We start from the raw sequence: 55,280 nt of genomic DNA on the forward strand, positions 1-55,280 counted from the left end.
GCCTGGGGGTAGGCGCGGACGATGCCGAGGGGGATGCGCCCGGGGGCGAAGGACGCGCAGAGGCTGAGCACGTCGATGGCCTGCGGCTGGGCGCGTCGGAGCCGGTTGATCAGTATCGACCAGGAGGTGAGGGAGGCGTTGGGGAAGCCGTCGCCCGACGTCGGCTCGTCGACGGTGGAGAGGCGTCCGTCGCGGACCATGCGCAGGTACTCGGGGACCTCCATGCCGGACTCGCCGAGCCAGGCGGCGGCCTGGACGAGCGGCAGGGGCACGTCGCCGAACTCGGCGGCGACCTCGTCGGCCTCGGGCGCGGTGATGTGCGGGGCGCGCCGCATGAGGTAGCCGGTGGACTCGGCCCGGTCGAAGCTGGGGACTTCGAGGATGTCGGTGTGGTCGCCCCAGCCCCGGTTGCGGGAGGTGACGAGGACGTGGCCGGGGCCCTGCGGCAGCAGCACGCCCGCGCCGTCGGTGTCGTCCCAGCCGTCGAAGACGATCAGCCACCGGGTGTGCGGGTCGCCGCGGCGCAGGGCCTCGCGGACGGCGCGGATGCGCTCGCCCGGCTCGTTGCCGGTGGCGAGGCCGAGTTCGGCGGCGAGCTCGCCGAAGCGGTCGCGCTGGACGTTGCGGTCGTCGGAGTTGACCCACCAGACGACGTCGTAGTCGGGGCTGAAGCGGTGGGCGTACTCGGCGGCGATCTGGGTCTTGCCGATGCCGGACATGCCGAGCAGGGTGCAGGCGGCCTTGCCGCGCTCGGCGTCCATGAGCCGTTCCTGGAGCTCCGTGAGGAGGTCGTCGCGGCCGGTGAAGCGCGGGTTGCGGCGGGGGATCTCGCCCCAGATCTCGGGTGGCGTCTCCGGGTAGCGCACCAGGGAGGCCGGCGGCAGGCGGCGGCCGGCCGAGCGGCGCGGTTCGATGCCGAGCCTGCTGAGCAGGCGCGCCTCGGCCTCCTCCTCCCCGACGCCCCAGAGGCTGACGGGTTCGAGGACGGCGGTGGCCGGGAGCAGGGTCCGGTTGGTGAGGTTGACCGCGGCGAACCGCTCGGACTGGGCGGCGACGAAGCCGCGCAGGACGTCGTTCCACTCGCCGGCGGGCCGGGGGCCGAGCTGGAAGAACCAGTCGTCGAGGACGAGGAGCACCGTCCCCCGGGCGAGGAGCAGGTCGCCGAGCGAGTCGACCAGGGACGTCTCGCGCGGCGGGTCCCAGCGCTGGAGGGTGGCGCGCACCCCGTGGGCTTCGAGCCGCTGGTTGATCCAGGTCGCCCAGGGCCGGTTGTAGCCGGGGAAGACCACGAGGACGTGTCCCGGCGCCGCTCTTCCTCCGTGCTCCGCCGCCGCGTCGCCACCCGACCGCTGTTCCGCCATCTGTACGTCTCCCGTCCCGCTCCCGCGCAACGCAGTGTCATGTGCCGTGGGCACAGTGTTACCCAGCCGCCCTGGGGGCCGCTCTCAGGCTCGCGTGGTGCCGCCGCATCTGATGGGCGAACTTCCGTCCCTCAGAGGTCAGTTCATCTGATTCAAGCAGGATCGCCAATGCTTCACCCACCTGATCGTGGATACGGTCGAACTGTTGACCGGCACTGGCCCGCCAGGGTGCGGAGAGGCCTTCGGACGTGGCGGCGCGCCGCCACAGGTCCGTCAGGGCCAGATGCGCGTACGCGCCGTGGAGCACCCCGGCGATGGGCCTCGGGTCCGACCGCCAGCCGACCTGGTGCACCGCCACCCGTCCGGACCGGTAGAGCGGCACGAGCTCGTGCAGCGTGGCCAGCTTGCTGTGGTGCAGCTCGTGCACGAGGGTCTCGGCCATGTCCTGCGCCCCGGAGGGCAGTGAGGTCAGTACGGCGCCGGGGGCGGCGCTCAGCGTGGCCCCCGAGGAGCCCGGGCCGCGGGGCGCGAGCGGCACGAGCGCGCGCACCCCGCGCCGCACCTCGGCGGCGCGGGACGGATCGGTGCGGTCCAGGAGGTCGAGCCCGGACCGCCAACAGGCGGACCAGGCGGCCGTGTCGGTGACGGCGTGGTCCGTCGCGGGGCGGGGCGGGCTGCCGATGCCGCCGCCCGGCACCCGGTAGGGGTCCATGTCGTCGAGGCGGGTGGTGGAGCCGCTCAGGACGTGCAGGCCGCTCCATCCGGGGCCACGGCCGATGAGCGCACCGGTCCTGCGGTCGGCGAGCAGCAGGACGGCGGAGGTGCGCGGATGGCCCTCGGGGCGCAGCCGTACGGTGCGGGACCGCCCCCGGATCCGCACCTGGCCGGAGTCCGCGCGCAGCCGTCCGACGCCGGGCAGCGAGAGGACGCCGTCCGGGGCGTCGACGACGGTGTCGACCGGCCACCCGGACCGCAGGGCCGCCGTGACGGCCAGGGCGTCGAAGCGGACGAGGTGGCGGTCGAGTCCGGGGCCGACGGGCTCCACGAGCGCGGCGGCCAGCCACGCGCCCGTCGTCGGATAGTCGAGCAGGTCGCGCACGGCACCGGGGTGGTGCCCCTCGGCCCGTTCGAGCAGCTGCCAGGCGTCCGCGAACCGCCGGAACACGGCGCCGTCCACCGCCTCACGGTGCTGCTGGACCCGCACGAGCAGCGTCTTGAGCAGCAGCAGGCGCCGGGCGTGCAGGGCCGAGCGCAGCAGGGAGGCGCTGCCCGTGGCGGAGCGGGTCCTGGCCAGTTCCGTCAGGGCGGCGGCCGGCGGAAGGGCGGACGTCATGTCCGCCTCCCCGCGCGGGCCGTGGACGGACGTCCGCCTCTGACCGGAAACAGACGGTGGAATCGGGCCGCCGGGTCAGCGGCCGCCACAGGCTCCGTCGTCGTCCGACAGGGCGCCTTCCGTCCAGGCGTCACCAAGCTCCCCCGGCCGGGAAAGCACCCGCTCGACGGCCGCCACGAGCTCCGGATCGTCCATGAACCGCAGGGTCCGCAGGTCGACGGCCGCGAGATCGGGCAGGTGCGGTGGGTACGTCTCGGCCCGGTCCGCCCCGGCCACCCACTCCATGTGCTCCAACACTCTCGGCTCCTCCTCACCGGCGCCTGTCCCCCACGGTCGTAGCGGCGCAGCGGTTCTTCCCGACGCCAAGAACTCAGAAACCCGTTCGACTCAACTGCGCCCATTCACGCCCCCGTTATCAAGCCGTTCCGTTTCCGCCGCTTAGGGCGCGTCCGCCCCCTAAACCTCCGTCCCGTCCCACGCCCACCACGGCGGCGCGATCCGGCGCCGGTCCTCCCTGGAGAGCCGGTCGGGCCGCTGCCTCGGGTGCGCCTCGACCTCCGCGAGGAGGGCCCGGGTGCGTTCCACATCCGCCCAGTCGACGGAGGCGAGGGACGCGTCGAGCCGTCGCCACTGCCCGGCGGCGGACCCCAGGACCGCGGCGGCCCGCCCCACCCGCCCCATCAGATACAGCACCGCCCCCTGCCCGTGCAGCGCCCGGGCCGCCGTGACCGTGCCGGGGACCTCGCCGCGCGCGGTACGGGCGTCCTCGGCGGCGCGCTGGTAGGCGGTGAGCGCGTCGGCGAGCTGCCCGTCCCTGGAGGCCTCGCTCATCTGGAGGCGCACCCAGCCCAGTTGGAGCCAGACCCCGGCCCGCGTCCCGGGATCGCGCGCCGCGCGGACGGCCTGGTCGAGGAGGTGGCGGCTCTCGTACAGGTCGGGCAGGAAGCCGGCCCGGTCGAAGCGGAGGGCGAGCACGCTGCCGATGAGGATCCGGGCGCGGGAGCGGGCGGCGTCGTCGGCGGGCAGGCAGGTGAGGGCTTCGCGCAGCACGGACTCGGCGCGGTCGACGGGCGCGGTGCCGGTGTCCGCGGCGGCGCGGCGCAGCAGGGACTCGCCCCAGGTCATCAGGAGCCGGCCGCGCTGTTCGCCCTCGGCGGGGGTGAGCAGCGTGGCCTGTTCGTACGCCTGGTCGGCGGCGGGCCCGTCGCCGGTGGCCTCGTACAGCCGGGCCTTCGCGGTGGTCCAGCGCAGCCGCAGCGCGGTGGAGTCGCCGAGCAGCGGCTCGGCCCGGTCGAGCGCGGCGGCGACCTCGTCCGGGGCGGCGGCGGCCAGGTGGAGGGCGTCGGCCAGGTCGAGCAGGACGGGACCGCTCTCCCCCAGGGCCAGCGCGGCGCCGAACGCGAGCGCGGCGTCCGCGCCCTCGCCCCGGGCGAGCAGCAGCCGGCCCCGGCGGACGAGGAGAGCGGGGCGGTGGCCCTCGGGCCAGCCCGACACGTCCGACGCGGCCTGGGTGGCCTGGGTGGCGAGCGCGGCGAGGGCCGCGTCCAGGTGCCCGGCGTCCCCCGTGTGCCGCCACAGGGCGTGGTGGGCGGCGGCCAGTTCGAGACGGGCCTCGGCCCAGGCGGCGGCGCCGGGCTCGGTCAGCTCCCCGGCCCGTACGAGCTCGGCCACGGCCCGGGTCAGCAGCTCCTGGCGCTGCCCCGCGTCCCGTACGGCGAGGGTGCCGGCCTGCGCGTAGAGCGCCTGCCCGAGGACGAGGCGGGCGCCCGCGGTGTCCTCGGTGTCCTGGGCGGCCTCGGGCGGCCCGGCCGGGTCCTCTGCGCCCAGGGCGGCCTCGGCCAGCTCGCGGGCGGCGGCGAGCAGCGAGGGGTCGGACTGGGCGCGCCACTGGTCGAGCAGCCGGCGGGCGCGGGCGAGCGGGTCGGGCGTGACGAGGTCGGGCTGGTAGAAGCGCAGCACGCGCGCGGGGATGCGGGCGAAGAGCTCCGTCTCGGCGTCGGCCGGCTCCGCCGGGTCCTCCTCGGGACCGGGGACGGCCGGCCCCTCCTCGGCATCGTGTCCGGCGAGCCGGGCCGCGGCGAGGGCCGGGAAGTTGCGCATGCCCTGGCCGAAATTGCGCTCGACGAACTCGGAGACGTGCTTCAGGACGAGCGCGGCGGCGCCCCGGTCGAGCGAGCCGAGCAGATGCTCCTGGACGCTCCGGGGATAGCTGAAGCAGGGGTACGGGGTGGGCCCGGGCAGCCGTCGCAGCAGCCCGCTGAGCAGCACCTCGGCCAGCTCCATGGGGCCGGTGTCGGGGAGCATGGCGCGCTGCACCAGCTGCATCACGGGCAGCGCGAGCGGGGCGGCGGCGAGATGGACCGCGAGCCGCACCGCGCCGGGAGAGGCTCCGGCGCGGAAGGCGCGCAGCAGCTCGCCGTCGCCGCGCCGGGCGGTCCTGGGCGCGCCGGGGAGCGCGGAGCGCGTGGGTTCCGCGCCGACGCGCGCGGCCCAGCCTCGGACCGCTCCCCCGCCGTGTCCGGTGAGCATCCGCGCCCAGGACGCGAAGGCCTCGGGGGTGGGGGTGAGCACGGGCACGGCCCGCAGGTCGGGGGCGACGGGCTCCCAGGGGGCCTCGTCGGGCTCGAAGCGCGGCTGCCCGCCGGGGGCGGCGGGGCGCAGCAGGACGCCCGGTTCGACGGGCAGGGCGGTGCGGGACCAGAGGCGTGGGGGCAGCGGCTGGACGAGGGCGAGCGGGGACTGGCGGGGCCACTGGTGGATGAGCCGCTGGGCGGCGCCGCGCTGCCAGAGGGGGCCCACGCAGTCGCTGACGATGAGGGTGAGGCGGCGGCCGGTGGGGTCGTGCAGCTGGTCGCCGGGGCGGAGCCGGGGCCGGCCGTCGGACCCGGAGGTGGTGGTGACGAGCGGCGGGCCCTCGCCGGTGTCGTAGAGGCGGTGGACCTGGACGTCGCGGAAGGCGCCGGACTGCTGGCAGGCCTGGCGCAGTTCCTCGACCATCCGGGTCCACACGACCATGGCGGGGCCGGAGTCCATGAGGAGCTGGATGTCGGGGCGCAGTCCGGCCTCGGGGCGGAGCACGGGGGTGAGGATGCCGGAGGCGGCGCTGTGCTCGGCTGTGGCGTCCTCGTCGAGCCGGCCCTCGCCGGGCCGGGCCGGGAAGAGGGCCGCGTAGTGGCGCAGCGGGCGCAGGGCCTTCTGCAGGCCGAGGAGTCCGGGCAGGGCGTTGGCGCCGGGGGCGCGCACGGGCAGGGCGGCGCCGGAGCGCACGGCGGCGCCGCCCGCGCCCCCGGCGCCCGTGCCGTCGTGGCGCATGAGCAGGTCGACGGTCTCGGCGGGGCGGGCCTGTGGGTCGGTGGGGGCGGGTGGGGTCAGCGGGGCGGTGGTGGCGTCGCCGCCGATGGCTTGATCCGTACGGTCGCCGGGGTCGCCCTCGGGCAGCACGGGACCCGGCGGCCGGTCCCCCGACGTGCCCTCCGGGTCGGCGCGCGGCAGCCACTGGGCGAGCCAGACGGCGTCCGCGACCTCCTCGGCGGTCGGGTCCTGGCCGCCGGCCCGCATTCTGCGGGTGAGTTCTTCCAGGTGCATCCGGCTCGTCCGGTGCATCCGGCCATCACCTCGGCTGATCGAGCGGCTGCATGAGCATGTCCGCGATGCGTTCCCGGGTCACCCGCTCGGCGCGGGGGGCGTGCTGGGTCAGGTACAGGGCGTTGAGCAACTGGTCGGTGGCGATGACCTCGCCGGGCTCCCGGTCGAGGAAGCGGTCGACGAGGCCGGGTTCGGCCGCGGCGGCGTCGGGGCCTAGGTGGGCCTCGATCATGGCGCCGAGCTGCTCCTCGCCGGGCGCTTCGAGCTCCAGGCGGATGCAGCGGCGCAGCAGGGCGGCGGGGAAGTCGCGCTCGCCGTTGGAGGTGAGGACGATGAACGGGAAGGTGGTGCAGCGGATCCGTCCGCCGTACACGGGCACCTTGCGCCCGTCGTCGGTGAGCACCTCCACGACCGGTTCGCGGTCGGCGAGCCGCTCCAGCTCGGGGATGGCGAACTCGCCCTCCTCCAGGGCGTTCAGGAGGTCGTTGGGCAGGTCGATGTCGCTCTTGTCCAGCTCGTCGATGAGCAGCACGCGGGGCAGCTCGGAGGGGAGCAGCGCGGTGCCGAGCGGACCGAGCCGCAGGTACGAGCCGATGCCGGCCGGACTCGCGGCGGAGCCCCCCGCGTCGGCGCGGGCGCGCTCCAGCTGGACGTCCTGGAGGCGGCCGATGGCGTCGTAGCGGTAGAGGCCGTCCTGGAGGGTGCTGCGGCTGACGACGGGCCAGCGCAGCACCCGCCCGAGCCCGAGCTCGTGGGCGACGGCGTGCGCCAGGGTGGACTTGCCGGTGCCGGGGTTGCCCGTGACCAGGAGCGGGCGGCGCAGGTAGAGGGCGGCGTTGACGGCGTCGGTCTCGGCGGGCCGGGGATGGTGGTTCTGCACCAGCCTCCGCCGCACGCCGAGCCGCCGGTCGGAGCCGGCCAGGGTGTCATCGGCCCCACCGGCGGAGAAGTCGCGCCAGGGCGGCGGGGCGGGCAGCCGCCGTATCTCGTCGTGCGGGTGGCCGGCACCACGGTAGATCCGCCAATCGTTCACGCCTGACTCCTCCTGGCAGTACTGATGTCACCGGCCCCCTCGACGGTACCTTTCACCGCTCCGTTCCGGAGGCGTTCAAACCGGTCCGGTTGTAGGCGAGTTGGGAGTGGGGAGGGGGCGGGCGCGGGGGCGTGTGCGCCGGGGGCGGGGACGGGCGCGCGGGGGCCGGGGACGGGCGCGCGGGGCGCGGGACCGTGCCTGCCGGGGACGGGGGCGTCAGCACCGGGGACGTGCGCACGGCGTCCCGGGCCGTGCACGTGGGGCGTGCGCTCCCGTACGCGGGCGCGGGCGCGGGCGCCGGGATGCCGGCGGGCGGCGGTCCGGACCGGGTCCGCTCCGGACCCGGAGTCCGCCCCTCCGGGTCCGGGCGCACGGCGCGGCTCACCGGTCGCCCTCGCCGAGCAGCGGCGGGCCTTGGAGGAGGTCGTCGAAGGGCGGTCGGTCCGGGGGGTCGTAGAGCACGGCCAGGTTCTCGGCCCAGACGTGCTCGGAGCGCTCTCCGGGGTCGGCCTCCGCGTCGGCGGCCCGCATCCGCAGGGTGCGGACCGGCCGGTGCAGGCCCTCGGCGGAGCCGGCGCTCACCAGCAGCTCGCCGGCCCGCTTGTGGAACTCGGCGCAGTCGCCGTGGTCGCGCGCGCCGTGCCGCCACAGGGCGATGGGGTGTCCGGCGGCGAGCGCCACGTCCATCGCGCGGTGGCCGTCACCGCCCCCGACCGGACCGCAGTAGACCGGCACGCTCCCGTCGACGGCCCCGCCGAGCCGCTCGTACGCGCCCATCCGGCTCTCCCGGCGCACGTGCGGGGCGTGCGCCTCGGCGCCCGCGGCGAGCACCTCGGCGCGCAGCGGCACGGCACGCAGGGGACCGCCCTCACTGCCGCGCCAGCGCCGCCGCCACTCGGGCGAGGGCGGGTGGTGGCTGCGGTGGCGGTCCCGGAGGACGACGATCCGGCGCTGGCCGAGCGGGAGGGAGCGCTCGCCGAAGTGCTCCTCCTCGGGCGTGAGCCGCCAGGTGTCGAGCGGCTCGTCGAACAGCTCGCGCGGCAGCACCACCTCGACGGCGGCGAGATGGTCCCCGCTGTCGCCGCGGCGGAGGGCGTCCACGAGCGGGGCACGCAGGACGTCCTGGAGCAGGTCGCGGGTCACCCCGCTGTCGTCGCCGCTCAGCGGGCTGACCGTGTTCCCGTCGAAGAGGAGCATCATGCGCCAGGTGTAGCGCTGGGGGGTGGCCCACGGGACGGCGTCGATCTCGATGCGCACGTCGGCGCGGGCGCCTGCCTCGCGCGCGGGGCGCGACACGGGGCGCGGGGGGCTCTCGCCGGCGCCCTCGTGCTCCGCGCGGGCGCCGCCGGGCCGGGACGTCCCGAGTGCCCCGGGTGCCCCGGGCGCCTCCGGCGCCTCCGGCGTCTCCGGGTAGAGGAGGCCGGAAATCTCCTCCTGCACGGCCCCGTGAGCGGCCCCGGACTCGTCGGCGATCCAGTCCTCCAGACGCTGGAGGCCCTCCGCGCCCGGCCCGGAACCGTACCGCTCGGTGAGGTGCCGGACGATGTGCGCCGCGTAGAGGAGCACGGCATCGAGCCCGAGGTCGGTGGTCCCCGGCTGGTTCTCCCGCTGGGAGGCGTGGAGCTCGTGCAGCAGGCCCACGCCGTCCCGCCAGGTGCGGGCGTCGGTCTCCAGGACGGCCTGGTAGTCCGGGTGCAGGACCCGGCGCTTGACCGCGTCGACCAGGGCCATGACCTCGCCGGGGCCACTGGGCGGCGGGAGTTCGGCGAAGAGGCCGTAGAGCTGGGTGCGGCGGACGGGACTGACGCCCCGCGCGGTGGCGGGCCACAGCTCCATCTGCGCGGCGGTCCAGGTGCGCCCCCCGCGCGGGCGCCGGAGACGGTTGAGGTGGTACTTGTCGTGGGCGCGCAGCACGTCGTGGAGGATCTCGCCGCCGGGGACGTCGTGCAGCTCGCGCAGGGCGGTGAGCGGGACGGCGGCGCCCTCGTCACGGCCGCGGCCCTTGTTGAGCCCGATGACCGCGCCCCGGCGCAGGTCGACGACGGGACCGCCGGAGACGCCTTCGACCGGGAGGGTCCAGCGCAGCAGCAGGGCTCCGCCGTCGACGGCGTGGGCCTCTCCCAGGGCGTGCCGGATCCGGACCTCGCCGGTCTGCCGGGACCAGCCGTGCAGGCTGATCGGGGTCGGCGTGGTGGGCGGACGCTCGCTGAGCCGGACGCAGGCGGCGCCCTGGGCGTCGGGCACGTGCACGAGGGCGAGGTCGGGGAAGTCCCAGCGGGCCGGGACCTCTTCGGGCGTGGCGGGGCGCGGCTTGGCCAGCACCACCCGGCCGGTGGTCTCGCCGCCCTCCCAGGTGATGCCGACGGCAGGCTCGCCCCTCCACACCGCGCTCCCCCCTTTCGCCACGACGTGGGCGCAGGTCAGCACCCAGCCGGGGGCGATGAAGAAGCCCGTCCCCCAGTACGGGTCGCCGTGCGGGTCATACCCGCCACCGGGAGCGGCGATGCGTACGAGCGCGGGGCGCACGAGAGCGTCGAAGGCGCTCATGAGGCGCCGTCGGCCGCCGAGGAGTTCTCCGGTGAGGTGGCCGGCGGCGGGACGGTGGGCGCGGGGCCCGGCTCGGTCCAGGTGAGGGAGACGTTCACGGACGCCTTGCCGCCGCCGTCGGCGAGGACGCCGATCACCTTGCCGGCCTGCGCGGAGAGTTCGATGCCGAAGCTGACGGCGACCTCGACGGGCGACTGCGGGTCGATGCCCGCGCGCAGCGAGCCGACCACCCCGCGCACCACGTCGGTGAGGCCGCCGGCCATGGACACGACCCGGTCGCCGATGCTCCCGATGCCGGTGTCCTGGAAGCCGGTGCCCCGGTCCAGCTCCTCCGCGGCGCTGATCCGGGCCCAGACGGGTGTCCCGTCGTCCAGTCGAATGCGAGCGATTCCATGCGTCACAGCGGCCCCCGCTCCCCGAAACGATGATGAAGAAGGCTAGTGCGTGGTGCGGAGGAGGACCAGGGGACGCCATGGAGCCGTCCGGGCACGGCCTATTCTGAACGCATGTATTTCACCGACCGTGGCATCGAGGAACTGGAGAAGCGGCGCGGCGAGGAGGAGGTCACCTTCGAGTGGCTCGCCGAGCAGCTGCGGACCTTCGTCGATCTGAATCCCGACTTCGAGGTGCCCGTCGAGCGCCTCGCGACCTGGCTGGCCCGCCTCGACGACGAGGACGACGACGAGGAGTGAGCGGGTAGCGGCGGCCCCTCAGGCGGCGCCGCGCAGCCGGTCGTAGGCGAGCCCGAGGGCCCCGTGGGCGACCAGCAGCGCACCGGCCGTCGCCCAGCCGCCGCTGCGCCGGCCGATCCCCCAGGCGAGCAGCGGCACGCCCGCCGCGAGCTGGGCCGCCCCCAGGAGCCGGGCCTTCGGACCGCGCAGATACGGGCCGAGGCGGCCGCCCTCGACGGCGTCGAGCTCGGCGCGTACGGCATCGCGCCAGCCCGGCCATTCGAGGGGTTCGGCGCCCTGGACGCGGGCCACCGAGCGCAGCCGGTCGGCGCTCTCGCCGGGCGCGAGGCCGGTGGGCAGGGCGAGTCCGATCCGGGCGAGGACGGCCGTGATGCCGATCAGCCGGGTGTCGGCGTCCGCGTCGGGGTCGGGCCGGGTGAGCGGTTCGAGGGCCTGGACGTCGAGGACCGGGTCGAGGCCGAGGCGGGCGGCGAAGGTGCGCATGGCCTCGTCCTCGCCGACGGGGGTCCCGTCGGCGAGCCAGGTGTAGCCGACGGTCCGGCGGAATCCGGCGGCGAGGGTGAGCCCGGAGCGTTCCGCGTCCCACCACAGGGCGAGCACGGGCCAGGTGGCGGCGGAGACGGCGAGGGCGGTGGCCCAGCCGGTGACCACCCGTTCGACGGGCTCGCCGTCGTCGAGCCAGGGCTTCCCCTCTGGTACGAGGACGCTCCAGTCGGGCCCCGCGGGGGCGAGGAGCAAGCGCTCCCTGAGCAGTTGGGCCGGCGGGCGGACCGCCGAGGGCTCGGCACGGCAGAGCAGCAGCGCTCCGGCGGGGCGGGATCCCGATCTCGCGTTCATGGCCCCTACGCTAGGCCAATTTGTCCGTGTACGGCGGTACATGTCCACCCTCACGCGTCCCTGTCAGGGGTGATTCGGGGTTGACGTGACCCTACCGCGATATATCGTGTCTATCGAGATACGCGATATGTTGCGTCGCGTGTCGTCCGGAGTCGCAAGCCCACACACGGGAGGCCAGCACCATGACAGAGTGGTCCGTCACCGAGCCGCGGAAGCTCCCGCTGACCGATCCCGTGACCCGGCTCCAGATCCGCGTCGTCAACGGCACGGTGAACGTCGTGGGCACCGACGAGAGTTCCGCCCGCGTGGAGATCTCCGAGATCGAGGGTCCCCCGCTCATCGTGAGCCAGGAGGGCTCCACCCTGACCGTGAGCTACGAGGACCTGCACTGGAAGGGCTTCCTCAAGTGGCTCGACCCCAAGGGCCACCGGCGCCGGGCCGTCGTCTCCGTCGCCGTGCCCGCCGGCGCCGACGTCGAGGTCGGGGTGATCGGCGCCGAGGCGGTCATCTCCGGCATCAGGGGACGCACCGAGGTCCGGGGCGTCACCGGCGACACCACCCTGGTGAAGCTCTCGGGCCCGGTCCGCGCCGAGACCATCTCGGGCAATCTGGAGGCCCAGTCCGTCACCGGCGCGCTCAAGGTCAACTCGGTGACCGGGGACGTCACCGTCTTCGAGGGCGCCGGCACCGCGGTGAAGGCCGAGACGGTCAGCGGGGACATGGTCGTCGACCTCGACCCGGCCGCGGGCCTGGACGGACCGCCCGCCGACATCCGCCTCACCAGCGTCTCCGGCGAGGTCGCCATCCGGCTGCCGCACCCGGCGGACGCCACGGTGGAGGCGAGCACGACCAGCGGCGGCGTCTCCAACGCGTTCGAGGACCTGCGGGTGGGCGGCCAGTGGGGCACCAAGTCCATCAGGGGCACCCTCGGCGCCGGCCGGGGCACGGTGCGGGCCACCACGGTCTCCGGCTCCATCGCCCTGCTGCGCCGCCCCGAGCCCGAGCCCGAAGGCGACGGCTGGACCGCCACTCCCTCCGCGTCCGGAAAGGCCCTCTGACATGCCGCCCGTCTTCGCCCACGGCCGACTCCGCCTCTACCTGCTCAAGCTGCTCGACGAGGCCCCCCGTCACGGGTACGAGGTGATCCGCCTCCTGGAGGAGCGCTTCCAGGGGCTGTACGCGCCCTCGGCGGGCACGGTCTATCCGCGGCTCGCCAAGCTGGAGGCCGAGGGCCTGGTCACCCACGCCACCGAGGGCGGCCGCAAGGTCTACTCGATCACCGACGCGGGCCGTGCCGAGCTGGCGAGCCGGAGCGGCGAGCTCGCCGACCTGGAGGTGGAGATCCGCGAGTCCGTCTCCGAGCTGGCCGCAGAGATCCGCGACGACGTCCGCGGCGCCGCGGGCAAGCTGCGCAACGAGATGCGGGCGGCAGCGACCGCGACCCGCTCCAAGGAGTCCTCCTCGTTCGCCGACGCCAAGGAGGAGCTGCGCCGGGCCCGGCAGGAGTGGCGGGAGCAGACCCGCCAGGCCCGCGCCGAGGCGCAGTCGGCCAAGCGCCAGGCGAAGGAGTTCCAGCGGATCGCCCGGCAGGTCCAGGAGCAGGTCCAGGAACAGGTGCGCGAGCAGGTGTCGCGCGGCGAGTGGCCGAAGGACGTCTGGAAGGGCATCTCCGACATCACGGCCCAACTGGGCGACCTGATGACGGGCACCAGCCACGACAAGCCCTCCCGCAACTCCCCGGCGCCGGACCAGCCCACCACCCCCGACCCCACCGAAGCCTCCACGACGGGGACCGAAACGCCGAAGCGCCTCACCCCCGAGCACACCCCGCCCCAGGACCAGGCCCTGAGCGCGGAGTACACCCCGGCCCCGGAGCACGCGCCCGAGGCGGACCACGCACCCCGCTCCGAGCAGCCCGCCGCCGGCTGGGCCGCGGACATAGAGGCCGGGGGCGAGCCGGTCCGTGAGCTGGACCGGCTTCTCGACCGCTTCCGCGACGAGGTCCGGGACGCGGCCCGCGACCACGGCGTGGGGCGGGAGCAGCTGACCGAGGCGCGCCGCCATCTGGCGACCGCGGCGACGGAGCTCACCGCCCTGCTCCGCCCCCGCACGAAGAGCTGAGCAGGGGGGCGCGCCCGCCCCGGGCCCGGAGCGGCCACGAGCGGCCACGCGGCGGCCTGGCCCCCAGCGCCGCTCTCGTGGCCGGGCCCATCAGCCCCGCGTGACCGTCACCGTCACCCGGGCGCCGGGAGCCGCGAGGACCCAGGCCCGGCCCTCCGCCTTGCGGAGTACGAACGCCCTCCCCCGGGCCGCGACCTGCCACGCGCCCGGGGGCAGGGACAGCTCGGTGACCCGGGGCGCCCGCCGGGTCGCAGAGTCGTAGGTGAGCCGGTAGACGCCCGTGGCCGCGTCGTACGAGGAGGAGCGGACCGTACCGGCGACGGCCTCCGCGTACGGCTCGGCGGTCAGCTCCTTGTTGGTGCGGAAGGCACCGTTCGCGTCGACCGCGCAGTAGCCGCCGCCGTAGCACCACTCCCAGCCCGACCAGCCGGAGCTGTAGCGGCCGAGCGAGGCCATGGCCTCGCGGTAGAAGCGGTTCATGTTCGGCTGGGAGTTGTTGAGCGGACCCCACTCCCCCACGACCACGGGCACCTTGTACTGCTTGGGGTAGAGGGTGACGGCCTGCTCGTAGTTCTCGATCCAGCGGGCGTCCGGGTCGTAGTCGCCGCCCGCCTCCATCGTGCCGTTGTAGAAGTGCGGCGCGTACACGATCTTCGGGTCGTCGATCCGCCCGAGCCCGGTCGGCACGCCCTCGCCCACGATCGGGGTCGGTTCGACGAAGATCCAGCCGTCCCGGTCGACCGCCCGGATCGCGTCCGCGATCCGGTTGTACATCGGGGTCAGCTGCTCGCGCTCGATCCGGCGGGCGGCGGTCGGCAGGTCCTCGCCCTCCGCCAGCTCGCCCATGGGCTCGTTGATCGGGTCGTAGCCGAGGACGGCCGGGTGGTTCCGGAAGCGCTCGGCCAGCACCCGCCACATCCGGGCCTGGGCGAGGCGCAGGTCGGCGTCCTCGTAGAGGTGGGTGAAGGCGCGCTGCACGGCGGGCTCGAAGTACTCGGAGAACCAGTCGTCGGGGTGCGGGGTGAAGGGCAGCCCGTCGGTCCTGGTCGCCCACGCGGGGATGCCCCGGGAGCCGAACGCGGGCCCGAAGACGTCCTGGTGGGCGTCGAGGACGACCTTCACGTCGTACTTCTGGGCCCAGCCGAGGATCCGGTCGATCTTCCGCAGATAGGCCTGGCTGTACTGGCCGGGCCGCGGCTCCAGGTCGTCCCAGAAGACCAGCAGGCGGGCGAAGTTGAAGCCCTTGGCGCGCATGTCGCGGAAGTGGCGCTCGGTGATGCCGCTCAGGGCCTGGTCACCACTGTGGGACTTGTCCGCCAGATTCCAGCCGCGCAGGGTGAGGGCGCGACCCTGGACGTCGGTGAGGGCGGGTATCGCGTCCTCGCCGGTCGCGGCGCCGCCCGGGTCGGCCTGGGCGGTCGTCGGGGCGAGGAGCGCGGCGACGACGGCGGTCGCCACGAGAGGGGTGCGCAACAAGGAGGGCCTCCGGCACGATGAAGTGAGCATTGTTCACGTTTCGCGTGCCGGAGATCCCATCAGCACTACTCGGGAGTATCAAGAGGTCGTGAGGACGATCTTTCCGAAGAGCTCGCCCAAGGCCATCTTCTCGAAGCCCTCGCGGGCCCGGTCCAGCGGCAGTACCTCGTCGATCACCGGGCGCAGGCCCGTGGTCGCGCAGAAGGAGAGCAGGTCCTCCAGCTCGTCCTTGGAGCCCATGGTCGAGCCGACCACCTTCAGCTCCAGGAAGAAGATCCGGGTCAGTTCGGCATGCGAGGGCCGGTCGCCGCTGGTGGCGCCGGAGATGACGAGCGTGCCGCCCGGACGCAGCGACTTGACCGAGTGCGACCAGGTGGCGGCGCCGACCGTCTCGATGACCGCGTCCACCCGGCGCGGCAGCCGCGCCCCCGGCTCGTACGCCTCGACGGCACCGAGCTCGACGGCCCGCTTACGCTTGGCCTCGTCCCGGCTGGTCGCGTAGACCCGCAGGCCGGCCGCCTTGCCGAGCGCGATGGCGGCCGTGGCGACACCGCCGCCCGCGCCCTGGACGAGGACCGAGTCCCCGGGCCGTACACCGGCGTTGGTGAAGAGCATCCGGTACGCGGTGAGCCAGGCGGTCGGGAGGCAGGCGGCCTCCTCGAAGGAGAGCTCCTTCGGCTTGGGCAGCACGTTCCAGCTGGGCACGGTGACGCGCTCGGCGAAGGTGCCCTGGTAGCGCTCGGTCAGGATCGAGCGCGGCTCGTCCGGGCCGACGCCGTGGCCGGTCTGGCCGATGACGGAGTGCAGCACGACCTCGTTGCCGTGCTCGTCGATCCCGGCGGCGTCGCAGCCGAGGATCATCGGCAGCCTCCCCTCGGGCAGTCCGACCCCGCGCAGCGACCACAGGTCGTGGTGGTTGAGCGAGGCGGCCTTGACGGTGACGGTGGTCCAGCCGGGCCGCACCTCGGGCTCGGGGCGTTCCCCCAGTTCGAGGCCGTTCAGGGGCTGGTCGCGGTCGATTCGGGCAGCGTAGGCGGCGAACATGGGCCTGACACTAGGGGCCGACGGGGAGCGCACGGAACCGGCCGCGGGTGTGACGCGCGTCCCTCGCCACCGCGCGGGCGTCCCTCGCCACCGCACGCACGCCCCTCGTGGCCGCGCCCGCGCCCCGGGCGCGCGAAAGGGCCCCGTACCGAGGTACGGGGCCCTTTCGGCGTACGAGTTGACGCCTGGTCACGCGGTGACGCGTCAGCCGATCGCACGATGACGCGTCAGCGGCGCGCGACGCCCTCCGCGCGGGCGGCGGCGGCCACCGCGGTCGCGACGGCCGGGGCGACCCGCTCGTCGAACGGCGACGGGATCACGCAGTCGGCGGCGAGCGCGTCGCCCACGACGTCCGCGATGGCGTTCGCGGCGGCGATCTTCATGCCCTCGGTGATCCGGGAGGCCCGGACCTGGAGCGCGCCGGCGAAGATGCCGGGGAACGCGAGGACGTTGTTGATCTGGTTCGGGTAGTCCGAACGGCCGGTGGCCACGACCGCCGCGTACTTGTGCGCGACGTCCGGGTGCACCTCGGGGTTCGGGTTGGCCATGGCGAACACGAAGGCGTTCGGCGCCATGGACGCGACCGCGGCCTCGGGGACCGTACCGCCGGAGACGCCGATGAAGACATCCGCGCCGGCCAGCGCGTCCTCCAGGGAGCCGGTCAGACCGGCCTTGTTGGTGAGGCCGGCGATCTCCCGCTTGACGTCGGTGAGGTCACCGCGGTCGCTGCTGACGATGCCCTTGCGGTCCGTCACGCAGACGTCGCCGAGGCCCGCCTCCAGCAGGAACTTGGCGATGGCGACACCGGCCGCACCGGCGCCCGAGATGACCGCGCGCAGCTCGCCGAGGGTCCGGCCGGTCAGCTTCGCCGCGTTGCGGAGGGCGGCGAGGGTGACGATGGCGGTGCCGTGCTGGTCGTCGTGGAAGACCGGGATGTCGAGGCGCTCCTGGAGCCTGCGCTCGATCTCGAAGCACCGGGGCGCCGAGATGTCCTCCAGGTTCACGCCGCCGAAGGAGGGGGCGAGCCGGACGACGGTCTCGATGATCTCGTCGGTGTCGGTGGTGGCGAGCGCGATCGGCACCGCGTCCACGCCTCCGAACTGCTTGAAGAGGATTGCCTTCCCCTCCATGACCGGAAGCGAGGCCTCCGGGCCGATGTCGCCGAGTCCGAGCACCGCCGTGCCGTCGGTCACGACCGCGACGACCTGGGACTTCCAGGTGTAGTCGTTGACCAGCTCAGGATTCTCCGCGATCGCGGTGCACACCTTGGCGACGCCGGGCGTGTACGCGAGGGACAGGTCGTCCTTGTCACGCAGGGGCACGGTGGCCGAGATGGCCATCTTGCCGCCGCGGTGCAGCGCGAAGGCCGGATCGAAGGGCTCGCCGGGAGCCCCTTCCGTACCACTGTCGCTGCGAGGATTGACGATCTCCGCTGCCATTGGGTTGACCCCTTAAGTCTTCTTCATTTGAGGGTGGCCGCTCCTGGATGAGGAGGGGTGGGTGGGTCCCGCAGCCGCCGTGTCTGGCAGCCGCGCGGGCGCGCCGCACAACGCGCCCTGAGCCCCGGATGAGGGGTGTAAGGATCCTTCTTACCGGACGGACGGGTCCGGAGACGAGTCCATACCCCCTCGGTGACGCGACTCATACCGAGCGCTACCGGACACGGACGGAGAACGACACGTCACGCGATGTCCGGAAAGGTGCATTCCCCACCCGAATAGCGGCTTTCATATCGTCCGAATAGCGAGATCGGCGGGATAATTTTCGGTGTGGGGCATGACCGCCCGCAGAAGGTTCTGCCTAGGGGCGCCTGGCCACCGTGATTCGGCAATGACCCGTTACCCGATTTTGACATCCTTGGCCGTCGGTTTGAGTCGGTCCGAATGGCAAGATGCCGTAATCACACGAGGTCGCGGCACTCGAAGGTGCGTGCACGACCTATAGGCAACTCCCCTCAGACGCCGGAGGAACCCGACCATGACCGCACGCTCCACGCGCTGTACGACCGCCAAGACCCGCACCTCCCGTCTTGCCGCGGTCGCCGCCATCGCGGTCGCCGGCTCGATGCTGCTGACCGCCTGTGGTGACCAGACCAACAGCGGATCCACCAAGGAGGGCGGCTCCTCCACCGCCGCCGCGAACAAGGCCCCGCTCTTCTCGAAGCTGCCGGCGGACATCCAGAAGGCCGGCGTCATCAAGGTCGGCACGGACGCCTCGTACGCCCCCATGGAGTTCACCGAGGGCAGCAAGATCGTCGGCATCGACCCCGACATCGCGAAGGCGCTCAGCAAGCAGCTCGGCGTGGACTTCCAGTTCACCTCGGGCACCTTCGACGGCCTGATCACCTCGATCTACACCGGCCGCCAGGACCTGATCATGTCCGCGATGACGGACAACAAGAAGCGCCAGGAGGGCCTGGACGACAACGGGAAGAAGATCGGCAAGGGCATCGACTTCGTCGACTACTTCAGCTCCGGCGTCTCCCTGCTCGTCAAGAAGGGCAACCCGCAGGGCATCAACTCCCTCGACGACCTCTGCGGCAAGACCGTCGCCGTCCAGCGCGGCACGATCTACGAGGACACCTTCAAGGCCCAGGCCACCAAGTGCGGTGACAAGAAGCTCACCATCCAGGCCTTCGACACCGACGCCGAGGCGCAGACCCGCGTCAAGGCCGGCGGCGCCGTCGCCGACCTGAACGACTTCCCGGTGGCCGCGTACATCGCGAAGACCTCGGGCGGCGGCAACGACTTCGAGGTCGTCGGCAGCCAGAGCGACGTCGGCCTCTTCGGCATCGGCGTCTCCAAGGACAAGACCCAGCTGCGCGACGCCGTCAAGGAAGCGCTCGACGCGAGCATCAAGGACGGCTCCTACGCCGCCGCCCTGAAGACGTGGAACGTCGAGGACAGCGCCGTGAAGTCGGCGACGATCAACGCCGGCAAGTGACCTCCACGCACCACTGAAGGGCAGTCGTCATGACTGACAAGATCTCCAAGGACCCGGCCGCCGCTCCGGCCGGTCCTGGCCCCTCGGGTACGCCGTACGAGGCCATCAAGGCCATCCCCGTACGGCACTACGGCCGCTGGATCAGCGCCGTCGTGGTGGTCGCACTCCTCGGCTGGCTCGTCTACGCCTTCTCCCAGGGCAACATCATCTGGGCGACGGTGTGGGACAAGCTGTTCGACACCTCGATCCTGCACGGCCTGAAGAACACGATCATCATCAGCATCGCGTCCATGGCCCTCGGCCTGGTGCTCGGCATCCTCTTCGCCGTCATGCGCCTGTCGAAGAACCCGGTCACCGGCGCGGTCGCCTGGCTCTACATCTGGTTCTTCCGCGGCACGCCGGTGTACGTGCAGCTGCTGGTGTGGTTCAACCTGTCGCTGATCTTCGAGTACATCAACCTCGGGCCGATCTACAAGAACGAGACCGTCGACGTCATGACGCCGTTCATGGTCGCGCTGCTCGGCCTCGGCCTCAACGAGGGCGCGTACATGGCGGAGATCGTCCGCGCCGGCATCCAGTCGGTGGACGAGGGCCAGACCGAGGCCGCCCACGCGCTCGGCATGTCGCAGACGAAGACCATGTGGCGGATCGTGCTGCCGCAGGCCATGCGCGTCATCGTGCCGCCGACGGGCAACGAGTTCATCAACATGTTGAAGACCTCGTCCCTGGTCTCGGCCGTGCAGTACACCGAACTCCTGCGGGCCTCCTCGAACATCGGCACCACGGCCGGCGCCGTGATGGAGATGCTGTTCGTGGCCTCCATCTGGTACCTGGCCCTGACCAGCGTGTTCAGCGTCGGGCAGTACTACCTGGAGCGGCGTTTCGCCCGCGGTTCCCTGCGCAGCCTGCCGGCCACGCCGTGGCAGCGCGTCAAGAAGAACATCGTCACGTTCAAGCGTTCCCCGGAGGCGACCCGATGACCGGTCAGCCCATGGTCAAGGCCGAAGGCGTCCACAAGTCCTACGGCCCCGCGCACATCCTCCGGGGCATCGACCTGGAGGTCCAGAACGGAGAGGTGTTCTGCCTGGTCGGCCCGTCCGGCTCCGGCAAGTCGACCTTCCTCCGCTGCATCAACCACCTGGAGCGCATCGACGGCGGCCGGCTCTCGGTCGACGGACAGCTGGTCGGCTACCGCCAGAAGGGCGACAAGCTGTACGAGCTGAAGGACAGCGAGGTCGCGGCCCAGCGCCGGGACATCGGCATGGTCTTCCAGCGCTTCAACCTGTTCCCCCACATGACGGCCCTGGCCAACGTGATGGAGGCGCCCATCCAGGTGAAGGGCGAGTCCAAGGCGGTGGCGCGCGAGCGCGCCGAGCGCCTGCTCGACCGGGTCGGCCTCGGTGACAAGACGGGGAACTACCCCTCGCAGCTCTCCGGCGGCCAGCAGCAGCGCGTGGCCATCGCCCGCGCGCTGGCGATGGAGCCGAAGCTGATGCTCTTCGACGAGCCGACCTCGGCGCTCGACCCGGAGCTCGTCGGCGACGTCCTCGACGTCATGCGGGACCTGGCCGAGTCGGGCATGACGATGATCGTCGTCACCCACGAGATGGGCTTCGCCCGCGAGGTGGGCGACTCGCTGGTCTTCATGGACGGCGGCGTGGTCGTCGAGTCGGGCCACCCGAGGGACGTCCTCGGGAACCCGCAGCACGACCGGACGAAGGCGTTCCTGTCGAAGGTGCTGTAACGGCGATAACAGCGATAACGGCGATACGGGAAGGGGCGGTACGGGCAAGAGCCCGCACCGCCCCTTCCCGCTTCCCTGCGCTGCTTCCCGCTTCCCTCCGCGGCTCAGCGCACGGCGAGCAGCAGGGTGTCCGAGGGCGAGGCCCAGACCGCGCGGGCCTCGCCGAAGCCGGCGGCGCGCAGGGTGTCGGCGTGCCAGCGGGGCGCGGGCATGTCGCCGTCGGCGTGCTCGCCGTAGATCTCGAAGCGGCGGGCGGTGGGCCCGGCGAGAACGGGGTCCGCGGCGGCCAGGGCCCACCACTCAGCCCAGTCGAGCGCGCCGGCGGCCTTGGCCTCGGCCATCCGGGCATGCCTCCGGGCCCGCTCGGCGGCGTTGATCCGGGGGGTGTCCTGATCGATCATGTGGTCGGCGTTCATGAACACCCCGCCGTCCCGCACGATCCCCGCGAGCTGCCCGTACAGACCGGCCAGCGGCTCGCTGTGCAGCCAGTGCAGGGCGGTGGCGGTGAGCACGGCGTCGTACGTGCCGTACGGCAGCGCGTCGATCCACCCCGCGTCCTTGAGATCGGCGGTCACGAAGCTCACGCGCTCGTCGCCGGCGAAGTACCCCTCGGCGATGGCGAGCAGGGCGGGGTCCAGGTCGACCCCCGTACTGGTCGCCTTCGGGAACCGACGGAGCAGCCGGTCCGTAATACTTCCCGTACCGCAGGCGAGGTCGAGCACGCGGGGCTCGGGTCCCACGAGCGCCTCGACCATGTCGAGCATCACGCGGAACCGCTCCTCGCGGTCCGGCATGTACCACTCCTGCTGACGGTCCCAGCTCTGCTGCCAGGCCGCCCAGTCGGTTCCGGTCACCGCCGCGTCCGTCATCGCTCCACCCTCGCCCTCGACGTAATACCCTCAAAGGAAAAGCGTCACTTACGCTCCCTCCGCCCCGACCCTAGACCGCCGCCGTAAGGACTACAAGTGGAACTGGCCTATTACTCGGATTACGCCGTGCGCCTGGTCAACACCGAGGAGCCGGTCCGCTCCAAGGACTCCCTGACCTCGGTCGAAGCGGTCCGGGAGCTCTTCGGCGAGGCGTCCCAGATGGCCCGGCGGGTGACGGACTCCGACGTGACCCGCTTCCGCGCGGTGCGCGCCCGGCTGCGCGCGGTCTTCACGGCGGCCGACGAGGGCGACCACACCGGGGCGGTGGACCTGCTGAACTCCCTGCTCCTGGAGTTCCCGGTCAGCCCGCAGATCTCCGGCCACGACTACCTGGACGAGGAGGGCCGGCCGCGGTGGCACATGCACCTCGCCGACCACCCTTCGAACGCGACCTCGGGCTACGCCGCCATCGCCGCGATGGGCCTCGCCTTCCACCTCACGGAGTTCGGCGCCGACCGCCTCGGCCTGTGCCAGGCGGCCCCGTGCCGAAACGCGTACCTCGACACGTCCACCAACCGCTCCCGCCGCTACTGCTCCGACCGCTGCGCCACCCGCGCCAACGTGGCCGCCTATCGCGCGCGCAAGCGCCTGGAGGCCGAACGCGCCGACCTGACGGGCCTGACGGCGGAGACCAGCCAGGCGAGCACGACACCGATCGACCGCTGACGCCCGGGGGTGACGGGCCGGTACCGCACCCGCACCCGCCCGAGCACCAGGGGCGCGGGCACGACCCCGAACACCCGGCTGTCCCCCTCGGCGTCCGGGTTGTCCCCCAGCACCCACCAGCCGCCGTCCCGCCACTCGGCCAGCCGCTTCACGATCAGCAGGTCCTGCTGCAACGGATGCCGCAGCACGGCCACGTTCCCGGGCCGCAACCGCGCCCCGTACTGCACGAACAGCTGATCGCCGTGGAGCAGGGTGGGCACCATCGACACCCCGGTCACCTCGGCGATCCCGAACGGCGCCCCGGGCTCCCGCCCCGATCCCACCATCAAGCACCTCACAGTCCCATCGTCCACGAGTCCCATGCCGACCCTGGACTTTTGTCCTAAGCCCTAGGGGGCGCTCGCGAAAACGCGCTTCTCACCGAGTAATGTCCCACCTGAGAAGACGATCACGAGGAAGGACAGCAGCATGCTCTCCCGCCTGTTTGCCCCCAAGGTGAAGGTCAGCGCCCACTGCGACCTCCCCTGCGGCGTGTACGACCCGGCCCAGGCCCGCATCGAGGCCGAGTCGGTCAAGGCCGTACAGGAGAAGTACCAGGCCAACGAGGACCCGCACTTCCGGGCCCGCGCCACGGTCATCAAGGAGCAGCGCGCGGAGCTCGCCAAGCACCACGTCTCGGTGCTGTGGAGCGACTACTTCAAGCCCCCGCACTTCGAGAAGTACCCCGAGCTCCACGCGCTCATCAACGACACCCTGAAGGCCCTGTCGGCGGCCAAGGCCTCGACGGACCCGAAGACGGGCGAGAAGGCGCTGGAGCTCATCGCCGAGATCGACCGCATCTTCTGGGAGACGAAGAAGGCCTGACCTTCCTTCACTCCCGCCCCGAGGGGGCCCGGCCGCGTTGCGGTCGGGCCCCCTCGGTGTTTCCCGGCGCGCGTCCCGCCCCGGCCCCCTGAAGTCGGCGGCAAGGTTTCGGCAAGGCGGTCGCAAGGGGGTGGACGTGGTCGTCGGGAAGGTTCGTCGGCGAACTGGCCGCGCAACCGGAGACGGGGGCTTCGATGGACGTAGTGGACAGGAATCCGGCGCAGTGGGTGACCCTCCAGGGGTGCCGGAAGGTGCTGGTGGTGGTGCATACCGAGGTGTACGGGAGGCGGTTGCGGGAGTTGTTGCCGTTGCTCGCGGCGGATCTGCGGGTGCAGGTGGCGTTCACGGTGGCGCCGCACGCCTTCAACGGCGGGGCCCTGCGGGCGCTGAGCGGGCTCGGTGGAGTGGTGCTGCCGTGGGAGGAGGCGGTGCGGACCGAGTTCGATCTCGCGCTCGCGGCCGGCTCGCAGGGGGTGGAGCAGGTGCGGGCGCCGCTGGTGCGGCTGCCGCACGGGGCCGGGCACGTGAAGTTGCAGCGGGTCGCCGATGTGCGGGAGGGCGGCGGAGCCCGGGCGGTGGGCGGGATGGGGCGGTCGTATCTCATGTGGGGCGGGCGGGTCGTGCCCGCCGCCTACGCCGTGGCGCATCGGGAGGACCTGGAGCTGCTGCGCGAGTCCTGCCCCGAGGCGCTGCCCGTCACCGAGGTCGTCGGGGACGGCGTCCACGACCGGATCGCCGCCAGTGTGCCGCTGCGCGAGCGCTACCGGCTCGCGCTGGGGCTGCGTCCCGGGGAGCGGCTGGTCCTCGTCTCGTCGACGTGGGGGCTCGGCTCCTCGTTCAACCGGCTGGACGCGCTCCTGCCCCGGCTGCTCGCGGAGCTGCCGGAGCGCGCGTACCGGATCGCCGTACTCGTCCATCCCAACGTCTGGTCGGGTCACGGCGACTGGCAGGTGCGGGCCTGGCTGGCCGGTCTGCGGCGGCGGGGCATCACGCTCGTATCGCCGGAGGCCGACTGGCGGCCGTTGCTGGTCGCGGCGGACTGGGTGATCGGCGACCACGGCTCCGTCACCCTGTACGCGACGATGACGCCGGCGGCCATCCTGCTGGCCCGGTTTCCCGAGGAGGACGTCAATCCCGCCTCCCCCGGCGCCGAACTGGCCCGGGTCGCCCCGGCGCTCTCCCCCGCGCACCCGCTGGCGGAGCAGCTGGCGTACGCGGCGGCCACCTACCCGGCGGAGGCGTACGCCCGGATCGCGGGCCGGATCTCCTCGGAGCCGGGCCGGTTCAACGCCAACATGCGGCGGTTGCTCTACCGGATCCTCCGGCTCGGCGAACCCGCCTACGAGCCGGAGACCGCGCCGTTGTCCGACCCGCCGGCCCTGGACGCGGGCCTGGACGGTCCGTCGGAGGTGTGCGCGTGAGCGGCGGCGCGGCGGTCTCGGCGGTCGGCGGTCCCGACGAGTTGGTCTGTGTCGCGCTCGACGGCGGCGCCGGTGAGGCCTGGCGGCAGTGCGCGGACGTACTGAGTTCCGTGGGCGCCTTTCCGCATCCGGTCGCCGTGCGCCTCGCCCGTTCCGTGCTGCTGCGGTACCCGGGGTGCCTGCTGACCGTCGTCGCGCGGCGTGAGGGCGGGTGCGTCGTGGGGCTGCGGGCGGCGGGCGGGGTCGTCGTCGTGCTCGTCGTCACGGGAGCCGGCCCAGCTGGGTGAGGCGGGTCCGGAGACGGGCCGCGTCGGTGTCGCTGACCGGTTCGTAGAGGGCCAGGGACCGCTCGTACCGGTCCCTGGCCCCGGTCCGGTCGCCTCTCAGGTCCGCGGTCTCGCCGAGCATTTCGAGGGTCCGGGCCCGCCAGTGCACCGACCCGGTCGCCGTGAACTCGTCGAGCGCCTGCCTCAGCAGCGTCTCGGCGTCCTCACCGGTGGTGTGGCGCGCCCCGGCGCGGGCCAGGGCCAGCCCGAGCAGCGCGAGCGCGCGGGCCGCGTCGTACGGGTCGGGCACCGCGAGGAGCGTGGCCCGGGCCTCGGCGAGCGGGGGCACGGCCTCCCGGGGGCGGCCCGCGGTCAGGGCCGCGTCCCCGAGGCAGATCCGGGTCATCGCGGCGCCACGCCGGTAGCCGATGGCCTCGCGCAGGGCGAGGGCCTCGGTCAGGTACGTGGTGGCGTCGTCGAGCCGGCCGGCGAGCAGGTGCGACTGGCCGAGGCCGTGCAGGGCCTGCGCCTCGGCCTTGCGGTCGGCGTCCGCGCGGGCGCCGTGCACCGCCTCGGTGAACCAGGCGACGGCCTCGTCGGGGCGCCCGGCGTTGCGCAGCCCGGCGCCGCCCGAGGTCAGCATGCGGCTGAGTCCCCGTCGGTCCCCGTCCCGCTCGGCGGCGGCGCGGCCGATCTCGTGTGCCTCGACCCACAGGTCGTACGGGCGCAGGCGCAGGAAGAGCGGCCACATGGCATCGGCGAGCTGCCACGCCGTGGCGTCCCAGCCGTGTTCGGCGGCGGTCCGCACCGCGGCCATCAGGTGGAACCGCTCGGCGTCGAGCCAGCCGAGCGCCCCGGCGGCGTGCTCGAACGGCGGCCGGTGGCCGGGCGGGAAGGCGTAGTCGCGGCGCAGGCTGCGGTGGCTGGGCGTGAGCAGTTCCTCGGCGAAGGTCGCCGCGGCCAGGTAGTGGTCGACGACCCTGCGGACGGTCTCCCGGCGGGCCTCCGGGGCCTCGGTGGTGTCGGCGAGCTGGCCGGCGTGGGCGCGGACGAGGTCGTGGAAGCGGTAACGCCCGAGGCCGGTGGTGTCGTCGGGTCCCAGGTCCTCCAGGAGGCTCACCTCGGCGAGGTCGTCGAGCATCCGGTCGCCCTCGTCGGGCCCCACCGCGCAGGCCGCGGCGGCGACGGGCCCGTTGAGGACGGACACCGGCGGCAGGCCGAGCCTGCGGTAGCCGCGAGCGAGTTCGGGGGTGAGCTGGTGGTACGAGGCGTCGAGGGCGAGTCGTACGGCGTCCTCCCCGCCCACGCTGAGCGCGGCGAGGCGGGCCGCGCCGGATCCGCCCAGCGCTCCCGCCATCGCGGAGAGGGACTGCTGGGGGCGGGCGGCCAGCCGGGCCGCGGCGACGGAGACGGCGAGCGGCAGGCCGGCGCAGAGGGCGGCGACCTCCTGGGCCGCCTCGGGTTCGCGCCGTACCCGGTCGGCGCCGATCCGGCCCGCGAGCAGCCGGACCGCGTCGGCGGCGGACAGCACGCCGAGCTGCTGGAAGGAGGCGCCGTCGATGCCGAGGGCGGTGAGCCTCCGGCGGCTCGTGACCACGACGAGGCTGTCCGGGGAGGAGGGCAGCAGGGGACGGACCTGGGCGGCGCTGAGGGCGTTGTCGAGCATGACGACGAGCCGGAGACCCGCCGTGTGGGAGCGCCAGAGGGCCGCCGCCTCGGCGGGTTCCACGGGGACCTCCTTCACGCCGAGGGCTCTGAGGAAGCGTCCGAGGATCTCGCCGGGGGCGGCGGGTCCGCTGTCGGGGAGGTGGCCGCGCAGATCCGCGTAGAGCTGCCCGTCCGGGAAGCGGTCGCCGAGGCCGTGCAGCCAGCGGGTCACGAGCGCGGACTTGCCGACCCCTGCGGATCCGCTGACGACCGTGAGGAGGGGGCGGGCGCCGAGCTGCGGGAGGAGAGCGTCCAGGAGCGCGAGGGCGTCCGTGCGGCCGGTGAAGTGCTCGGGATCGGGCAGGAGTTGCCGAGGCACCTGTCGCGCATCCGCTCCGGGCGGGACGGCAGGGACCGGTGGTACGTGGATGTGGACGCCGCCTTGGACCTCGCCGGCCTGGACGACCGGTCCGTGGACCGTGGCGGCGCCGGTCAGAGTGTTGGCCGTACGGGTCGTGCCTGGCACGGCCACGGCGCGGGCGGCCCTGCCGGTCGCCACGCCCGGTGTTCCCTCAGCGCCCAGGACCGCGGCCGTCCACTCTCCCAGGATCCCGGCGAGGCGCGGGTCCGCGGTCGCGGCGGTCACGAGCCGACCGGCCAGGTCCGCGTGGGTGGCGGGAGGGGCCGTCGGCCCGCTGCGTAAGAGATCGGCGACCGCCGGATCCGTGTCGAGATCCCTGAGCCGGTCGGCCAGAACGCGCCACATTTCGGGGCGTGCCGCCCCCTGGAGCAGGGCAGTGGTGAGCCGTGGAGCCGTCGCGGGTTCCATATTTGCCGTCTCCCCCCGTATGTCCGTCGGCGCCTATGACTCTGGCCCTCTTGGACGGCATGATCCCTACCCTCAATTGACCCAAATCAGACCGAACACTCTGATCAATCGAGATCAACAGATCATTCTGGCCAAGAAATTTGATCGAGTGGCGCCATCTTTTGACCGAGTTGACATCGTGTCATCCTTTGGCCTCTACAAGCGAGTGCAGGCACACATGTGCGGGCCTACCGGCGATAGGGGGCGCTCGGTGGACTTCGGAATACTCCTGCTGGGGCCGGTCGAATTCCGCTTGGCCGGAAGCCGCGACGCCCCGGGAACACCGAAGGAACGGCTGACCCTCACCGCCCTGGCCCTGGACGCCGGACACCCCGTCACCCTCGACACCCTCGTACACCGGGTGTGGGACGAGGAGCCGCCCAGCAAGCCGCGGGCCAGCCTGCACGTGTACGCGGCGCGCATCCGGCGCCGTCTGCGCACCGCCGCGTGCCCCGCTCGCCTGCTTCAGGGGGCGCACGCGTACACCCTGGAGATCGACCCGGACCTGGTGGACTGGCACCGCTTCCGGCGCCTGACCGACGAGGCCCGCGCGCTGTCCGGCGGCGGGGACACAGCCGGTGCGCTGGAGCGCCTCACCGAGGCGGACGAGCTGTGGCGCGGCGAGCCGCTCGCGGGGCTCACCGGCCTGTGGGCGGAGGGGAGACGGGCCCACTTCACCGAGAAGCGGCTCGCCGCCACGTTGACGCGGACCGCGATCGAGCTGGGCCTCGGCCGCCACGCCGAACTCGTCCCCGACCTGACGGCGCTGCTCGACGCGCACCCCACGGACGAGACCATCGCGGCCCAGCTGATGACGGCCGCCTACGGCTCCGGGCGCCAGGGGGACGCCCTCCGCACGTACGACTCGGTCCGCCGCAGACTCTCCGAGGAGCTGGGGACGGACCCCGGCGAGGCCCTGTCCCGGGTCCACCGGCTGGTCCTGGACCACGCCCCCGTCGCCGAGCTGCTGCCGCGCCCGGCACCGGCCCGGCCGTCCCCCGCCGCACCCCACACCCTGCCGGGGCACGGGGACCTCGTCGGCCGGGAACGCGAGCTCGGCCTGATCACGAACGTCTGCGCCCTGGGCGGCACCGAGGCGGCCGACCCCTCCGGGGTGGGCGGCGGAGGGATCATCGCCCTCCAGACGATCGCCGGCATGCCGGGGGTCGGCAAATCCCTCCTCGCCGTGCACGCGGCCCGTCTGCTCGCCGACCGCTACCCCGACGGGCAGGTCCTGCTCGATCTACGCACCCACGCTCCCGGGCGTCAGGCCCTGAGCGCGCAGGCGGCGCTCTTCACCCTGCTACGGGTCTTCGGTGTCGCGGCGGACTCCATCCCGGCGGACCCCGAGGAACGCACCGCGCTCTGGCGCACCCTGCTCAGCAACCGGCGCGCCGTGATCGTCCTCGACGACGCGGCCGACGCGGACCAGGTACGGCCGCTCCTTCCCGGCAGTTCCCCGTCACTGGTGATCATCACCAGCCGACGGCGGCTCACCGGGCTGCCCGGGGTCCGCTCGCTCTTCCTCGACATCCTGCCCGCCGCCGACGCCGCCGCCCTCTTCCGGCGTCTCGTCGGCGACGAACGCGTGGGGGACCCGGAGGACGTGGCGCGCATCGTCCGACTCTGCGGGCATCTGCCGCTCGCGGTCGAACTGGCCGCCGGACGCCTGGCGTCCCGCCCCTCGTGGACCACCTCGCACCTGGTGGAGAAACTCACGAGAACACCCGGCAGGCTCGCCGAGATCAGAGACGGATTCCGTGAGATCGCCCGGGTATTCGAAATGTCGTACCACGCCCTGACACAAGAGCGAAGGAAGGCGTTCCGGCTGCTGAGCCTGCACTTCGGAGCTACTTTCGGACCGCATGCCGCCGCCGCGCTCACCGGCCTTTCCCTCGACGTGACGGAACGCGTGCTCGACTCCCTCCTCGACGATCATCTGCTGTCCGAACCGGCGCCCGAGACATTCCAGTTCCACGACCTCGTCGGTGAATACGCGCGCCTGCTGGCCGCAATGGAGGACTCGCCTGCCGAACGGGACACCGCACAAGGCCGGTTGATTCACTTCTATCTTCAGGCGTCCCGGCGGGCTTCGCGAATGATCCACCCGCGCCGGTTCCGCTACGAACCGACGGCCTCTCCCCCTGAGGGCGGTACGGCGTTCGCCCTGCCCGAGTGGCGGGACGCCCAGGAGGCGCGGGACTGGCTCGCCCAGGAGCGCGCCGGTCTCGTCGCGGCCGAGCAGTGCGCGCGCACGCGCGGGCGCCCACTCGAAGCGGCTCTGCTCGCCGGGGCGCTCGCCGGCTTCCTGGAGGAGGACGGCCACTGGAGCGAGGCGCAGCGCATGCACGGCCCCGCCGCCCGCCATTGGAGCGCGGTGGGCGACGCGCGGGGCGAGGCCTGTGCCCTCATCGACCTGGCCGGCGCCCAGTCCCGGGCGAGCCGCTACTCCCGCGCCCTGTCGAGCACCCACCGGGCCCTGGACCTGGCCGGCACGCTCGGCGACCCGGAGACGGAGGCCGAAGTCCGGCACCTCCTCGGCGTCATCCACTGGCACCTCGGCCGGCACGGCACGGCGCTGACCTTCCAGAGCGCGACGCTGGAATTACGAAGACGGACCGGTGACGCCTGGCAGATAGCGCGCTGCCGGAACAACATGGGCATCACGCATCTCTTCGTCGGGGACTACGAGGCGTCCGAGGAGTCCTTCCACTCCGCCCTGAAGGGATTCCGATCCTGCGGCGACGAACGAGAAGTCGCTCGCGTCCTCAACAACCTCTCGGATTTGCACGCCCATCGTGGCGAGCGGAACATCGCGCGCCGTTTCGCCCTGGAATCCCTTGCTCTCCTCGAAAGAATAGGGAGCGACACGGAGCGGGCGTCCGCTCAGGTGAATCTGGCCAACACGATGGTCGCCGAGAGTGAATCCGAAGAGATGCTCGCGCTGTACCGCGAGGCCCTTTCCGTCTTCCGCAGAGTGGGCGACCTTCGCAATTCCGCCGCCACCCTGCACACCATCGGCGACGCCCTCAGGGCAGTGGGGCGCGCGAGCGAGGCGGCCCTGAACTACAAGGGCGCGTGGACGGCGGCACGGGACATCGGGGCGGCGCACGAGGAGAGCGAGGCGCGGCGGGCGCTGGCCTCGCTGACCGCACCGGAAAACCAGGGATAATACCTCCGGCATATGCATTTGTTGTGAAGGATGTCGAACTTATCAGAAAGATCATCGGCGTGGAGTCGACTTGCAACAATGGGGAACAGGTGGTGAAGTCCCGCCAAGCGCCGCAATGAGGCGGCACAGATCAACCTTTGCGAGAAGCACAAATGAAGACTCTCAGCACGCGTCTCCTCGTCATCATCGCCGGAACCGCCGCCGCCATCGGCGTCGCCATATGCATCCCGAGCTCAGCGGCGGAAACGGAATCCCTCCTCGCCGTCTCCGCCGTCGACCGCACCTGATGCATCTCGGGCCCGGAACTCCTCCGGGCCCACTCTCATTCCCCGGCCGCCGGCCACGAATACCGACGCTTCTCCCTCGAAGTCGCGCCCAGGCGGTCGTAGAAGCGGATCGCGTCCTCGTTCCACGGCGGCGTCTGCCACTGGATCTCGGCGAGGCCGAGAGCGGCCGCCTCGGCGCGGACCGCCGTCATCAGGAGGGCGCCCAAGCCGTGGCCTCGGGCCGACTCCGTGAGGTAGAGGCAGTCCATGTGGAGGTACTCGGCGCCGTCCCAGGTGGAGAGTTCGGGGGCGCAGGTCGCGTAGCCGGCGAGGGTGGTGTCGGGGAGTTCGGCGACCAGGCAGCGGAGGCGGGGGGACGGGGTCGCGAAGAGGAGGGTTTGGAGGCGGGCCGCCAGGCCGGGGGCGAGGGGGGCGGCCTTCTCGTACGCGGCGTGCTCGGCGGCCAGTTCGGCGACGCGTGGCAGGTCCTCCGGGCGGGCGTGGCGGACGCGGGCCGTAGGGGTTTCCCCGGCGGGACGGACGACAGCCGTGGAGGGGGCCTGGGCGGGACGGACGACAGCCGCAGAGGGGGCCTCGCTGGGAAGGGCGACAGCCGTAGAGGGGTCCTGGGTGGGGGCGGTGTTCATGCCGTCATCATGCATGGGCCCGCCGTTCCGCCCGCGCGCAGCCAGCTTCGGTACGGGGCCGCGCCCAGGGCCGCCTCCCGGTAGGCCGCGGCCAGTTCGGCGTACGGGCGGTCCAGGGCGACGCCGGGAGCGGCGTACAGGAGGAGGCGGACGGCCAGGGGGTCGCCGCGTAGGGGGCGGACGGCCATGTCCTCGCGGGGGCCCGACGTGGGCTGGCAGGGGGCCACGGCCTCGCCCAGGACGATCAGCGAGGCGGCCGTGTGGTAGTCCGCGTGCAGCAGGGGCGGGTCCAGGCCCGCCGCGCGCAACACCCGGTGCAGGCCGTCCCATTCGCCGTCCACGGCCGGGTCGACCGCCCACCGGTCGTCGGCGAGGTCGGTGAGCTCCACGACCTCCCTTCCGGCCGCCGGATGGTCGCGGGCCATCGAGATGAACTGGGGTTCGCGTTCGACCAGGACGCGCCCCCTGAGGCCGGGCGGCACCCGGAGCGGGCAGCCCTCGACCTCGTGGACGAAGGCCAGGTCCAGTCGCCCGGCCGCGACCGTGCGCAACAGGGCGTGGGCCGAGACGTCCACGCGCAGGGCGATGTCGCTGCCCGGCAGGCCCTGGCGGAGCCGGCGCAGCCAGCCGGGCAGCGCGCGGCTCGCGGTGGAGCCGACCCGGAGCGCGGGGCCGCCCGTACGGGCCGCGGCCGCCCGGGTCTCGGTGATCAGCGCGGTCATGCCGTCGACGAGCGGGCGGGCCCGGCCGAGGACCGTGCGGCCGAGCGGGGTGGGGTGACAGCCGGTGCGGGTGCGGGAGAAGAGTTCGGCGCCCAGGGCGTTCTCGATGCGGCGCAGCTGGGTGGTCAACGAGGGCTGGCTCACGCCCAGTTGGCGCGCCGCCTTGTGCAGACTCCCGGTGTCCGCGATGGCGCAGAGCGCCCGCAGGTGCCTGACCTCCAGCTCCATGCAGCCGAGGTTAGGGCGGGACCGGCCAGCGGCACCAGATGGCCTTGTCGTCCCGTAACCGCCTTTAGTAGGAGGCCAGTTGGAGGAGCGGTGATGTCCTTGTGTTATCGGGTGCTGACATCATTCCCACGCGCCCCGGCTCCCCCGAGACTCTCCTCAACCCCACAGGAGGAGCCCCCCATGCGACACCCGAAGATCCTCACGTCCTTACTGACCGCCGCCCTCAGTGCCGGCCTCACCCTCTCCCTCGGCGCCGTTCCCGCCACGGCGGACGCGTCGCCCGCTCCGTACGCCGGCTACGCCGGGTCGAGCGCGGAGGCCAAGGCCAACCAGGCGTTCTTCGACGCCGTCATGAAGTCCGTGGCGAAGAAGCGGGCCGCCGCGCCTGGCGCCGCCGCCGTCACCGTGGTCTACAGCGCTTCCAGCGCCCCCAGCTTCCGCTCCCAGATATCCCAGTCCGCGCAGATCTGGAACAGCTCCGTCGCCAACGTCCGCCTGGTGGAGGGGTCCAACGCCGACTTCGCCTACTACGAGGGCAACGACTCCCGCGGCTCGTACGCCAGCACCGACGGGCACGGCAACGGCTACATCTTCCTCGACTACCGGCAGAACCAGCAGTACAACTCCACCCGCGTCACCGCCCACGAGACCGGGCACGTCCTCGGTCTCCCCGACCACTACAGCGGCCCGTGCAGCGAGCTGATGTCCGGCGGCGGGCCCGGCACGTCCTGCCAGAACCCCTACCCGAACTCCCAGGAGCGCTCCCGCGTGGACCAGCTGTGGCGCTACGGTCTCGCCTCGGCGTTCAAGACGCCGTGACGTGACGTGACGGGCTGAGGAGATCTCCCATCGGGACGGCCGGGGAGGCGCCGAAAGGCGGCTCCCCGGCCGGTCCGATGTATCTGGTGGGTCAGGCGGCCGCGCGGAGCAGCCTTCGGCCGAGTTCGGTGCCGGGCGGCAGCTGGCGCGCGACCCTGGTGAGGGCCTCGTCGAAGTCGGCCCCCGCTATGCCGGACTCGAAGGCGGCGCCCGCGTAGTGCAGCGTCAGGCTGAGGTCGGACCGGTCGCCGAGCGTCAGCAGGCAGCTGAGCGTGGCCTGTTGGGTCGCGCCGTCCGCGACCACCGGGAGCGGGAGGTCCCACTCCAGTACGCATCCGCCGAGGGCCTGCCCGCCCTCGTCCGCGGCACGCAGCGCGGCGAAGCCGGCACCCGTGTACTCGATTCCCCTGATCCGGGTGGCCACATGGCCCCCGTCGGCCGCGATGACGATCGCTTCCGCGCCAAGGCGGTCCCGGTACCAACCGGTCCAGACTTCTGTCGACTCCGATGACATGCGCGGACTGTAGCGGTATGACCGGCTCCGGCGCTCGGCCGGTCACCTCGGGGCCGGACTTCTCCCGGTCTCGCCGTTCTTGCCGTTCTTGCCGGTCACGTGCGCGCTCGCGGCTTCCGCGACCCCTCCCCCGACGGCCCCGTCGGCACCCGCGCCCCCAGCACCCCCAACGACACCCCCGGCTCCCTCCGGCTCGTACCGTTCGCACCGCGGATTGCGGCACGGCTGGACCTCCCACTCGGGGACCCAGGCCCCGAGCACCTTGTGCCGTTGCGCGAGCACCTGGAGGGGCTCCCCGCAGGCCGGGCAGGGGTGCTCGGCCCGTGGGTCCCGCGTGGTGTGGGACGCCGTGTCGGCCATGCCTCCAGCCTAGGACGCGGCGCCCGTCACCGCTTCCTGGTGTACGTCCGCACGACGACCCCGTTGCCGAAGGTGCGCACGTCCTCCAGCGCGAAGTCCCGGATGCCGAAGCCGGTGCCGAACATCGGCATTCCGGAGCCGTAGACCTGCGGATACGACTTGATGACGAGCTCGTCGATCTCGTCGGCCAGCTGCCCCGCGACCTGGGCGCCGCCGCAGAGCCAGATGCCGAGCGAGCCGTCCTCGGCCTTGAGCTCGCGGACCCGGGCCGCGAGGTCGCCGGCGACCAGCTCGACGTTCGGGTCGGGGGACTCGGTGAGCGAGCGGGTCGCGACAATCTCGCGCAGGTGGGCGTACGGGCTGGTGACGCCCGCGTCCAGGGCGAGGCGGTACGAGCCGAGGCCCTGGATCACCGTGTCGAAGCGCTTGTTGGCCACGCCCGCCAGGCCGAAGGTCTCCCGGAAGGCGGTGGGGATCGTGTCCGGGTACTCGGTGTTCATGAAAGCGGCGTACTCCTCGTCCATGAACTGGAACATGGAGGAGGCGTCGCCATGGGGGTCGCCGATGAAGCCGTCGAGGGTGCAGGCGACGTAGTACGTGAGCTTGCGCAAGCCGGATCTCTTTCCTCAGGGAACGTGGCGTGCTGACCACTGCACCCATAGTGCTCCACTTGTAGTGGTTGCGCAAGCCCCGCCTTCGTACGCCCCGAAGCGATCAGCGCGTACGCCGTGTCACGAACTCCGCCAGCGCCAGCAGGTCCCCCGCCGCCGACAGGTCCGGAACCGCCCGGGAGAGCTGCTCCACCGCGCGGGCCATCCGCTCGGCCGCCTGCGTCTGGGCCCAGTCCCGGGCCCCGGCCCGCTCCACCGCGTCCGCCGCCGCCCGTACGGCCGCCGCGTCGAGCACCGGTCGCGCGTACAGCTCGGCCAGCTCCTCGCCCGCCGGGGTCCCGGAGACGAGCGCCGCCACGACGGGCAGCGACTTCTTGCGGGCCACGAGATCGGCGCCGGCCGGCTTGCCCGTGCGTCCCGGGTCGCCCCAGATGCCGATCAGGTCGTCGATCAGCTGGAACGCGAGACCGGCCTCCCGGCCGAACGCGTCCATCGCCGCGACCTCCTCCTCCCCCGCCCCCGCGTACAGCGCGCCCACCGCGCAGGCGCAGCCGAGCAGGGCGCCGGTCTTGGCGGTGGCCATCGCCACCACCTCGTCCAGGCCGACCTCGCGCGGTCCGCGCCGCTCGAAGGCGCAGTCCGCCTGCTGCCCCGCGCAGAGCTCGATGACGCAGGCGGCCAGCCGGGCCGCGGCGGCGGTCGAGGCCGGGTGGGGGTCCTCGGCGAGCAGCCGCAGCGCGAGCGCGGACATGGCGTCGCCCGCCATCAGCGCGTCGGGGATGCCGAACACCGTCCAGGCCGTGGGCCGGTGACGGCGGGTCGGGTCCTCGTCGACGATGTCGTCGTGGAGCAGGGTGAAGTTGTGCGCCAGCTCCACCGCGGCGGCGGCCTTCACCGCGGGCCCCGGGTCCGCGCCGAACGCGCGGGTCGCCGCGAGCACCAGCGCCGGCCGGATCGCCTTGCCGCCGGCCCCGTCGGCGGGTGTCCCGTCGGCCTGCTCCCAGCCGAAGTGGTACATCGCCACACGCCGTATCGAGTCCGGCAACGACTCGACGGTGTCGCGCAGTTGGGGGTCGACGACGGTCCGCGTCCGGTCCAGGAGCAGCACGGCCCCCTGTCCCCCGGCCGCCGCGTCCACGCTGATGGTGGTCATGTCTTCTTCGCAGTCGCTTTCTTCGGGTCCGATCTCCGGCCTTGGTCGGCAGGCCGGCTGTCGGACGTCGGACGTAGGTACGTAGGTACGTAGGTACGTGGGTACGGACGGGGCGGGGGCCCGTCGGCAGGTCCCCGCCCCTGGGGCCGGCTCAGTGCCGGCGGCTGATCTCCACGTTCTCCAGGACGCCGAGGGCGTCGGGGACGAGGACCGCGGCCGAGTAGTAGGCGCTGACCAGGTAGGAGACGATCGCCTGGTCGTCGATGCCCATGAGGCGGGTCGACATGCCGGGCTCGATCTCGTCGGCGAGACCGGTCTGGTGGAGTCCGATCACGCCCTGGTCGGCCTCTCCGGTGCGCATGCAGATGATCGAGGTCGTGCTGGCGCCCGTGACCGGGATCTTGTCGCACGGGTAGATCGGCACCCCGCGCCAGGTCTGGATCCGGGTGCCGTCGATGTCGATGGACTCGGGCACCAGGCCCCGCCGGTTGAGCTCGCGCCCGAAGGCGGCGATGGCGCGCGGGTGGGCGAGGAACAGCTTGGAGCCGCGGCGGCGGGAGAGCAGCTCGTCCAGGTCGTCCGGGCCGGGCACGCCGTCGTGGGGCTGGATCCGCTGCTCGTAGTCGCAGTTGGCCAGGAGGCCGAACTCCCGGTGGTTGACCAGCTCGTGCTCTTGGCGCTCGCGCAGCGCCTCGACGGTGAGCCGCAACTGCTGCTCGGTCTGGTTCATCGGGTGGTTGTAGAGGTCGGCCACGCGGGAGTGGACCTTGAGGACGGTCTGGGCGACGCTCAGCTCGTACTCGCGCGGGGCGGCCTCGTAGTCCACGAAGGTGTGCGGGACGACGGCCTCGCCGACATGGCCCGCCGAGAGGTTGATCTCGGCCTCGCCGAAGGCGTTGGTGCGCTGCTGGGGCAGGGCGGTGACGCCCGCGAGCTGCGCGGCCAGGGAGGCCGCCCGCTCGGCGAGGGCGAGCACGTCGGCGCGGGTGAGCTCCAGGACCGTACAGGCGGTGGCCGCGCGGGCGGTCCACGCCCAGGTGGCGTCGGCGTCGACGAGCGCGTCCTCGCCGAGGTAGGCGCCGTCGGCGAGGACGCCGAGGACGGCCTCGTCCCCGTACGGCCCCGAGCCGATCTGCTCGACCTTGCCGTGCGCGAGGAGGAAGACCCGGTCGGTGCTCTCGCCGCGGGTGGCGATGACCTCGCCCGCCGCGAACGCGCGCTGGTGGCAGCGGCCGGCGAGCTCGTCGAGGGCGTCCTGGTCCTCGTAACCGCGCAGGGCCGGGAGCTCGCCGAGCTCGGCGGGGATGACGGCGACCCGCTCGCCGGTCTGCACGAAGGTGACGCGTCCGTCGCCCACCGAGTAGCTGAGCCTCCGGTTCACCCGGTAGGTCCCGCCCTGGACCTGCACCCAGGGCAGCGCGCGCAGCAGCCAGCGGGAGGAGATCTCCTGCATCTGCGGGGCCGACTTGGTGGTGGACGCGAGGTTCCGCGCGGCGGCCGTGCCGAGACTCTGCTGCGGCGGTGCCTGATCCGCGCGGACCTCGTCGCCAACCGAACCAACGGACATGGAACTCCCTCTCGTATGACAGATCTGCGAGAGGAAGCCTTTCAGCACGGAGAGTGCCAGCGCCATTACACAAAAGAGTGGGAGTTGACGGCGCTCAGCTGGGCATGGGCGCACGATTTCCGCTCGAACAGCGCGCGCCGGTGCGCGCCTGTTCGCGCCCCCTCACCCCACTTTGTCCGGATCTGCTCGCACACGGTCCGAACGCATAGCAGCGGAGCGCGCCCCTCCGGTACTCCGGATGCACCGGTACCCCGGTATCCCCCCTTGCTGAAAGGAGCCGGTCATGTCCTCACCCATGTCCGCGAACCGCTTCCTCGACGCGCTGCGCGGCGAAGGTCTCGACGTCGTCGAGGTCGGCGAGTGGCGCACCCACAACCGCAACCACAAGGGCCCCTGGGGCCCCGTGCACGGCGTGATGATCCACCACACCGTCACCCGGGGCACCAGCAACACCGTCCAGATCTGCCGGGACGGCTACGAGTCCCTGCCCGGACCGCTCTGCCACGGTGTGATCGCCAAGGACGGCGGCGTCCACCTGGTCGGCTACGGCAGGGCCAACCACGCCGGTCTCGGCGACGCCGACGTCCTGCGCGCGGTCATCGCCGAGAAGGGCCTCCCGCCGGACAACGAGGCCACCACCGACGGCAACCGGCACTTCTACGGCTTCGAGTGCGAGAACCTCGGCGATGGCGTGGACCCCTGGCCCAAGGTCCAGCTCGACGCCATCGCCAAGGCGGCGGCGGCCGTCTGCCGGGTGCACGGCTGGACCCATCGCTCGGTGATCGGGCACCTGGAGTGGCAGCCCGGCAAGGTCGATCCGCGCGGCTTCACCATGGCGTGGATGCGCGAGCAGATCGCCGAGCGACTGCGCTGACCCGCCGCCCGGGGCCGTCCGGGAGAATGGCCGGGTGAACGCGCCCGACCTCGAACGCCTGCGGCCCCGGCTCCCCTCCCCCCTGGAGCCGGTCGAGGACGAGCGCTTCGCCCGGCACGGTCTGACGCTGCTGCTCAAGCGCGACGACCTGATCCACCCGGACCTGCCCGGCAACAAATGGCGCAAGCTGGCGCTCAACCTCCGGGCGGCGGGCGGCCGTCCGGTGCTCACCTTCGGCGGCGCGTACTCCAACCATCTGCGCGCGACGGCCGCCGCGGGCCGGCTGCTCGGTTTCCGCACGGTCGGCGTCGTCCGCGGCGACGAACTGGCCGGCCGGCCGCTGAACCCCTCGCTCGCGCGGTGCGCGGCGGACGGGATGCGCCTGCTGTTCGTCGACCGCGCCACGTACCGCGCCAAGCACGAGCCCGCCGTCCTGGCCCGGCTCCTGGGGGAGCTCCCCGAGGACGTGTACGTGGTCCCCGAGGGCGGCAGCAACGCGCTCGCCGTCGAGGGCTGTGTGGAGCTCGGCCGCGAGCTGGCGGGCGTCGCCGACACGGCCGCCGTCGCCTGCGGCACGGGCGGCACCCTGGCGGGCCTCGCGGCCGGATTCCCGGGCCCGGTGCTGGGCGTCCCGGTCCTCAAGGGCGGCTTCCTCGGCGCCGACGTGCGCACCCTCCAGGAGGCGGCTTTCGGCGGCCCGCGCGGGCGGTGGCGACTCGACGAGCGCTTCCATTGCGGCGGTTACGCCCGTACGACCCCGGAGCTCGAAGCCTTCGCGGACGCCTTCGGGGCGCGGCATGGACTCGCCATCGAGCGGCTGTATGTGGCCAAAATGCTGCACGCCCTGGTGACGCTCGCCGAGGAGGGCGCGTTCGCCCCCGGCACCCGGATCGCCGCCGTGGTCACGGGCTCCCCGGAGCCTCAGGCGGACTCCTCCCGGTAGGCCGCGGCCTCCTCCAGGTCGAGGCGGCGCAGCAGGGTGCGCATCATCTCGTCGTCGATACGGCGTGCGTCGCGCAGTTGTACGAAGACCTCGCGCTCGGCGTCGATCATCTCGCGGGCCAGCCGCCGGTAGGTGTCGTCGGCGGTCTCGCCGGTGAGCTCGTTGACGGCGCCGAGCCGTTCCCAGACGGCGTTGCGGCGCCGTTCCAGGACGGTGCGGAGCCGGTCGGCGAGGGGCGGCGGGAGGGTGTTGGCCGGGTCGGCGAGCAGCGCGTCGAGCCGCTCCTCCGCCGCCTGCGAGGCCTCGCTCTGCGCCTGCGCCTCGGCCAGGGTCTCCTGGTAGCGGTCGCGTCCCGGCAGCTTGAGGACGCGGATGAGCGGCGGCAGGGTCAGGCCCTGGACGACGAGGGTGCCGATCACGGTGGTGAAGGTCAGGAAGAGCACCAGGTTGCGGGCCGGGAACGCCTCCCCGTCGACGAGGACGGGGATGGAGAAGGCGATGGCGAGCGAGACGACCCCGCGCATCCCGGCCCAGCCGACCACCAGGGGCGCCCGCCAGTCCACCTCGGGCTCCCGCTCCCGGATCCGCGCCGACATCCAGCGGGGCAGGAAGGTGGCCGGGTAGACCCAGACGAAGCGGACGACGACCACGGCCACGAAGACCCCGGCCGCGTACCAGGCCGCCTCCCCGATGCCGTACCGGCCGAGGCCCTGGACGACGTACGGCAGCTGGAGGCCGATGAGCGCGAAGACGGCGGACTCCAGGACGAAGGCGACCATCTTCCAGACCGCCTCCTCCTGGAGGCGGGTGGCGAAGTCGACCTTCCAGTTCTTGTGCCCGAGGAAGAGGCCGACCACGACGACGGCGAGCACCCCGGAGGCGCCGACCTCCTCGGCGGCGGCGTAGGCGACGAAGGGGATGAGCAGCGAGAGGGTGTTCTGGAGGAGGGCCTCGCGCAGATGCGTGCGGAGCCAGTGGATGGGGACCATCAGGATCAGGCCGACGCCGATGCCGCCGACCGCGGCGAGCAGGAACTCGCCGAGGCCGCTGGCCCAGCTGACGCCCTCCCCCACGGCGGCGGCGAGCGCCACCTTGTACGCGGTGATGGCGGTGGCGTCGTTCACCAGGGACTCGCCCTGGAGGATGGTGGTGATCCGGTGGGGCAGGCCCAGCTTCCGGGCGATGGCGGTGGCGGCGACCGCGTCCGGCGGGGCGACGACCGCGCCGAGGACGAGCGCGGCGGTCAGCGGCAGGTCGGGCACGAGGACGTACGCGAGCCAGCCGACCGCGACCGTCGCGAAGAGCGTGTAGCCGACGGAGAGCAGCGCGACGGGCCGGATGTTGGCCCGGAGGTCGAGGTACGAGGACTCGACGGCGGCCGTGTAGAGCAGCGGGGGCAGGATCAGCGGCAGCACGATGTGCGGGTCGAGGGTGTAGTCCGGCACGCCCGGCAGATAGGCGCAGACGAGGCCGACGGCGACGAGGAGCAGCGGCGCGGGGATGGGGGTGCGGCGGGCGAAGCCCGCCACCGCGGCGCTCGCCGCCACCAGTGCCACCAGTTGCAGTGCGTCCATGCCCGTCCCGTCCGTGCCCGTGCGTGACTCCCGCCACGTCACTCCCGCCACAACGTAACCTGGCCGGCATGAGCGAGTGCCCGCACGTTGCCGAGATGCCGCGCCCCGAACCGGCGCCGCTGCACGCCACCTGTCCCGAGTGCCTGGCCGACGGCACCCACCCCGTCCAGCTGCGGCTCTGTCTCAGCTGCGGGCACGTGGGGTGTTGCGACTCCTCGCTCGGACGGCACGCGACGGCGCACTTCACCGCGACCGGTCACCCGGTGATGCGGACCTTCGAGCCGAACGAGCGCTGGCGCTGGTGCTTCGTGGACGGTTCGATCGTCTGACGGCTGGGTACGTCACCCCTCCGCGGGTCTCCGCGGCCGCCGGGCGGGGGCCGGTCCTCAGGGCCCCCGGCGACACGGCGGGACGGATCGCGATAGCGTCTCGGCGGACTGCGCAACCCACTGCGTACCGCCTGGTTCGGGGGGTTCTTCCCCGGACCCCGAAAGAGCTTGTGCCACCTTGGAGGTGAGGGTGTCCCAGATCGCAGGCGAGCCCGGGACCCAGGACTTCGTGGAAGTCCGGCTGCCCGCTGCGGGTGCCTACCTGTCCGTGCTGCGTACGGCCACGGCCGGTCTCGCGGCGCGCTTGGACTTCACCCTCGACGAGATCGAGGACCTGCGCATCGCCGTCGACGAGGCGTGCGCGATCCTGCTCCAGCAGGCCGTACCGGGGTCGGTGCTGAGCTGCGTCTTCCGGCTGGTGGACGACTCGCTCGACGTCACGGTGTCGGCCCCTACGACCGACGGCCGGGCCCCCGAGCGGGACACCTTCGCGTGGACGGTGCTCTCGGCACTGGCCGGCAAGGTGGAGTCGTCCGTGGCGGACGACCGCACGGTCTCCATCAGCCTGTACAAACAGCGCGGCGCGGGGCCAGGCCCGGCGTGAGGCGCGGGGACGCGACGGCCGGCATCCCTGAGCAGCAGGCACGGCCGCATCCGGATGCCGAGGCCGGGTCAGTCTCGGTCTCGGCCGAGACGGGAGTCGAGGTCGCTACGGATCACGCGGAGCAGGCGGACCAGATGAGCGAGCAGGACCAGCAGAACGAGGTTCCGGGGGCGACGGAGGCTGCCGGGGCCGACGGGGTCGCGGAGGCCGACGGGGCCAAGGAAACACCTGAGCCGTCGGAGGCTGCCGGGGCGGAGAAGGCCGAGGAGGCCACCGGGACCACCGAGGCCGAAGAAACCCCCGGCCCCGAAGAGTCCCCCGACCCCCCGGAGACCCCCCACCCGCACGACCGCAGCGGCGCCCGCGCCCTCTTCATCGAGCTGCGGGCCCTCCCCGAGGGGTCCGTCGAGAAGGCCGCGCTGCGTGACCGGCTGGTGCGGATGCATCTGCCGCTGGTGGAGCATCTGGCCCGCCGCTTCCGCAACCGGGGCGAGCCGCTGGACGACCTGACGCAGGTCGCGACGATCGGCCTGATCAAGTCGGTGGACCGGTTCGACCCGGACCGGGGCGTGGAGTTCTCCACGTACGCGACCCCGACGGTGGTCGGCGAGATCAAGCGCCACTTCCGTGACAAGGGCTGGGCGGTACGGGTCCCCCGGCGCCTCCAGGAGCTGCGTCTCTCGCTGACGACGGCGACGGCGGAGCTCTCCCAGCAGCACGGCCGCTCGCCGACCGTGCACGAGCTCGCGGAGCGGCTCGGGATCTCGGAGGAGGAGGTCCTGGAGGGCCTGGAGTCGGCGAACGCCTACTCGACGCTCTCCCTGGACGTGCCGGACACGGACGACGAGTCGCCCGCCGTCGCGGACACGCTGGGCGCGGAGGACGAGGCGCTGGAGGGGGTCGAGTACCGGGAGTCGCTCAAGCCGCTCCTGGAGGACCTGCCGCCGCGCGAGAAGCGGATCCTGCTGCTGCGCTTCTTCGGCAACATGACCCAGTCGCAGATCGCGCAGGAGGTCGGCATCTCGCAGATGCACGTCTCCCGGCTGCTCGCCCGCACGCTGGCCCAGCTGCGGGAGAAGCTGCTCGTGGAGGAGTAACCAGGGAGAGGCTAGGGAGTGTCCTGGCCGGGGCGCCGGATGCCGAGCGCCTCGGTCGTGGACGGGCTCACCAGCAGGACGAGCCCGGTCACGGCGAGCACGGCGAGGGCGATGCCGGCCGGGATCATGACGCTGTTCGCCTGGAGCAGCTGCCAGGCGACCGGCAGGGCGAGGATCTGGGTGATGACCGCGGGGCCCCGGGCCCAGGAGCGGCGCAGCCACAGACCGCGGGCGGCGGCGAGAGGGATGAAACCGAGGGCCACCAGGGTCGCCGCGCCCATGACGGCCGAGGTGAGGTCGTCGGGCCCGTCGGCCAGGACGGTCACCAGCATGTAGAGGCCGCCGGCCAGGAGGGCGAGGCCCTCGACGCCGGCCACCGCGGCGGCGGCCGCGAGGCGCCCGGGCCGCGCGCTCCGCTCCGTACCGCTGATGTCTGCACTCTCGGGGCTCTGGGCACTCTCGGCACTGCTCATGCAGGCAGGGTAGCCGGGGCCGGTGCGGAGGCGGGTGGCGCGGGCCGGGCTGGGCCGGGGTACCGCCGGGTAGGTACCCTGGCGACCATGCGCGCGCTTCTCGTGGTCAACCCGGCAGCAACCACCACCAGTGCCCGCACACGTGACGTGTTGATCCACGCGCTCGCCAGCGAGATGAAGCTGGAGGCGATCACGACCGAGTACCGCGGCCACGCCCGTGACCTGGGCCGCAGGGCCGCCGACTCGGACGACATCGACCTGGTGGTGGCGCTCGGCGGCGACGGCACGGTCAACGAGGTGGTCAACGGGCTGCTGCACGCGGGGCCCGATCCGGACCGGCTGCCGGGACTCGCGGTGGTGCCGGGCGGCTCCACCAATGTGTTCGCGCGGGCGCTCGGACTGCCGAACGACGCCGTGGAGGCGACCGGCGCGCTGCTCGACGCGCTGCGTGAGCGGCGGGCACGGACGGTGAGCCTGGGGCTCGCGTCCGGGACGCCGGGCACCGAGGACGAGGCGGTGCCCGAACGCTGGTTCACGTTCTGTGCCGGCTTCGGGTTCGACGCGAGCGTGATCGGCCGGGTCGAACAGCAGCGGGAGCGCGGCAAGCGTTCGACGCACGCGCTCTATCTGCGTCAGGTGGTGCGCCAGTTCCTGGGCGAGCAGAACCGGCGGCACGGGACGATCACCCTGGAGCGCCCGGGTGAGGATCCTGTGGAGGATCTGGTCCTCTCCATAATCTGCAACACCTCCCCGTGGACCTACCTGGGGAACCGTCCGGTGTACGCGTCCCCCGAGGCGTCCTTCGAAACGGCTCTCGACGTGCTCGGACTGAGCCGTCTCTCGGCCCCTTCGGTGGCGCGGTACGCGACCCAGCTGCTGACTTCGACCCCCGAGCGGGGGCCCCACGGCAAGCACGCGAAGACTCTGCACGACCTGACCGACTTCACCTTGCATTCGAAGGCGCCACTCCCCCTCCAGATGGACGGCGACCATCTGGGGCTGCGTACGAGCGTGACGTTCACAGGCGTACGCCGTGCACTGCGTGTGATTGTGTGACCGGAAGGGTCGAAAGTCCTTCCACTCGAACGTTTAGGCTGCCATCCACCCCCTAGAAGTACGGCTGTGACGGAGCCGACACCGAGGAATCAAAAAAAACTTTCCAGAAGGGGTTGTATCCGTTGCCGAGGTTTGCGAGTCTCTTCTTGGCGATCGGGACGGCCCGCAACACCGGCCTCCACTGAGAGCCAGAACCCCTCCTCAAACTCTGGACCACACCAGTTCACCTGGCAGTCGGCCCTTCCCTTGCGGGGGGATTCGTGAAAGCGTTCACATTCACAAGCAACTTGCACGTAATAACCAAGAGAGGTAGCAGCCATGGACTGGCGTCACAACGCCGTTTGTCGTGAGGAAGACCCCGAGCTGTTCTTCCCCATCGGCAACACCGGTCCTGCGCTGCTGCAGATCGAGGAAGCCAAGGCCGTCTGCCGCCGCTGCCCCGTCATGGAGCAGTGCCTGCAGTGGGCGCTCGAGTCCGGCCAGGACTCCGGCGTCTGGGGTGGCCTCAGCGAGGACGAGCGCCGCGCGATGAAGCGCCGCGCCGCCCGCAACCGGGCGCGTAACGCCAGCGCCTGAGCCACCTGTGACAGCCTGAGGCACGCGGCGCGTACACCGTGTACGCAATCACCGCCCCCGAGCCGCAGCGCGCAGCAGTAGTAACCCACAGCATTCGAGCCCCGGACCGATTCCCTTCGGTCCGGGGCTCGCTGCTGTGCGCACGGGACGGCGGGGGTCCCAACCCCCGCCGTACGCAGGCTACTTCTGCGGCTGTACGGGGATGTCGAGCACGACCCGGGTGCCGCCCTCGGCGCCCGGCTGCATGTCGAAGCCGCCGCCGAGCTCACCCTCGACCAGGGTCCGCACGATCTGCAGCCCGAGATTGCCGGCCCGCTGCGGGTCGAAGCCCTCGGGCAGACCGCATCCGTCGTCCTTGACCGTGATCAGCAGCCGGGCGTCGGCGCGGGGCTCGCCGCGGACCGCGGTGACCTCGACCGTGCCCTGCTCCCCCGGCGCGAAGGCGTGTTCCAGGGCGTTCTGCAGGATCTCGGTGAGGACCATGGAGAGCGGGGTGGCGACCTCGGCGTCCAGGATGCCGAAGCGGCCGTTGCGCCGGCAGGTCACCTTGCCCGGGGAGATCTCGGCGACCATCGCGATCACCCGGTCCGCGATCTCGTCGAACTCGACTCGCTCGTCCAGATTCTGGGACAGCGTCTCATGGACGATCGCGATCGAACCGACGCGCCGCACAGCCTCGTTGAGGGCCTCGCGCCCCTGGGCGGAGTCCATCCGGCGGGACTGGAGGCGCAACAGGGCCGCCACCGTCTGGAGGTTGTTCTTCACCCGGTGGTGGATCTCCCGGATGGTGGCGTCCTTGGTGATCAACTCGCGCTCGCGGCGGCGCAGTTCCGTGACGTCCCGGAGCAGCACCAGCGAACCGATGCGGGTGCCCTTGGGCTTGAGCGGGATCGCGCGCAGCTGGATCGACCCGCCGTTGCCCTCGACCTCGAACTCGCGCGGGGCGTAGCCGGAGGCCATCGTGGCCAGGGCCTCGTCGACCGGGCCCCGGGAGGGGGCGAGTTCGGCGGTGATCTGGCCCAGGTGCTGGCCGGTGAGGTCGGCGGCGAGGCCGAGCCGGTGGTACGCGGAGAGGGCGTTGGGCGAGGCGTACTGGACGATGCCGTCGGCGTCGAGCCGCATCAGCCCGTCGCCGGCCCGTGGCGAGGAGTCCATGTCGACCTGCTCGCCGGGGAAGGGGAAGGTGCCCGCGGCGATCATCTGGGCCAGGTCCGAGGCGGACTGGAGGTAGGTGAGCTCCAGCCGGGACGGGGTCCGGACGGTGAGCAGGTTGGTGTTGCGGGCGATGACGCCGAGGACGCGGCCCTCACGGCGTACGGGGATGGACTCGACCCGTACGGGGACCTCCTCGCGCCACTCGGGGTCGCCCTCGCGCACGATCCGGCCCTCGTCCAGGGCGGCGTCCAGGAGCGGGCGGCGGCCGCGCGGGACCAGGTGGCCGACCATGTCGTCCTGGTAGGAGGTGGGGCCGGTGTTGGGCCGCATCTGGGCGACGGAGACGTATCGCGTGCCGTCCAGGGTGGGGACCCACAGGACGAGGTCGGCGAAGGAGAGGTCGGAGAGCAGCTGCCACTCCGACACCAGCATGTGGAGCCAGTCGAGGTCGGACTCGCTCAGAGCGGTGTGCTGGCGGACGAGGTCGTTCATGGAGGGCACGTGTGCGAGCGTACCCGCGGAATTACAGGGCGGTGAACCTGGATCTCCGGGCCTCCGTGTTGGAGGATGGCCCCGGAAGGACCCGGTTCCTATGGATGGACAGACGATAATGGTCTAGTCCACAATGCTTTCCAAGGAGCCTCCACTCTCCCCGCACAGGAGGGTGGACGAGGTGCCCGGCGCTCTCTGCCCTGACTGCGCCGAGACCTCCCATACGGCCGAGGGCACCGCACACCCACGGCCGAGCAACTCCGGGCTGCGGTGCCGGACGGGTTGAGGGTCCCGTCAGGCGCCGCGGCCCGCGGGTGTCTCCGGGGCCTTTCGCGCCGCCGCCTACCCGGCCGCCGGACCCGCTCCGGACCCCACTCCCGCCTCCGCCCCGTCCGCCGTACGGCCCGGGGGCCACGCCAGCATCGCCGTCGCCGCCAGCGCCTCCAGCTCCTGGCGGCTCGCGCCGTCGCGGGCCTGCTGGGACATGCCCTGGAGGACGGCGCCGCTGAAGCGGGCGAGGGCCCCGGCGTCGGTGTCCGCGGGCAGCTCGCCGCTCTCGACGTCCCGGCGGATCCGGTCCTCGAACGCCGTGAGGTTGTCATTGCGCCGCGCGCGCAGGGCCTCCTCGACCTCGGGCGTCGAGCAGTTGGTCGCGGCGGAGATCATCAGGCAGCCCCTCGGGTGGGCCGGGTCGGTGTACTCCCCCGCCGCCTCCGCGAGCATCCGGCCGATCGCGCCGCGGGCGGTCGCCTCCTCGTCGAAGGCGCGCCCGCCGAAGGCCCCGTACGACCGCGCGTACTCCTCCACGACCTCCTCGAAGAGGGTCTTCTTGTCGCCGAAGGCCGCGTAGAGGCTCGGTGCGCTGATGCCCATGACGCGGGTGAGGTCGGAGACGGAGGTCGTCTCGTAGCCGTGTTCCCAGAAGGCCATCGTGGCCTGCTCCAGCGCCGTCGGGCGGTCGAAGGAGCGGGGCCGGCCGCGCTGTTTCGAGGTCATGGCGTTAATTCTATAGCGGACGCTACGGAAGGTGGTACGGTTGTTTTCGTAACGACCGCTACACAAGTGGGGGGAGCGTCGCCATGGGCGTGCTCAAGGGGAAGACAGCGCTGGTCACGGGCGGCAGCAGGGGCATCGGGCGGGCCGTCGCCGAGCGTCTCGCGCGGGACGGGGCGCGGGTCGCCGTGCACTACGGGAGCAACGAGGCGGCGGCGGAGGAGACGGTCGGGGCGATCCTGGCCGGGGGCGGCGAGGCCTTCGCGATCGGGCAGGAGCTGGGCGTCCCGGGGGACGCGGAGGCCCTGTGGAAGGCCTTCGACGCGCACGCGGACGGCCTGGACATCCTGGTGAACAACGCGGGGATCGGCACGTCGGCCCCCTTCTCCTCGATCGGCGAGGAGGAGTACGAGCGGATCTTCGCGGTCAACACGAAGGCGCCGTTCTTCCTGGCCCAGCTGGGCGCGGAGCGGCTGCGCGACGGGGGCCGGATCGTGAACGTGTCGACCGGGCTCTCGCACGCGGCGGTCATGCCGGAGCTGATCGCGTACGCGATGTCGAAGAGCGCGCTCGACACCTTCACCCGCTATCTGTCGAAGGTGCTCGGCCCGCGCGGGATCACGGTCAACGCGGTGGCTCCGGGCATCGTCGACACGGACGTCAACGCGGGGTGGCTGCGGGGGAACGAGGAGGCCTGGGCGGGGGCGGCGGCGATGTCGGCCCTGGGGAAGGTCGGGGAGCCCTCGGACATAGCCGACGTGGTGGCCTTCCTGGCCTCCCACGACGGGCGCTGGGTGACCGGGCAGTGGATCGACGCGACGGGAGGCTCCCTGGCCTGAGCCGGGCGGGAGAGGGGCAGGAGAGGGGCACGAGAGGGGGTGGGCCGGGCCCGGGCCGGCGGGCTTCGAGTGGCTGGTGGGGCGGGGGCGGTCGACGATGGGTGGGGCGGGACGGGATGTGTCCGTGCCGATCGGCGGGGCGGGCCGCAAGGGGCGGTCCGCGGGCCGGAACGGCATGGGCGGAAGGGCTCCGTTCTGCTAGATTTGAGCTTAGATTGGTCTATACCACCAGGCTCCTTTCCAGCCCTCACCAGATCGGCAGGCACAGCGTGGAAGTTGTCATCGTCAAGGACGCCAAGGCGGGCGGCGAGCTCATCGCGGACGGCATCGCCGACCTCCTGCGCCGCAAGCCGGACGCGCTGCTCGGCGTGGCCACCGGATCGACCCCGCTGCCCATCTACGACGCCCTGACCGCCCAGGTCGCGGCCGGCTCCGTCGACGCCTCCCGGGCCCGTATCGCCCAGCTGGACGAGTACGTCGGGCTGCCCGCCGGGCACCCCGAGTCCTACCGGTCCACGGTGCTGCGCCAGGTCGTCGAGCCGCTCGGGCTCTCCCAGGACGCCTTCATGGGCCCCGACGGCTCCGCCGAGGACGTCCAGGCGGCCTGCGTGGCCTACGACAAGGCGCTCGCCGAGGCCGGCGGCGTCGACCTCCAGATCCTCGGCATCGGCACCGACGGGCACATCGGCTTCAACGAGCCCTGCTCCTCGCTCGCCTCCCGCACCCGGATCAAGACGCTCACCGAGCAGACCCGGGTGGACAACGCGCGCTTCTTCGACAACGACATCGACCAGGTGCCGCACCACGTCATCACCCAGGGCATCGGCACCATCCTGGAGGCCCGTCACCTGGTGCTGCTCGCCACCGGCGAGGGCAAGGCCGACGCCGTCGCGGCCACGGTCGAGGGCCCGGTCGCGGCGCTCGTGCCGGCCTCCGCGCTCCAGCTGCACCCGCACGCCACCGTGGTCGTGGACGAGGCCGCCGCCTCCAAGCTGAAGCTGGCGGACTACTTCCGCCACACCTTCGTGAACAAGCCGGACTGGCAGGGCATCTAGTCACGCCCCTCGCGCCCCGTCCCCCGGACACGAGGAAGGGCCCGGCACCTGGAGCAGGTGCCGGGCCCTTCCTCGTACGCGTACCTCTGTCGAGGGCCTAGCGGCCGACGACCGCCTCCGCCGCGGCGCGGCCGCAGACGCGGGCGGCGCCGTGGGTGGCGATGTGCAGGGCCCCGCGGGGCTCCGACTCGTTGAGGCCCATCTCGACCACCACGGTGTCCGGGCGGGCCGCGAGCAGGGCGTCCAGGGCCTTGGTCATCCACGGGTGCCGGTGGGCGTCCCGTACAACCGCGACCACCCGCCGGTCGCCCGCGGCGGCGAGGACCTCGTCCAGGGAGGCCTCGGCGCCGTAGGAGCCGGTCTCGGTGCCCGGGAGGAGCCGCTCCAGCTCGGCGGCGACGCCCCACGGGGTCTCGTCGCCGACCGCGAAGTTGGCGACGGGAGTGAAGGCGGCCACGTAGGGAGCGCTGGTCATCGGCTGGTACGGCCGCTCCCCCGGGGTCAGCCGCAGGGCCCTGCGGGCCGCGACGAGACCCACGTCGGTGCCGGGCGCGGTCCCCTCCTGCACTGCCGCGCCCGGCCCCGATACAGCCCCCCGAGCCCGGTGCGCCTGGGTCCAGGCCGCCAGGGCGCGCACGCGCGCCGCGGCGTCGGCCAGCCGCTCCTCGGGCAGTTCACCGGTCCGTACCGCGTTCACCAGCGCGTCGCGCAGGCTCAGTACGGTGCCCTCGTCGGCCAGCCCGCCGCCGACGCAGATGGCGTCGGCGCCCGCGGCGATGGCGAGGACGGATCCGCGCTCGATGCCGTACGTCGACGCGATGGCCTGCATCTCCATGCCGTCGGTGACGATCAGCCCCTCGAAGCCCAGCTCCCGGCGGAGCAGACCGGTGAGGATCTGCGGGCTCAGGGTGGCCGGACGGTTCGGGTCGAGCGCGGAGAGCAGGATATGCGCGCTCATGACCGCTTTGGTACCCGCGGCGATGGCCGCGCGGAAAGGTACCAGCTCACGGGCGTGCAGTGTGTCGAGGTCCACATCGATGCGGGGCAGCGCGTGGTGCGAGTCCACATTGGTGTCGCCGTGCCCCGGGAAGTGCTTGGTGCAGGCGGCGACGCCCACGGCCTGGAGGCCGTCGACATAGGCCACGGTGTGCCGGGCGACCAGCTCGGGGTCGGCTCCGAAGGAGCGCACCCCGATGACCGGGTTGTCGGCGTTGGAGTTGACGTCGGCGGACGGCGCCCAGTTGAAGTCGACCCCGCACTCGGCGAGCCGGCGGCCGAGCTCGCGGGCCACGGCCCGGGTGAGCTCGACGTCGTCGACGCTGCCGAGCGCGTAGTTGCCCGGGAAGGAGGAGCCCTTCTTGACCTCCAGGCGGGTGACGTCGCCGCCCTCCTCGTCGATGGCGACCAGGACGTCGTCCCGCTCGGCGCGCAGCCGCGCGGTGAGCGCGGCGAGCTGCTCCGGGTTGTCGATGTTGCGGCCGAAGAGGCCGACCGAGGAGAGGCCCTCGCCGATGCGGCGGAGCAGCCAGTCGGGGGCGGTGGTGCCGACGAAGCCGGGCTGGAGGACGGTGAGCGCGTCCCTGGTCAGGGTGTCCGAGGCGCTTTCGAGAATGGTCATGGGGCGGACGTCATCCCTTCACTGCGCCGGCCGTCAGGCCAGCGGCCATCTTGCGCTGGACGAGGAGGAAGAGGATCACGATGGGGACGGCCATCATGGTGGAGCCGGCCATCATCGGGGCGTACTCGGTGCCGTTCTTGGTGATGAAGTTGGAGAGCCAGACGGTGGCCGTCTGGTTCTGCTGGCTCATCAGCATCAGGGCGTAGAGGTACTCGTTCCAGGCCTGGATGAAGCCGTAGACCGAGGTGGCGACCATGCCGGGGGCGAGCAGCGGGAAGACGACCCGCAGGAACGCGCCGGTGGGGGTGCAGCCGTCGACCTGCGCGGCCTCCTCCAGCTCCTTGGGGATGTTGACGATGAATCCGCGCAGCGTCCACACCGTGAAGGGGAGGATGAAGGTCAGGTAGGTGATGATCAGGCCGCTGAGCTTGTCGTACTGGCCCAGGTCGTTGAGCATCAGGAAGACCGGGATGATCATCGCGACGAGCGGGACCATCTGGACGGCGAGGATGCCGACGATGACGATCTTGCGGCCGCGGAAGGCGAAGCGGGAGATCGCGAGGGCGGCGAGCAGGCCGACCGCGATGCCGATGACGACCACGATGGAGGAGACGAGCAGGCTGCGGCCGACCGGTCCCCAGAAGTCCGCGATGTCCAGGGCACGCTTGAAGTTCTCAAGGGTGAAGACGGACGGGAAGAAGTGCGGATCGGGGTCGATCGCGTCCTTGGCCGGCTTGAAGGCCGTGTTGAGCATCCAGTAGACCGGGAAGCCGACGATGACGAAGACGAGCAGGCCGATGAGGTTCCAGCCCAGCTTCGACTTGCGCGGGCGGCGCGGGGCCGCCGAGACCTTGACGGTGCTCATTCGACATCTCCGATCTTGAGCATCTGGCGCATGTACACCGCCACGACACCCAGCAGCAGCAGGACCGTGACCAGAGCGATCGCGGAGCCGGTGCCGTAGTCGTTGACGACGAACGCCTTGTCGAACGAGTACGTGGTGAGCAGCTGGAACTCGGCCTCGGGGTGGCCGTTGCGCATCACGTAGACCTGCGGGAAGACACCCATGTCCCAGATCACCGAGAGCGTCGTCAGCATGACGAGGATGGGCTTGAGGATCGGCAGGGTGACGTACCGGAAGACCTTCCAGGCGCCGGCGCCGTCGAGGCGGGCGGCCTCTTCGAGCTCCTTGGGCACCTGGGTGAGGCCCGCGCTCAGGGTGATCACGACGAAGGGCACGGCGCCCCAGACCACCAGGAGCATGATCACGGCGAGGCCCTGCGGGCCGCTGGCGAACCAGTTGTGGCCGATCATGTCGACGCCGGGGATCCGGCTGAGCAGCCAGTTGAGGACGCCGTAGTCGGCGTCGAAGAGCCACTTGAAGATGGCGGTGGCGACGATGATCGGCATGCCCCAGCTCGCCACGAGGACGATGTTGATGAGCATCTTGACCCAGCCGGAGACGCGCTGGAGCAGCAGCGCGATCGCCATGCCGAGGACCATCGTGACGATCACCGCGCCGGCCGCGAAGAGCACGGTGCGCAGGACGACGGTCCAGAACTCGGAGTCGCCCAGGATGTTCGTGAAGTTGGAGAAGCCGGCCGACTCGGCCTCCTGGAAGCCCCACAGCTGCGGCTGCCCGAACTTCTGGAACGAGAGGGTGACCAGGCGGATCAGCGGATAGCCGAGCACCAGGATGAGCACGAGCAGACATGGCGCGAGAAGCAGCCATGGGATGCCGGCCCTGCCTTTGGACTTCCCGCGCGGGGCGGGCGTGCCGGCTCCGGAGCCGGATGGTGGCGATTGCCGCACCGGCGGCACCTTCGCGGTGGTTGTGTCTGCGGCACTCATCCCGTGCTCCTCAGCGATCCCTCTCGTGGTACGGGCGGCAGGGCCCCGCCGCGGTGGCGGGGCCCTGCCCATAGGTCACTTGGTGTTGATGACCTTGTCGATCGCGGCGTCGGCGTCCTTGGCCGCCTGCTCGACCGACTTCTTGCCGTTGGCGATCTCGATGAGCATCGTCTTGAGGGTCTGGGCCTTCTCGACCTGGCCCCAGCCGGGGGCGGTCGGGACGAACCAGCTCGACTCGGCGGCGGTCGCCGGAACGGCGGTGGCCGGGTCGTTCTTCAGCGGGGCGAGGTCCGCCTTGTTGTTCGGCAGGTTGCCCTTGCCGATCAGGCCCTTCTGGCCCTCGGGGCCGGTGAAGGCGGCGATCCACTCGGCCGCGACGCCCTGCGCCTTGGACTTGACCGGGATGGCCAGGTCCGAGCCGCCGAGGAAGACCGGGAGGTTCTTGCCGGACGGGCCGGGCATGACGAAGTTCTCCAGCTTGTCCTTCAGCCCGCCGACCTTGTCGGACTTCGGGTCGGCGGCGGTGGCGCCCTCCCAGCCGGCGGCGAAGATCGTCGCGGAGTTGCCCTGGCCGAAGACGACGGGACGGTCGGACTCGTCCTTCGTCTTGTCGCCGTGCATGTACTTGTCGACGATGTTCTTGTACTCGGTGAGGCCCTTGATGGACTCGGCCGAGGAGAGGTTCGACTTCCAGGTCTCGCCGTCCTGCTTGGCGATGGAGCCGCCGGCCTCGTAGACGAAGGACATCGCGGCGTACCAGTCGGGCGACGGCTGGTACCAGGCGCTGAACTTGTCGCCCTTCTTCGCCTGGATCTTGTCCAGGGCGGAGGTGAGCTCGGCCCAGGTCTTCGGGGCGGTCTTGACGCCGGCCTCGGCGGCGATGTCCTTGCGCCAGGTGCCCACGCGGCCACCGGCGTAGTAGGGGACACCGTAGGTCTTGCCGTTGTAGGTGACCGAGTCCTTGAGGGCGTCGAGCCACTTGTCGGAGTTGTCGAACTTCGACGGGTCGACCGGGGCGAAGGCGCCCTTGGCCATGTAGCTGATCATCTCGGAGTTGCCCATCTCGACAACGTCCGGGGCCTTGTCCGTGGCGAGCACCGCGTCCAGCTTGGTGTTCTTGTCCGGCCAGCCGTAGTACTCGTGCTTGATCTTGATGCCGGGGTGCTTCTTGGCAACCGCGTCATCGGCGGCCTTGACCAGCTCGGGCCAGTTGTTCTGGGCGTCGACCGTCAGCCAGACGGTGAGCTCCTTGGCGTCGCCGCCGCCGGCCTTCGCACCGTCCTTGGCGTCGGTGCCACCACACGCGGCAATGCTGACCATCATGCCCGCGACGCCGATCGCCGCGATGAGCTTGCGCTTCACGCCACCCTCCTCAGGGATGCTGCAAACCCCTGCCCACCGCGCGAAGACATGCGTCGAGTAATGCTCGTGGGGCTGGGACCTGGTCTTTAATGGTGTAGACCAGTACCCGGAGCTTGGCCTAGACCTTTAGGGGTGTCAAGGGTGTATAAGAAGGGCAGTCGGGTCCGTTATCGGACCGACACCTGAGGGAGGGCGACGACCTGTGACCGGTCCGTGCCACCATGTGAGCCGCGACAGACGGAGGAGCCGGTGACGGCAGCAGCACAGGAGTCGGGAAGGCAGGCCATGGCCACGGACGCGGGCAGCACGGAGACAGAGGGCGGCGCCGCCACCCGCACCGCGCGCGTGCCCAAGTACTACCGACTGAAGCGGCACTTGCTCGACATGACGGAGACCCTGCCGCCCGGCACCCCGGTCCCGCCGGAGCGCACGCTCGCCGCGGAGTTCGACACCTCGCGCACCACCGTGCGCCAGGCCCTCCAGGAACTGGTGGTCGAGGGCCGCCTGGAGCGGATCCAGGGCAAGGGCACCTTCGTGGCCAAGCCCAAGGTCTCCCAGGCCCTCCAGCTCACCTCGTACACCGAGGACATGCGCGCGCAGGGCCTTGAGCCCACCTCGCAGCTCCTCGACATCGGTTACGTCACCGCGGACGACACCCTCGCCGGGCTGCTCGACATCACGGCCGGCGGCCGGGTGCTGCGGATCGAGCGACTGCGCCTCGCGAGCGGCGAGCCGATGGCCATCGAGACCACCCATCTGTCCGCCAAGCGCTTCCCCGCGCTGCGGCGTTCGCTGGTGAAGTACACCTCGCTCTACACCGCGCTCGCCGAGGTGTACGACGTGCATCTGGCCGAGGCCGAGGAGACCATCGAGACCTCGCTCGCCACCCCGCGCGAGGCCGGTCTGCTCGGTACGGACGTGGGCCTGCCGATGCTGATGCTCTCCCGTCACTC

The 55,280-nt window shown here is 72.4% G+C and carries 51 protein-coding genes (1 of these 51 running past the window's edge); 23 read left to right on the plus strand and 28 right to left on the minus strand.

The features are described from left to right. The 7 genes from fxsT to ABTZ54_RS26595 all read right to left on the minus strand — a co-directional run. On the minus strand, positions 1–1,361 hold a 1,361-nt coding region (gene fxsT / locus ABTZ54_RS26565), incomplete at its 3' end, for an FxSxx-COOH system tetratricopeptide repeat protein (RefSeq protein ID WP_351667731.1). 58 nt (positions 1,362–1,419) lie between these two features. Next, complete coding sequence (locus tag ABTZ54_RS26570) at positions 1,420–2,694, minus strand: aKG-HExxH-type peptide beta-hydroxylase (RefSeq protein ID WP_351667733.1); 1,275 nt, start codon at positions 2,692–2,694, stop codon at positions 1,420–1,422. Positions 2,695–2,769: 75 nt separating this feature from the next. Beyond that, positions 2,770–2,991: an FxSxx-COOH-like cyclophane-containing RiPP peptide gene (locus ABTZ54_RS26575; RefSeq protein WP_351667735.1), complete on the minus strand. Its 222-nt coding sequence runs from the start codon at positions 2,989–2,991 to the stop codon at positions 2,770–2,772. Between the two features lie 159 nt (positions 2,992–3,150). Beyond that, positions 3,151–6,297 (minus strand): SAV_2336 N-terminal domain-related protein, encoded by a 3,147-nt coding sequence (locus ABTZ54_RS26580; protein ID WP_351667737.1) that lies wholly within the window; start codon positions 6,295–6,297, stop codon positions 3,151–3,153. 7 nt (positions 6,298–6,304) lie between these two features. Continuing rightward, positions 6,305–7,312, minus strand: a complete 1,008-nt coding sequence (locus ABTZ54_RS26585; protein ID WP_351667739.1) for an AAA family ATPase — start codon at positions 7,310–7,312, stop codon at positions 6,305–6,307. 381 nt (positions 7,313–7,693) lie between these two features. Further along, positions 7,694–9,859 (minus strand): VMAP-C domain-containing protein, encoded by a 2,166-nt coding sequence (locus tag ABTZ54_RS26590; RefSeq protein WP_351667741.1) that lies wholly within the window; start codon positions 9,857–9,859, stop codon positions 7,694–7,696. Next, positions 9,856–10,260, minus strand: a complete 405-nt coding sequence (locus tag ABTZ54_RS26595) for a CU044_2847 family protein (RefSeq protein WP_351667743.1) — start codon at positions 10,258–10,260, stop codon at positions 9,856–9,858. Before ABTZ54_RS26595 ends, ABTZ54_RS26590 begins: the two co-directional genes overlap by 4 nt. Before the next feature lie 105 nt (positions 10,261–10,365). Here ABTZ54_RS26595 and ABTZ54_RS26600 point away from each other — a divergent pair, with 105 nt between their 5' ends. Then, complete coding sequence (locus ABTZ54_RS26600; RefSeq protein ID WP_037674049.1) at positions 10,366–10,551, plus strand: DUF6104 family protein; 186 nt, start codon at positions 10,366–10,368, stop codon at positions 10,549–10,551. 18 nt (positions 10,552–10,569) lie between these two features. Here ABTZ54_RS26600 and ABTZ54_RS26605 read toward each other — a convergent pair whose 3' ends face one another. Next, positions 10,570–11,388 (minus strand): hypothetical protein, encoded by an 819-nt coding sequence (locus ABTZ54_RS26605; RefSeq protein WP_351667746.1) that lies wholly within the window; start codon positions 11,386–11,388, stop codon positions 10,570–10,572. Between the two features lie 182 nt (positions 11,389–11,570). Here ABTZ54_RS26605 and ABTZ54_RS26610 point away from each other — a divergent pair, with 182 nt between their 5' ends. Beyond that, complete coding sequence (locus tag ABTZ54_RS26610) at positions 11,571–12,446, plus strand: DUF4097 family beta strand repeat-containing protein (protein WP_351667748.1); 876 nt, start codon at positions 11,571–11,573, stop codon at positions 12,444–12,446. Position 12,447: 1 nt separating this feature from the next. Then, the gene (locus ABTZ54_RS26615) at positions 12,448–13,509 is read left to right on the plus strand and encodes a PadR family transcriptional regulator (RefSeq protein ID WP_351667750.1); all 1,062 of its coding nucleotides are present in this window, start codon (positions 12,448–12,450) and stop codon (positions 13,507–13,509) included. Positions 13,510–13,599: 90 nt separating this feature from the next. Here the strand turns inward: ABTZ54_RS26615 and ABTZ54_RS26620 are convergent, their stop codons facing one another. From ABTZ54_RS26620 to ABTZ54_RS26630, 3 genes are all read right to left on the minus strand, one after another. Then, complete coding sequence (locus ABTZ54_RS26620; RefSeq protein ID WP_502997318.1) at positions 13,600–15,015, minus strand: cellulase family glycosylhydrolase; 1,416 nt, start codon at positions 15,013–15,015, stop codon at positions 13,600–13,602. Positions 15,016–15,063: 48 nt separating this feature from the next. Then, on the minus strand, positions 15,064–16,029 hold the full coding sequence (locus ABTZ54_RS26625) for a zinc-binding dehydrogenase (protein ID WP_351667754.1): 966 nt from the start codon (positions 16,027–16,029) through the stop codon (positions 15,064–15,066). Between the two features lie 227 nt (positions 16,030–16,256). After that, positions 16,257–17,468 (minus strand): NAD(P)-dependent malic enzyme, encoded by a 1,212-nt coding sequence (locus tag ABTZ54_RS26630; RefSeq protein WP_351667756.1) that lies wholly within the window; start codon positions 17,466–17,468, stop codon positions 16,257–16,259. Positions 17,469–18,006: 538 nt separating this feature from the next. On the opposite strand from ABTZ54_RS26630, the gene ABTZ54_RS26635 reads away from it, so the two are divergent. The 3 genes from ABTZ54_RS26635 to ABTZ54_RS26645 are packed head-to-tail and all read left to right on the plus strand — an operon-like array spanning position 18,007 to position 20,716. Further along, the gene (locus ABTZ54_RS26635) at positions 18,007–18,972 is read left to right on the plus strand and encodes an ABC transporter substrate-binding protein (protein WP_351667758.1); all 966 of its coding nucleotides are present in this window, start codon (positions 18,007–18,009) and stop codon (positions 18,970–18,972) included. Positions 18,973–19,001: 29 nt separating this feature from the next. Then, entirely contained in the window at positions 19,002–19,952 is a 951-nt protein-coding gene (locus ABTZ54_RS26640; RefSeq protein ID WP_351667760.1) for an amino acid ABC transporter permease, read from the plus strand. Further along, positions 19,949–20,716, plus strand: a complete 768-nt coding sequence (locus tag ABTZ54_RS26645) for an amino acid ABC transporter ATP-binding protein (RefSeq protein ID WP_351667762.1) — start codon at positions 19,949–19,951, stop codon at positions 20,714–20,716. The genes ABTZ54_RS26640 and ABTZ54_RS26645 overlap by 4 nt, the downstream gene beginning before the upstream one ends. 104 nt (positions 20,717–20,820) lie before the next feature. Here ABTZ54_RS26645 and ABTZ54_RS26650 read toward each other — a convergent pair whose 3' ends face one another. Next, complete coding sequence (locus ABTZ54_RS26650; RefSeq protein ID WP_351667764.1) at positions 20,821–21,585, minus strand: class I SAM-dependent methyltransferase; 765 nt, start codon at positions 21,583–21,585, stop codon at positions 20,821–20,823. A gap of 96 nt (positions 21,586–21,681) precedes the next feature. Between ABTZ54_RS26650 and ABTZ54_RS26655 the strand changes: the two genes are divergently transcribed. Then, entirely contained in the window at positions 21,682–22,311 is a 630-nt protein-coding gene (locus ABTZ54_RS26655; RefSeq protein WP_351667766.1) for a CGNR zinc finger domain-containing protein, read from the plus strand. On the opposite strand, the gene sodX is transcribed toward ABTZ54_RS26655, so the two are convergent. Then, on the minus strand, positions 22,215–22,637 hold the full coding sequence (sodX, locus tag ABTZ54_RS26660) for a nickel-type superoxide dismutase maturation protease (protein ID WP_351667768.1): 423 nt from the start codon (positions 22,635–22,637) through the stop codon (positions 22,215–22,217). The two genes, ABTZ54_RS26655 and sodX, sit on opposite strands and share 97 nt — an antisense overlap. Before the next feature lie 142 nt (positions 22,638–22,779). Here sodX and sodN point away from each other — a divergent pair, with 142 nt between their 5' ends. From sodN to ABTZ54_RS26675, 3 genes are all read left to right on the plus strand, one after another. Then, complete coding sequence (sodN, locus tag ABTZ54_RS26665; RefSeq protein ID WP_351667770.1) at positions 22,780–23,175, plus strand: superoxide dismutase, Ni; 396 nt, start codon at positions 22,780–22,782, stop codon at positions 23,173–23,175. 194 nt (positions 23,176–23,369) lie between these two features. Next, the gene (locus tag ABTZ54_RS26670) at positions 23,370–24,596 is read left to right on the plus strand and encodes a hypothetical protein (protein WP_351667772.1); all 1,227 of its coding nucleotides are present in this window, start codon (positions 23,370–23,372) and stop codon (positions 24,594–24,596) included. Then, the gene (locus tag ABTZ54_RS26675; RefSeq protein ID WP_351667774.1) at positions 24,593–24,883 is read left to right on the plus strand and encodes a hypothetical protein; all 291 of its coding nucleotides are present in this window, start codon (positions 24,593–24,595) and stop codon (positions 24,881–24,883) included. The genes ABTZ54_RS26670 and ABTZ54_RS26675 overlap by 4 nt, the downstream gene beginning before the upstream one ends. Here the strand turns inward: ABTZ54_RS26675 and ABTZ54_RS26680 are convergent. Then, the gene (locus ABTZ54_RS26680; protein WP_351667776.1) at positions 24,858–27,338 is read right to left on the minus strand and encodes an ATP-binding protein; all 2,481 of its coding nucleotides are present in this window, start codon (positions 27,336–27,338) and stop codon (positions 24,858–24,860) included. The genes ABTZ54_RS26675 and ABTZ54_RS26680 overlap by 26 nt on opposite strands. Before the next feature lie 250 nt (positions 27,339–27,588). On the opposite strand from ABTZ54_RS26680, the gene ABTZ54_RS26685 reads away from it, so the two are divergent. Together ABTZ54_RS26685 and ABTZ54_RS26690 are read left to right on the plus strand one after the other, a co-directional pair. Then, on the plus strand, positions 27,589–30,549 hold the full coding sequence (locus ABTZ54_RS26685; protein WP_351667778.1) for an AfsR/SARP family transcriptional regulator: 2,961 nt from the start codon (positions 27,589–27,591) through the stop codon (positions 30,547–30,549). Positions 30,550–30,701: 152 nt separating this feature from the next. Continuing rightward, a complete protein-coding gene (locus ABTZ54_RS26690) occupies positions 30,702–30,836 on the plus strand; it encodes a hypothetical protein (RefSeq protein WP_351667780.1) in 135 nt (44 codons plus the stop codon). A gap of 35 nt (positions 30,837–30,871) precedes the next feature. On the opposite strand, the gene ABTZ54_RS26695 is transcribed toward ABTZ54_RS26690, so the two are convergent. Together ABTZ54_RS26695 and ABTZ54_RS26700 are read right to left on the minus strand one after the other, a co-directional pair. Beyond that, positions 30,872–31,462, minus strand: a complete 591-nt coding sequence (locus ABTZ54_RS26695; protein ID WP_351667782.1) for a GNAT family N-acetyltransferase — start codon at positions 31,460–31,462, stop codon at positions 30,872–30,874. Then, the gene (locus ABTZ54_RS26700; RefSeq protein WP_351667784.1) at positions 31,459–32,412 is read right to left on the minus strand and encodes a LysR family transcriptional regulator; all 954 of its coding nucleotides are present in this window, start codon (positions 32,410–32,412) and stop codon (positions 31,459–31,461) included. Before ABTZ54_RS26700 ends, ABTZ54_RS26695 begins: the two co-directional genes overlap by 4 nt. A 180-nt stretch (positions 32,413–32,592) precedes the next feature. Here ABTZ54_RS26700 and snpA point away from each other — a divergent pair, with 180 nt between their 5' ends. After that, entirely contained in the window at positions 32,593–33,231 is a 639-nt protein-coding gene (snpA, locus tag ABTZ54_RS26705) for a snapalysin (RefSeq protein WP_351667786.1), read from the plus strand. Positions 33,232–33,322: 91 nt separating this feature from the next. Here the strand turns inward: snpA and ABTZ54_RS26710 are convergent, their stop codons facing one another. From ABTZ54_RS26710 to ABTZ54_RS26725, 4 genes are all read right to left on the minus strand, one after another. Then, entirely contained in the window at positions 33,323–33,745 is a 423-nt protein-coding gene (locus ABTZ54_RS26710) for a DUF6304 family protein (protein WP_351667788.1), read from the minus strand. 386 nt (positions 33,746–34,131) lie between these two features. Then, complete coding sequence (locus ABTZ54_RS26715; protein ID WP_351667790.1) at positions 34,132–34,716, minus strand: dihydrofolate reductase family protein; 585 nt, start codon at positions 34,714–34,716, stop codon at positions 34,132–34,134. A gap of 103 nt (positions 34,717–34,819) precedes the next feature. Then, positions 34,820–35,869, minus strand: coding sequence for a family 2 encapsulin nanocompartment cargo protein polyprenyl transferase (locus tag ABTZ54_RS26720; protein WP_351667792.1), 1,050 nt, complete (start codon positions 35,867–35,869; stop codon positions 34,820–34,822). A gap of 151 nt (positions 35,870–36,020) precedes the next feature. Next, positions 36,021–37,436, minus strand: coding sequence for a family 2B encapsulin nanocompartment shell protein (locus ABTZ54_RS26725; RefSeq protein ID WP_351667794.1), 1,416 nt, complete (start codon positions 37,434–37,436; stop codon positions 36,021–36,023). A gap of 283 nt (positions 37,437–37,719) precedes the next feature. Here ABTZ54_RS26725 and ABTZ54_RS26730 point away from each other — a divergent pair, with 283 nt between their 5' ends. Both ABTZ54_RS26730 and ABTZ54_RS26735 read left to right on the plus strand, forming a co-directional pair. After that, positions 37,720–38,310 carry an N-acetylmuramoyl-L-alanine amidase gene (locus ABTZ54_RS26730; RefSeq protein WP_351667796.1) on the plus strand — a complete coding sequence of 197 codons (591 nt, stop codon included), beginning with the start codon at positions 37,720–37,722 and terminating at the stop codon, positions 38,308–38,310. 34 nt (positions 38,311–38,344) lie between these two features. Further along, positions 38,345–39,253, plus strand: a complete 909-nt coding sequence (locus ABTZ54_RS26735) for a 1-aminocyclopropane-1-carboxylate deaminase/D-cysteine desulfhydrase (RefSeq protein ID WP_351667798.1) — start codon at positions 38,345–38,347, stop codon at positions 39,251–39,253. On the opposite strand, the gene ABTZ54_RS26740 is transcribed toward ABTZ54_RS26735, so the two are convergent. After that, complete coding sequence (locus ABTZ54_RS26740; RefSeq protein WP_351667800.1) at positions 39,232–40,827, minus strand: Na+/H+ antiporter; 1,596 nt, start codon at positions 40,825–40,827, stop codon at positions 39,232–39,234. The genes ABTZ54_RS26735 and ABTZ54_RS26740 overlap by 22 nt on opposite strands. Positions 40,828–40,895: 68 nt before the next feature. Between ABTZ54_RS26740 and ABTZ54_RS26745 the strand changes: the two genes are divergently transcribed. From ABTZ54_RS26745 to ABTZ54_RS26755, 3 genes are all read left to right on the plus strand, one after another. Beyond that, on the plus strand, positions 40,896–41,156 hold the full coding sequence (locus ABTZ54_RS26745) for a UBP-type zinc finger domain-containing protein (protein ID WP_046907328.1): 261 nt from the start codon (positions 40,896–40,898) through the stop codon (positions 41,154–41,156). Positions 41,157–41,346: 190 nt separating this feature from the next. Beyond that, positions 41,347–41,760: an ATP-binding protein gene (locus tag ABTZ54_RS26750; protein ID WP_019889334.1), complete on the plus strand. Its 414-nt coding sequence runs from the start codon at positions 41,347–41,349 to the stop codon at positions 41,758–41,760. Then, on the plus strand, positions 41,757–42,857 hold the full coding sequence (locus ABTZ54_RS26755; RefSeq protein ID WP_351667803.1) for a SigB/SigF/SigG family RNA polymerase sigma factor: 1,101 nt from the start codon (positions 41,757–41,759) through the stop codon (positions 42,855–42,857). The genes ABTZ54_RS26750 and ABTZ54_RS26755 overlap by 4 nt, the downstream gene beginning before the upstream one ends. 11 nt (positions 42,858–42,868) lie before the next feature. On the opposite strand, the gene ABTZ54_RS26760 is transcribed toward ABTZ54_RS26755, so the two are convergent. Further along, positions 42,869–43,330 (minus strand): hypothetical protein, encoded by a 462-nt coding sequence (locus ABTZ54_RS26760; protein WP_351667805.1) that lies wholly within the window; start codon positions 43,328–43,330, stop codon positions 42,869–42,871. 87 nt (positions 43,331–43,417) lie between these two features. On the opposite strand from ABTZ54_RS26760, the gene ABTZ54_RS26765 reads away from it, so the two are divergent. Further along, positions 43,418–44,386, plus strand: coding sequence for a diacylglycerol/lipid kinase family protein (locus tag ABTZ54_RS26765; protein WP_351667807.1), 969 nt, complete (start codon positions 43,418–43,420; stop codon positions 44,384–44,386). A gap of 318 nt (positions 44,387–44,704) precedes the next feature. Next, positions 44,705–44,962, plus strand: a complete 258-nt coding sequence (locus ABTZ54_RS26770; protein WP_003953983.1) for a WhiB family transcriptional regulator — start codon at positions 44,705–44,707, stop codon at positions 44,960–44,962. A gap of 180 nt (positions 44,963–45,142) precedes the next feature. On the opposite strand, the gene ABTZ54_RS26775 is transcribed toward ABTZ54_RS26770, so the two are convergent. Continuing rightward, on the minus strand, positions 45,143–46,609 hold the full coding sequence (locus tag ABTZ54_RS26775; RefSeq protein WP_351667944.1) for a sensor histidine kinase: 1,467 nt from the start codon (positions 46,607–46,609) through the stop codon (positions 45,143–45,145). Positions 46,610–46,951: 342 nt separating this feature from the next. After that, positions 46,952–47,605 carry a TetR/AcrR family transcriptional regulator gene (locus ABTZ54_RS26780; RefSeq protein WP_351667809.1) on the minus strand — a complete coding sequence of 218 codons (654 nt, stop codon included), beginning with the start codon at positions 47,603–47,605 and terminating at the stop codon, positions 46,952–46,954. An 83-nt stretch (positions 47,606–47,688) separates the two neighbouring features. On the opposite strand from ABTZ54_RS26780, the gene ABTZ54_RS26785 reads away from it, so the two are divergent. Continuing rightward, on the plus strand, positions 47,689–48,441 hold the full coding sequence (locus ABTZ54_RS26785) for an SDR family oxidoreductase (protein WP_351667811.1): 753 nt from the start codon (positions 47,689–47,691) through the stop codon (positions 48,439–48,441). Positions 48,442–48,710: 269 nt separating this feature from the next. Then, positions 48,711–49,496 (plus strand): glucosamine-6-phosphate deaminase, encoded by a 786-nt coding sequence (gene nagB, locus ABTZ54_RS26790; RefSeq protein ID WP_351667813.1) that lies wholly within the window; start codon positions 48,711–48,713, stop codon positions 49,494–49,496. A 97-nt stretch (positions 49,497–49,593) separates the two neighbouring features. Here the strand turns inward: nagB and ABTZ54_RS26795 are convergent, their stop codons facing one another. From ABTZ54_RS26795 to ABTZ54_RS26810, 4 genes are all read right to left on the minus strand, one after another. After that, positions 49,594–51,114 (minus strand): glycoside hydrolase family 3 protein, encoded by a 1,521-nt coding sequence (locus ABTZ54_RS26795; protein WP_351667815.1) that lies wholly within the window; start codon positions 51,112–51,114, stop codon positions 49,594–49,596. Between the two features lie 10 nt (positions 51,115–51,124). Further along, positions 51,125–51,979, minus strand: a complete 855-nt coding sequence (locus ABTZ54_RS26800; protein ID WP_351667817.1) for a carbohydrate ABC transporter permease — start codon at positions 51,977–51,979, stop codon at positions 51,125–51,127. Further along, positions 51,976–52,965, minus strand: coding sequence for a carbohydrate ABC transporter permease (locus ABTZ54_RS26805; protein WP_351667819.1), 990 nt, complete (start codon positions 52,963–52,965; stop codon positions 51,976–51,978). The genes ABTZ54_RS26800 and ABTZ54_RS26805 overlap by 4 nt, the downstream gene beginning before the upstream one ends. A 75-nt stretch (positions 52,966–53,040) precedes the next feature. Next, the gene (locus ABTZ54_RS26810) at positions 53,041–54,327 is read right to left on the minus strand and encodes an extracellular solute-binding protein (RefSeq protein ID WP_351667821.1); all 1,287 of its coding nucleotides are present in this window, start codon (positions 54,325–54,327) and stop codon (positions 53,041–53,043) included. Between the two features lie 285 nt (positions 54,328–54,612). Between ABTZ54_RS26810 and ABTZ54_RS26815 the strand changes: the two genes are divergently transcribed. Continuing rightward, a protein-coding gene (locus ABTZ54_RS26815; protein ID WP_351667946.1) for a GntR family transcriptional regulator crosses the window boundary here: on the plus strand, positions 54,613–55,280 show its 5' portion. 97 nt of this gene lie beyond the right edge of the window; the window shows 668 of its 765 coding nt (coding positions 1–668); it begins with the start codon at positions 54,613–54,615; its stop codon lies beyond the right edge, outside the window.

The sequence above is a fragment of the Streptomyces sp. NPDC094032 genome, from assembly GCF_040303965.1.
Lineage (GTDB): Bacteria > Actinomycetota > Actinomycetes > Streptomycetales > Streptomycetaceae > Streptomyces.

Excerpts from the sequence above, each read along its gene's own strand:
- ABTZ54_RS26770 (WP_003953983.1), top strand. The coding sequence starts at position 44,705 with ATGGACTGGCGTCACAACGCCGTTTGTCGTGAGGAAGACCCCGAGCTG.
- ABTZ54_RS26695 (WP_351667782.1), bottom strand. The coding sequence starts at position 31,462 with ATGAACACCGCCCCCACCCAGGACCCCTCTACGGCTGTCGCCCTTCCC.
- ABTZ54_RS26710 (WP_351667788.1), bottom strand. The coding sequence starts at position 33,745 with ATGTCATCGGAGTCGACAGAAGTCTGGACCGGTTGGTACCGGGACCGC.
- ABTZ54_RS26640 (WP_351667760.1), top strand. The coding sequence starts at position 19,002 with ATGACTGACAAGATCTCCAAGGACCCGGCCGCCGCTCCGGCCGGTCCT.
- ABTZ54_RS26630 (WP_351667756.1), bottom strand. The coding sequence starts at position 17,468 with ATGGCAGCGGAGATCGTCAATCCTCGCAGCGACAGTGGTACGGAAGGG.
- ABTZ54_RS26605 (WP_351667746.1), bottom strand. The coding sequence starts at position 11,388 with ATGAACGCGAGATCGGGATCCCGCCCCGCCGGAGCGCTGCTGCTCTGC.
- ABTZ54_RS26700 (WP_351667784.1), bottom strand. The coding sequence starts at position 32,412 with ATGGAGCTGGAGGTCAGGCACCTGCGGGCGCTCTGCGCCATCGCGGAC.
- ABTZ54_RS26780 (WP_351667809.1), bottom strand. The coding sequence starts at position 47,605 with ATGACCTCGAAACAGCGCGGCCGGCCCCGCTCCTTCGACCGCCCGACG.
- sodX (WP_351667768.1), bottom strand. The coding sequence starts at position 22,637 with ATGGTGGGATCGGGGCGGGAGCCCGGGGCGCCGTTCGGGATCGCCGAG.
- ABTZ54_RS26800 (WP_351667817.1), bottom strand. The coding sequence starts at position 51,979 with ATGAGCACCGTCAAGGTCTCGGCGGCCCCGCGCCGCCCGCGCAAGTCG.
- ABTZ54_RS26690 (WP_351667780.1), top strand. The coding sequence starts at position 30,702 with ATGAAGACTCTCAGCACGCGTCTCCTCGTCATCATCGCCGGAACCGCC.
- ABTZ54_RS26775 (WP_351667944.1), bottom strand. The coding sequence starts at position 46,609 with ATGAACGACCTCGTCCGCCAGCACACCGCTCTGAGCGAGTCCGACCTC.
- ABTZ54_RS26625 (WP_351667754.1), bottom strand. The coding sequence starts at position 16,029 with ATGTTCGCCGCCTACGCTGCCCGAATCGACCGCGACCAGCCCCTGAAC.
- ABTZ54_RS26740 (WP_351667800.1), bottom strand. The coding sequence starts at position 40,827 with ATGGACGCACTGCAACTGGTGGCACTGGTGGCGGCGAGCGCCGCGGTG.
- ABTZ54_RS26725 (WP_351667794.1), bottom strand. The coding sequence starts at position 37,436 with ATGTCCGTTGGTTCGGTTGGCGACGAGGTCCGCGCGGATCAGGCACCG.
- ABTZ54_RS26635 (WP_351667758.1), top strand. The coding sequence starts at position 18,007 with ATGACCGCACGCTCCACGCGCTGTACGACCGCCAAGACCCGCACCTCC.
- ABTZ54_RS26615 (WP_351667750.1), top strand. The coding sequence starts at position 12,448 with ATGCCGCCCGTCTTCGCCCACGGCCGACTCCGCCTCTACCTGCTCAAG.
- ABTZ54_RS26795 (WP_351667815.1), bottom strand. The coding sequence starts at position 51,114 with ATGACCATTCTCGAAAGCGCCTCGGACACCCTGACCAGGGACGCGCTC.
- ABTZ54_RS26730 (WP_351667796.1), top strand. The coding sequence starts at position 37,720 with ATGTCCTCACCCATGTCCGCGAACCGCTTCCTCGACGCGCTGCGCGGC.
- ABTZ54_RS26650 (WP_351667764.1), bottom strand. The coding sequence starts at position 21,585 with ATGACGGACGCGGCGGTGACCGGAACCGACTGGGCGGCCTGGCAGCAG.
- ABTZ54_RS26765 (WP_351667807.1), top strand. The coding sequence starts at position 43,418 with ATGCGCGCGCTTCTCGTGGTCAACCCGGCAGCAACCACCACCAGTGCC.
- ABTZ54_RS26670 (WP_351667772.1), top strand. The coding sequence starts at position 23,370 with ATGGACGTAGTGGACAGGAATCCGGCGCAGTGGGTGACCCTCCAGGGG.
- ABTZ54_RS26805 (WP_351667819.1), bottom strand. The coding sequence starts at position 52,965 with ATGAGTGCCGCAGACACAACCACCGCGAAGGTGCCGCCGGTGCGGCAA.
- ABTZ54_RS26760 (WP_351667805.1), bottom strand. The coding sequence starts at position 43,330 with ATGAGCAGTGCCGAGAGTGCCCAGAGCCCCGAGAGTGCAGACATCAGC.
- ABTZ54_RS26680 (WP_351667776.1), bottom strand. The coding sequence starts at position 27,338 with ATGGAACCCGCGACGGCTCCACGGCTCACCACTGCCCTGCTCCAGGGG.
- ABTZ54_RS26580 (WP_351667737.1), bottom strand. The coding sequence starts at position 6,297 with ATGCACCGGACGAGCCGGATGCACCTGGAAGAACTCACCCGCAGAATG.
- ABTZ54_RS26610 (WP_351667748.1), top strand. The coding sequence starts at position 11,571 with ATGACAGAGTGGTCCGTCACCGAGCCGCGGAAGCTCCCGCTGACCGAT.
- ABTZ54_RS26785 (WP_351667811.1), top strand. The coding sequence starts at position 47,689 with ATGGGCGTGCTCAAGGGGAAGACAGCGCTGGTCACGGGCGGCAGCAGG.
- snpA (WP_351667786.1), top strand. The coding sequence starts at position 32,593 with ATGCGACACCCGAAGATCCTCACGTCCTTACTGACCGCCGCCCTCAGT.
- ABTZ54_RS26590 (WP_351667741.1), bottom strand. The coding sequence starts at position 9,859 with ATGAGCGCCTTCGACGCTCTCGTGCGCCCCGCGCTCGTACGCATCGCC.
- ABTZ54_RS26570 (WP_351667733.1), bottom strand. The coding sequence starts at position 2,694 with ATGACGTCCGCCCTTCCGCCGGCCGCCGCCCTGACGGAACTGGCCAGG.
- sodN (WP_351667770.1), top strand. The coding sequence starts at position 22,780 with ATGCTCTCCCGCCTGTTTGCCCCCAAGGTGAAGGTCAGCGCCCACTGC.
- ABTZ54_RS26645 (WP_351667762.1), top strand. The coding sequence starts at position 19,949 with ATGACCGGTCAGCCCATGGTCAAGGCCGAAGGCGTCCACAAGTCCTAC.
- ABTZ54_RS26620 (WP_502997318.1), bottom strand. The coding sequence starts at position 15,015 with ATGCTCACTTCATCGTGCCGGAGGCCCTCCTTGTTGCGCACCCCTCTC.
- ABTZ54_RS26745 (WP_046907328.1), top strand. The coding sequence starts at position 40,896 with ATGAGCGAGTGCCCGCACGTTGCCGAGATGCCGCGCCCCGAACCGGCG.
- ABTZ54_RS26720 (WP_351667792.1), bottom strand. The coding sequence starts at position 35,869 with ATGACCACCATCAGCGTGGACGCGGCGGCCGGGGGACAGGGGGCCGTG.
- ABTZ54_RS26600 (WP_037674049.1), top strand. The coding sequence starts at position 10,366 with ATGTATTTCACCGACCGTGGCATCGAGGAACTGGAGAAGCGGCGCGGC.